The sequence below is a fragment of the Luteibacter sp. SVR4-7G genome (assembly GCF_056755555.1).
Genome location: NZ_JBPGXO010000023.1, coordinates 1 through 57,671 on the forward strand (window position 1 = coordinate 1; position 57,671 = coordinate 57,671).

General features: G+C 66.6%; 47 protein-coding genes and 5 tRNA genes. 36 read left to right on the forward strand and 16 right to left on the reverse strand.

The annotated features are described in order from the left end of the window. The first annotated feature begins 795 nt into the window (after positions 1-795). From ACR9ZH_RS10395 to ACR9ZH_RS10420, 6 genes are all read left to right on the forward strand, one after another. Entirely contained in the window at positions 796-3,399 is a 2,604-nt protein-coding gene (locus ACR9ZH_RS10395; protein WP_481290733.1) for a TonB-dependent receptor, read from the forward strand. Continuing rightward, positions 3,399-6,026, forward strand: a complete 2,628-nt coding sequence (locus ACR9ZH_RS10400) for a beta-mannosidase (protein ID WP_481290690.1) — start codon at positions 3,399-3,401, stop codon at positions 6,024-6,026. The genes ACR9ZH_RS10395 and ACR9ZH_RS10400 overlap by 1 nt, the downstream gene beginning before the upstream one ends. Before the next feature lie 53 nt (positions 6,027-6,079). Beyond that, positions 6,080-7,447 carry a glycoside hydrolase family 125 protein gene (locus ACR9ZH_RS10405; RefSeq protein ID WP_481290734.1) on the forward strand — a complete coding sequence of 456 codons (1,368 nt, stop codon included), beginning with the start codon at positions 6,080-6,082 and terminating at the stop codon, positions 7,445-7,447. Positions 7,448-7,460: 13 nt separating this feature from the next. Continuing rightward, the gene (locus ACR9ZH_RS10410) at positions 7,461-9,896 is read left to right on the forward strand and encodes a GH92 family glycosyl hydrolase (protein WP_481290691.1); all 2,436 of its coding nucleotides are present in this window, start codon (positions 7,461-7,463) and stop codon (positions 9,894-9,896) included. A 165-nt stretch (positions 9,897-10,061) separates the two neighbouring features. Continuing rightward, the gene (locus ACR9ZH_RS10415; RefSeq protein WP_481290692.1) at positions 10,062-10,739 is read left to right on the forward strand and encodes a basic secretory protein-like protein; all 678 of its coding nucleotides are present in this window, start codon (positions 10,062-10,064) and stop codon (positions 10,737-10,739) included. A 77-nt stretch (positions 10,740-10,816) separates the two neighbouring features. Next, positions 10,817-11,254 carry a hypothetical protein gene (locus ACR9ZH_RS10420; protein ID WP_481290693.1) on the forward strand — a complete coding sequence of 146 codons (438 nt, stop codon included), beginning with the start codon at positions 10,817-10,819 and terminating at the stop codon, positions 11,252-11,254. On the opposite strand, the gene ACR9ZH_RS10425 is transcribed toward ACR9ZH_RS10420, so the two are convergent. From ACR9ZH_RS10425 to crcB, 4 genes are all read right to left on the reverse strand, one after another. After that, a complete protein-coding gene (locus ACR9ZH_RS10425) occupies positions 11,221-11,430 on the reverse strand; it encodes a hypothetical protein (protein ID WP_481290694.1) in 210 nt (69 codons plus the stop codon). The two genes, ACR9ZH_RS10420 and ACR9ZH_RS10425, sit on opposite strands and share 34 nt — an antisense overlap. 270 nt (positions 11,431-11,700) lie before the next feature. Beyond that, positions 11,701-13,143, reverse strand: coding sequence for an MFS transporter (locus tag ACR9ZH_RS10430; protein ID WP_481290695.1), 1,443 nt, complete (start codon positions 13,141-13,143; stop codon positions 11,701-11,703). A 35-nt stretch (positions 13,144-13,178) separates the two neighbouring features. Then, positions 13,179-14,303 carry a cyclopropane fatty acyl phospholipid synthase gene (cfa, locus tag ACR9ZH_RS10435; RefSeq protein WP_481290696.1) on the reverse strand — a complete coding sequence of 375 codons (1,125 nt, stop codon included), beginning with the start codon at positions 14,301-14,303 and terminating at the stop codon, positions 13,179-13,181. Between the two features lie 47 nt (positions 14,304-14,350). Further along, positions 14,351-14,740 carry a fluoride efflux transporter CrcB gene (crcB, locus tag ACR9ZH_RS10440; RefSeq protein ID WP_481290735.1) on the reverse strand — a complete coding sequence of 130 codons (390 nt, stop codon included), beginning with the start codon at positions 14,738-14,740 and terminating at the stop codon, positions 14,351-14,353. Positions 14,741-14,853: 113 nt separating this feature from the next. On the opposite strand from crcB, the gene ACR9ZH_RS10445 reads away from it, so the two are divergent. Further along, the gene (locus tag ACR9ZH_RS10445) at positions 14,854-16,122 is read left to right on the forward strand and encodes a multidrug effflux MFS transporter (RefSeq protein ID WP_481290697.1); all 1,269 of its coding nucleotides are present in this window, start codon (positions 14,854-14,856) and stop codon (positions 16,120-16,122) included. Between the two features lie 24 nt (positions 16,123-16,146). Here ACR9ZH_RS10445 and ACR9ZH_RS10450 read toward each other — a convergent pair whose 3' ends face one another. The 5 genes from ACR9ZH_RS10450 to ACR9ZH_RS10470 are packed head-to-tail and all read right to left on the reverse strand — an operon-like array spanning position 16,147 to position 19,152. Further along, positions 16,147-16,653, reverse strand: coding sequence for a hypothetical protein (locus tag ACR9ZH_RS10450; protein WP_481290698.1), 507 nt, complete (start codon positions 16,651-16,653; stop codon positions 16,147-16,149). A 6-nt stretch (positions 16,654-16,659) separates the two neighbouring features. Then, complete coding sequence (gene minE, locus ACR9ZH_RS10455; RefSeq protein ID WP_481290699.1) at positions 16,660-16,947, reverse strand: cell division topological specificity factor MinE; 288 nt, start codon at positions 16,945-16,947, stop codon at positions 16,660-16,662. 2 nt (positions 16,948-16,949) lie between these two features. After that, entirely contained in the window at positions 16,950-17,762 is an 813-nt protein-coding gene (gene minD, locus ACR9ZH_RS10460; protein ID WP_481290700.1) for a septum site-determining protein MinD, read from the reverse strand. A 29-nt stretch (positions 17,763-17,791) separates the two neighbouring features. Further along, on the reverse strand, positions 17,792-18,562 hold the full coding sequence (gene minC, locus ACR9ZH_RS10465; protein ID WP_481290701.1) for a septum site-determining protein MinC: 771 nt from the start codon (positions 18,560-18,562) through the stop codon (positions 17,792-17,794). Further along, positions 18,559-19,152, reverse strand: a complete 594-nt coding sequence (locus tag ACR9ZH_RS10470) for a GNAT family N-acetyltransferase (RefSeq protein WP_481290702.1) — start codon at positions 19,150-19,152, stop codon at positions 18,559-18,561. The genes minC and ACR9ZH_RS10470 overlap by 4 nt, the downstream gene beginning before the upstream one ends. Before the next feature lie 190 nt (positions 19,153-19,342). On the opposite strand from ACR9ZH_RS10470, the gene ACR9ZH_RS10475 reads away from it, so the two are divergent. The 7 genes from ACR9ZH_RS10475 to ACR9ZH_RS10505 all read left to right on the forward strand — a co-directional run bounded on the left by ACR9ZH_RS10475 (position 19,343) and on the right by ACR9ZH_RS10505 (position 27,388). Further along, positions 19,343-20,614 (forward strand): sensor histidine kinase, encoded by a 1,272-nt coding sequence (locus ACR9ZH_RS10475; RefSeq protein ID WP_481290703.1) that lies wholly within the window; start codon positions 19,343-19,345, stop codon positions 20,612-20,614. Then, positions 20,611-21,252: a response regulator gene (locus tag ACR9ZH_RS10480; RefSeq protein WP_045829465.1), complete on the forward strand. Its 642-nt coding sequence runs from the start codon at positions 20,611-20,613 to the stop codon at positions 21,250-21,252. The genes ACR9ZH_RS10475 and ACR9ZH_RS10480 overlap by 4 nt, the downstream gene beginning before the upstream one ends. A 227-nt stretch (positions 21,253-21,479) precedes the next feature. Then, positions 21,480-22,865 (forward strand): SRPBCC family protein, encoded by a 1,386-nt coding sequence (locus ACR9ZH_RS10485; RefSeq protein WP_481290704.1) that lies wholly within the window; start codon positions 21,480-21,482, stop codon positions 22,863-22,865. Positions 22,866-23,006: 141 nt separating this feature from the next. Next, a complete protein-coding gene (locus ACR9ZH_RS10490; protein ID WP_481290705.1) occupies positions 23,007-23,939 on the forward strand; it encodes an ABC transporter ATP-binding protein in 933 nt (310 codons plus the stop codon). Continuing rightward, complete coding sequence (locus ACR9ZH_RS10495) at positions 23,936-24,670, forward strand: ABC transporter permease subunit (protein ID WP_481290706.1); 735 nt, start codon at positions 23,936-23,938, stop codon at positions 24,668-24,670. The genes ACR9ZH_RS10490 and ACR9ZH_RS10495 overlap by 4 nt, the downstream gene beginning before the upstream one ends. A 2-nt stretch (positions 24,671-24,672) precedes the next feature. Next, entirely contained in the window at positions 24,673-26,526 is a 1,854-nt protein-coding gene (locus tag ACR9ZH_RS10500) for a GldG family protein (RefSeq protein ID WP_481290707.1), read from the forward strand. Positions 26,527-26,530: 4 nt separating this feature from the next. Then, the gene (locus tag ACR9ZH_RS10505) at positions 26,531-27,388 is read left to right on the forward strand and encodes a cytochrome c oxidase assembly protein (protein WP_481290708.1); all 858 of its coding nucleotides are present in this window, start codon (positions 26,531-26,533) and stop codon (positions 27,386-27,388) included. Between the two features lie 39 nt (positions 27,389-27,427). On the opposite strand, the gene ppk2 is transcribed toward ACR9ZH_RS10505, so the two are convergent. From ppk2 to hemA, 3 genes are all read right to left on the reverse strand, one after another. Beyond that, positions 27,428-28,198, reverse strand: coding sequence for a polyphosphate kinase 2 (gene ppk2 / locus ACR9ZH_RS10510; RefSeq protein WP_481290709.1), 771 nt, complete (start codon positions 28,196-28,198; stop codon positions 27,428-27,430). A 235-nt stretch (positions 28,199-28,433) separates the two neighbouring features. Continuing rightward, positions 28,434-29,516 carry a peptide chain release factor 1 gene (gene prfA / locus ACR9ZH_RS10515; RefSeq protein ID WP_481290710.1) on the reverse strand — a complete coding sequence of 361 codons (1,083 nt, stop codon included), beginning with the start codon at positions 29,514-29,516 and terminating at the stop codon, positions 28,434-28,436. Positions 29,517-29,547: 31 nt separating this feature from the next. Then, a complete protein-coding gene (hemA, locus tag ACR9ZH_RS10520) occupies positions 29,548-30,819 on the reverse strand; it encodes a glutamyl-tRNA reductase (protein ID WP_481290711.1) in 1,272 nt (423 codons plus the stop codon). Positions 30,820-30,911: 92 nt separating this feature from the next. On the opposite strand from hemA, the gene ACR9ZH_RS10525 reads away from it, so the two are divergent. From ACR9ZH_RS10525 to ychF, 8 genes are all read left to right on the forward strand, one after another. Next, a complete protein-coding gene (locus ACR9ZH_RS10525; RefSeq protein ID WP_481290712.1) occupies positions 30,912-32,666 on the forward strand; it encodes a tetratricopeptide repeat protein in 1,755 nt (584 codons plus the stop codon). 131 nt (positions 32,667-32,797) lie between these two features. Beyond that, on the forward strand, positions 32,798-33,418 hold the full coding sequence (gene lolB / locus ACR9ZH_RS10530) for a lipoprotein insertase outer membrane protein LolB (RefSeq protein WP_481290713.1): 621 nt from the start codon (positions 32,798-32,800) through the stop codon (positions 33,416-33,418). A gap of 149 nt (positions 33,419-33,567) precedes the next feature. Then, positions 33,568-34,956, forward strand: coding sequence for a 4-(cytidine 5'-diphospho)-2-C-methyl-D-erythritol kinase (gene ispE, locus ACR9ZH_RS10535; RefSeq protein WP_481290714.1), 1,389 nt, complete (start codon positions 33,568-33,570; stop codon positions 34,954-34,956). A gap of 21 nt (positions 34,957-34,977) precedes the next feature. Then, positions 34,978-35,054, forward strand: a tRNA-Gln gene (locus tag ACR9ZH_RS10540). 75 nt (positions 35,055-35,129) lie between these two features. Then, the gene (locus ACR9ZH_RS10545) at positions 35,130-36,068 is read left to right on the forward strand and encodes a ribose-phosphate diphosphokinase (RefSeq protein ID WP_481290736.1); all 939 of its coding nucleotides are present in this window, start codon (positions 35,130-35,132) and stop codon (positions 36,066-36,068) included. Between the two features lie 80 nt (positions 36,069-36,148). Then, complete coding sequence (locus ACR9ZH_RS10550; protein WP_481290715.1) at positions 36,149-36,784, forward strand: 50S ribosomal protein L25/general stress protein Ctc; 636 nt, start codon at positions 36,149-36,151, stop codon at positions 36,782-36,784. Position 36,785: 1 nt separating this feature from the next. Beyond that, entirely contained in the window at positions 36,786-37,364 is a 579-nt protein-coding gene (pth, locus tag ACR9ZH_RS10555) for an aminoacyl-tRNA hydrolase (protein ID WP_481290737.1), read from the forward strand. A gap of 33 nt (positions 37,365-37,397) precedes the next feature. Beyond that, positions 37,398-38,489 carry a redox-regulated ATPase YchF gene (gene ychF / locus ACR9ZH_RS10560; protein WP_481290716.1) on the forward strand — a complete coding sequence of 364 codons (1,092 nt, stop codon included), beginning with the start codon at positions 37,398-37,400 and terminating at the stop codon, positions 38,487-38,489. 106 nt (positions 38,490-38,595) lie between these two features. Here the strand turns inward: ychF and ACR9ZH_RS10565 are convergent, their stop codons facing one another. The 4 genes from ACR9ZH_RS10565 to ACR9ZH_RS10580 all read right to left on the reverse strand — a co-directional run bounded on the left by ACR9ZH_RS10565 (position 38,596) and on the right by ACR9ZH_RS10580 (position 42,991). Then, positions 38,596-40,101, reverse strand: coding sequence for an MBL fold metallo-hydrolase (locus ACR9ZH_RS10565; protein ID WP_481290717.1), 1,506 nt, complete (start codon positions 40,099-40,101; stop codon positions 38,596-38,598). 196 nt (positions 40,102-40,297) lie between these two features. Continuing rightward, complete coding sequence (locus ACR9ZH_RS10570; protein ID WP_481290718.1) at positions 40,298-40,681, reverse strand: STAS domain-containing protein; 384 nt, start codon at positions 40,679-40,681, stop codon at positions 40,298-40,300. Then, a complete protein-coding gene (locus ACR9ZH_RS10575) occupies positions 40,678-41,097 on the reverse strand; it encodes an ATP-binding protein (RefSeq protein WP_481290719.1) in 420 nt (139 codons plus the stop codon). The genes ACR9ZH_RS10570 and ACR9ZH_RS10575 overlap by 4 nt, the downstream gene beginning before the upstream one ends. Next, the gene (locus tag ACR9ZH_RS10580; protein ID WP_481290720.1) at positions 41,078-42,991 is read right to left on the reverse strand and encodes a SpoIIE family protein phosphatase; all 1,914 of its coding nucleotides are present in this window, start codon (positions 42,989-42,991) and stop codon (positions 41,078-41,080) included. The genes ACR9ZH_RS10575 and ACR9ZH_RS10580 overlap by 20 nt, the downstream gene beginning before the upstream one ends. Before the next feature lie 100 nt (positions 42,992-43,091). Here ACR9ZH_RS10580 and ACR9ZH_RS10585 point away from each other — a divergent pair, with 100 nt between their 5' ends. The 14 genes from ACR9ZH_RS10585 to rpoC all read left to right on the forward strand — a co-directional run bounded on the left by ACR9ZH_RS10585 (position 43,092) and on the right by rpoC (position 57,646). Then, a complete protein-coding gene (locus ACR9ZH_RS10585) occupies positions 43,092-43,577 on the forward strand; it encodes an acyl-CoA thioesterase (RefSeq protein WP_481290738.1) in 486 nt (161 codons plus the stop codon). 115 nt (positions 43,578-43,692) lie between these two features. Then, positions 43,693-43,778 (forward strand) — tRNA-Tyr (locus tag ACR9ZH_RS10590). A 17-nt stretch (positions 43,779-43,795) separates the two neighbouring features. Then, a tRNA-Gly gene (locus tag ACR9ZH_RS10595) sits at positions 43,796-43,869 on the forward strand. Positions 43,870-43,895: 26 nt separating this feature from the next. Beyond that, positions 43,896-43,971 (forward strand) — tRNA-Thr (locus ACR9ZH_RS10600). Positions 43,972-44,034: 63 nt separating this feature from the next. Beyond that, entirely contained in the window at positions 44,035-45,225 is a 1,191-nt protein-coding gene (gene tuf / locus ACR9ZH_RS10605) for an elongation factor Tu (protein WP_481290721.1), read from the forward strand. A gap of 90 nt (positions 45,226-45,315) precedes the next feature. Further along, positions 45,316-45,391, forward strand: a tRNA-Trp gene (locus ACR9ZH_RS10610). Between the two features lie 13 nt (positions 45,392-45,404). Continuing rightward, a complete protein-coding gene (gene secE / locus ACR9ZH_RS10615; RefSeq protein ID WP_481290722.1) occupies positions 45,405-45,800 on the forward strand; it encodes a preprotein translocase subunit SecE in 396 nt (131 codons plus the stop codon). An 8-nt stretch (positions 45,801-45,808) separates the two neighbouring features. Then, positions 45,809-46,369, forward strand: a complete 561-nt coding sequence (gene nusG / locus ACR9ZH_RS10620; protein ID WP_167125943.1) for a transcription termination/antitermination protein NusG — start codon at positions 45,809-45,811, stop codon at positions 46,367-46,369. Between the two features lie 201 nt (positions 46,370-46,570). Then, entirely contained in the window at positions 46,571-46,999 is a 429-nt protein-coding gene (gene rplK, locus ACR9ZH_RS10625; protein ID WP_247369617.1) for a 50S ribosomal protein L11, read from the forward strand. A gap of 3 nt (positions 47,000-47,002) precedes the next feature. Further along, complete coding sequence (gene rplA, locus ACR9ZH_RS10630) at positions 47,003-47,710, forward strand: 50S ribosomal protein L1 (RefSeq protein ID WP_481290723.1); 708 nt, start codon at positions 47,003-47,005, stop codon at positions 47,708-47,710. Between the two features lie 356 nt (positions 47,711-48,066). Beyond that, positions 48,067-48,591 carry a 50S ribosomal protein L10 gene (rplJ, locus tag ACR9ZH_RS10635; protein ID WP_481290724.1) on the forward strand — a complete coding sequence of 175 codons (525 nt, stop codon included), beginning with the start codon at positions 48,067-48,069 and terminating at the stop codon, positions 48,589-48,591. Positions 48,592-48,637: 46 nt separating this feature from the next. Continuing rightward, positions 48,638-49,012: a 50S ribosomal protein L7/L12 gene (gene rplL, locus ACR9ZH_RS10640; protein WP_072324088.1), complete on the forward strand. Its 375-nt coding sequence runs from the start codon at positions 48,638-48,640 to the stop codon at positions 49,010-49,012. 227 nt (positions 49,013-49,239) lie between these two features. Beyond that, on the forward strand, positions 49,240-53,409 hold the full coding sequence (gene rpoB, locus ACR9ZH_RS10645; protein WP_481290725.1) for a DNA-directed RNA polymerase subunit beta: 4,170 nt from the start codon (positions 49,240-49,242) through the stop codon (positions 53,407-53,409). 25 nt (positions 53,410-53,434) lie between these two features. Next, complete coding sequence (gene rpoC / locus ACR9ZH_RS10650) at positions 53,435-57,646, forward strand: DNA-directed RNA polymerase subunit beta' (protein ID WP_481290726.1); 4,212 nt, start codon at positions 53,435-53,437, stop codon at positions 57,644-57,646. Positions 57,647-57,671: the final 25 nt, after the last annotated feature.

A 57,671-nucleotide genomic window follows, 5' to 3' on the forward strand; every position in this document is an offset into this window, starting at 1 on the left:
GGAGCCGGTGGCTGCCGTTTTTGGAGCGATTCCGCAGGGAGGCGTAGGCCGGACGAGGACTTAGCGAGAAAAATGGCAGGCGCCGGCGACCCGCCGCCACGCAAAGCAAAACGCGATGGCGAACAGCCGAGCCGGGGTAACGCTCCCTGCGGCGAAGCCGCTTAAGACACGGGCACGCGCCAGCGGGCCAACCGACGCGAAAGACGGTCGCCAACAGGGCGATGCCGTCCGAATGGCGCGGCGAAGCGCGAAAGGGCATCCCGCGCAAGGCGCTACCGGAAGCCTCCGCCGCGGGCTTTTTTCGTTGCAGTGCAACATCGCCGCCACCTTGGCGGATCTTGCCGTGAATTCCCCGCAGCGGCTCAGAAAACTTCCAGCCCCAGAGGCGCTTACAGCGTGTCTTGCACAGTCCATTCCTTTCATGGATCGATCCAAATCTACCTTGAGAATTTCCGCAATGCAGTAATTCGCACTTTCATAAAAAGGCAGTCAGATCAGTGAGTTGAATTGTGCATTGCAACTTTAGATCGAGTTAAAAAATCAGTTGACAACGTTGTCAGCGGCCTCAGAGAATCAGCCCGGTAATACCACTGCAACGATGATCGGTCGCGGTGGGGCCGTGCCGGCAAGGCGCGGCGGTCGCGGCACACGCAGGGCCAGAACGCAGGAAAACGAAACGAACGGAGCGAACGCGGGCCTCGGCCGGCGCGGCGCCGTTCGTTCGAAAAAAAACGAACCCCCTTCCCCAGGAGCATCGAAGTGAACCACCGTATCAGCGCACTTTCGCTGGCCATCATGTCCGGGCTGTTCGCCACGGGCAGCGTGATGGCCCAGGACGCGGCGACGCCCGCGCCCGCCGCCAGCGCCGCCAAGAAGAACAACGACGCCAATGCACAGGATGCGGCCAGCCTCGAAGGCATCACCGTCACCGGTATCCGCGCGAGCCTGCAGAAGTCGCTCGACCTGAAGCGCAACTCGGATTCGATCGTCGACGCCATCTCCGCCGAAGACGTAGGCAAGTTCCCGGACACCAACGTGGCCGAGTCGCTCTCGCACCTGCCCGGCATCAGCGTGGACCGCAACTTCGGCGAAGGCGACAAGGTCAGCATCCTGGGTACCGACCCGGCGCTGAACCGCCTGCTGCTGAACGGCCAGACCCTCGCCTCGACCAACTGGACGTCCGATCCGAACAACCCGGACAGCCGCTCGTTCGACTACAGCCTCCTCACCTCGGAAATCATCGGTAACGCCCAGGTCTACAAGACCCCGCAGGCGAACATCGACGAAGGCTCGATCGGCGGTACCGTCATCGTCAACACGCGCCGTCCGCTGGACCTGAAGGCCAACACGCTCACCGGCAACGTCAGCTACGGTTACAACGACCGCGCCGACACCGGCAAGCCGAATGCCTCGGTGCTGTACAGCTGGAAGAACAAGGACAACACCTTCGGCGTGCTCGGCTCGCTGATGCATTCCGACCGCATCATCGACCGCCAGGGCACCGAGATCTTCGGCTACCAGCGCGCGAACGACCCGACCGATACCAATCCGGATCACCAGTTCGCACCGGGCGTCGTGCCGGCGGGCCAGCAGCCCACGTATCCCACCGCGATCAACACCGCCTGGTTCCAGCAGCGCCGCAAGCGCGACGGCGTGTCGACGGGCCTGCAGTGGAAGCCGAACGATGCGTTCGAGCTGAACTTCACCGGCCTCTACGTCACCGAGAAGTTCGACAACTACAACCAGAGCCGCTACGGCGACTGGTCCGGCTCGGCACCGTACGCCACCTCGGCAAGCATCAATAACGGCGTCATCACCAACGCATCGTACGGCCCGAACGCGCCGACTTACCTCGACGGCTACGAGCGCGAGTCGAAGGTGAACACGGGCGCCGCGCAGCTGCGTGCCGACTGGTACGGCGACGGCTGGACCGCGTCGAGCCAGATCGGTTACACCGGCTCCACCGGCGGCTCCGAAGGCATCTGGAACACGCAGTTCAAGTCGCTGGGTGGCTACGACTGGAACCTGGCGGGCGAGCATCCGCAGATCAATTACAACAACCCGGACAACCCGGCGCAGGCCGTGATCAACGGCGTGGGCTTCAGCCGCGCACCGACCTATGACCGCGAGCGCTACTTCCAGGCCGACTTCTCGCACGACGTGGCCTGGGGACCGCTGAACCAGATCGAAGTGGGCGTGAAGGCGACCAATCACTACAACGGCCAGGATGCCTATGCCTCGCGCTTCCCGTCGCTCGCCGCGATGGGCGTGGACGGTCTCACCCTGGCCGACTGGGCCGGCGGGCAGACGCCTGACGGGTACCTCGGTGGCCTGAACGGCACCCCGAGCATGGCCAACTGGACCACCATCAGCAAGGGCGCCCTCAAGGACGGCGTCAACGCGCTGGTGGACCAGTACGGCGCGCCGGTCGACCCGAAGGCGACCTATGCCATCCAGGAGCAGAACCGCGCGTTCTACATCCAGGGTGACTTCTCGGGCGACGACTACCGCGGCAACCTGGGCGTGCGCTACTTCCACACGCGCGACACGGTGGACGGCTTCAACTCGGTGGGCACCGACACCTACGCGCCGGTGAACAAGCGCAGCGCGTACCACAACTGGCTGCCGTCGCTGAACATCGCCTATGACGTAGCGCAGGACCTGACGCTGCGCTTCGCGTACGCGCAGACCATCGCCCGTCCGCGCTACCAGCAGATGACTCCGTACGTGGCCCTCGACGACCGCAGCCTGACCGGCTCGCGCGGCAACACCGACCTGGGTCCGTACAAGTCGACCAACTACGACTTCTCGGCCGAGTGGTACTTCTCCGAGAACAGCGTGCTGGCCGCGGAGCTGTTCTTCCGCCGCATCTCCGGCTACATCCTCAACACCCAGGTGCTGGAAACCCAGTACAACCTGACCAACCAGCGTGACGACGTGTACCAGATGCAGGTGCCGATCAACGCCGGCGTGGCCAAGGTCAAGGGTGCGTCGATCAGCTACCAGCAGAACTTCGGCCTCGGCTTCGGCATGCTGGCGAACTACACCTACTCGGATGCGGACACCAGCAACGACTTCCCGCTGCCGTACAACTCGAAGAACTCGTTCAACCTGTCGCCGTTCTTCGAGCAGGGCCCGTGGAGCGCGCGCGTGACCTACAGCTGGCGCTCGTCGTACTTCACCTCGATCGCCGCGCTGCAGACCCAGCAGATCACGGGTATCTTCAGGGAACTCGACGCCTCCGTCGGTTACCAGGTGAACGACCACATGCGCATCTCGCTGGATGGCACCAACCTGCTCGACGAGACCTACCAGGTCTACGATGACCGTCCGAGCCAGCCGCTGTACTCGTACAAGAACGGCCGTACGTACACGCTGACGCTGGGCTTCAAGCTGTGATGCGCCGCGCGTCGCTGGCCCTGGCGTTCTGGCTTGCCGCCGGAGCGGCCAGCGCCAGCCCGCCGGAGGAGAGAGACCTTTCCTCCGGCTGGCGCTTCCGTCTCGCGCAAGGGACGGAAGCGGACGCGCACGCCGAACTGAAGAAGGACTGGCTCCCGGCACAGGTGCCGGGAGCCGTCCAGACCGATCTCCTCGCGCTGAAGCGGATCGCGGATCCGTTCTGGCGCGACAACGAGGCCGGCCTGCAATGGATCGGCCTTTCCGACTGGGACTACCGGCTGGACTTCGACGTGGATGCGGCCACCCTGGCCCGCGGCCACGTCGACCTCGTTTTCGACGGCCTCGACACCTTTGCCGAGGTCACGCTCAACGGCAGGAAGCTGCTCTCGGCGGACAACATGTTCCGCCAGTGGCGCGTGCCGGTGAAGGACAACCTGCGCAAGGGCACCAATACGCTGGAAGTCCACCTCCAGTCGCCCATCGCGCGCCTGCTGCCCTGGCTCATGAAGCAGCCTTATTCGCTGCCGGGCGAATTCGATTCCGCCTTCGGCGACGAACCCAAGGGCAAGCAGACCTCCAATTACGTACGCAAGGCGAATTACCAGTACGGGTGGGACTGGGGTCCCCGCTACGTCACCCTGGGCATCTGGCGCCCGGTGCGCCTGGAAACCTGGGACACCGCCCGGCTGGCCGATTTCCACGTCGCCCAGCAGCACGTGGATGCCGACACCGCCCGCCTGGACGCGCAATTCGACCTGCGCGCGGACAAGGGCGGCCCGGCAACGCTCAAAGTGGACTGGACGGCGCCCGACGGCAGCCATGGCCACGAAGAGCGCAGCGTGGCGCTCGGCAAGGGCGAGAACCACGTATCGCTGCCGGTGTCGATCACGCACCCGCAACGCTGGTGGCCGGTGGGCTACGGCGAACCCAACCTCTATCGCTTCCACGCCGAAGTCGCCACCGACGGCGGCACCGTGGCCAGTGTGGACCGCGAGACGGGCCTGCGCACCGTGGAACTGCGCCGCGAGAAGGACCAGTGGGGCAGGAGCTTCGCCTTCGTCGTGAACGGCGTGCCCATCTTCGCCAAGGGCGCGAACCTCATTCCGTTCGACAGCTTCCCCTCGCGCGTGACGCCGGAGCGCATGGAAGCCATCCTTCGCTCCGCGAAGGACGCCAACATGAACATGCTGCGCATGTGGGGCGGCGGTACCTACCAGGACGACGCGTTCTACGCGGCCGCCGACCGTCTCGGCATCATGATCTGGCAGGACTTCATGTACGGCGGCGCCATCACGCCTTACGACCCTGCCTTCCGCGAGAGCGCGCGCATCGAGGCGGTGGAGCAGGTGACCCGCCTGCGCGACCATCCCTCGATCGTGCTCTGGGCCGGTAATAACGAAGTGCAGACCGGCTGGGACGACTGGCCGGACCGGCAGGACTTCCGCAAGTTCGTCAACGCGGACGAAGTGAAGCGCATCGACGACGGCATGCGCGAGCTGTTCGGCAAGACCCTGCGCAAGGTGGTCGGCGACCTCTCGCCGCAGGTGCCGTACTGGGCGAGTTCGCCCAGTACCGACTACGAAGGGCCCGCCAATGTCGAGACCGATGGCGACTACCACTACTGGAAGGTGTGGTCGGGTTCCGAGCCGATCTCGCATTACCTCGACATGACGCCGCGCTTCCAGTCGGAGTACGGCCTGCAATCGTTCCCCGTGATGGCGACCATCAAGGCCTTCGCCGCGGAAGAGGACATGCAGCCCGAATCGAAGGTGATGCGCGCTCACCAGAAATTCGCCAACGGTGACGGCAACCAGCGCCTGCTGCTGTACATCCGCCAGGAGTACGGCGAGCCGAAGGACTTCCCCTCCTTCGTCTACCTGAGCCAGGTGATGCAGGCCGAAGGCATCGAGCTTGCCGCCGAGCACCTGCGCAGCGCGCGTCCGCGCAGCATGGGCTCGCTCTACTGGCAGTTGAATGACGTGTGGCCCGGGGCCTCGTGGGCCAGCGTCGACTATTTCAACCGCTGGAAGGCCCTGCAGTTCCACGCGAAGCGCTTCTACGCGCCGGTGGACGTGGTGCCCCTGCGCCGCGACGGCAAGACCGAGGTCTTCGCCGTGTCCGACCGCACCACGGATTTCGCGGCCACGCTGCGCACTCGCGTGTACGACATGGGCGGCAAGCTGCTGCGCGAGTCCAGCCAGCCTGTGCAGGCGGCGGCCCTTTCGAGCACGAAGGCGGCGACGGTGGACGATGCGTCGCTGCTGAAGGGCGCCGACCCGCGCAAGACGGTGGTGTCGTTCGACCTGCTCGAACAGGGCAACGTCGTCGCGCACCACCTGCTGTACTTCGGCGCGGCCCGCACGCTGGCCCTGCCCAAGCCCGAGCTTTCCAGCGCTCTCCGCAAGAGCGGCGAGGGCTATGTGCTGACGGTGTCGGCGAAGCGCCTCGCCCGTGCCGTCTGGGTGGATACCGGCGAGCTCGACGTGCGCCTCGACCGGAACGCGTTCGACCTGTTGCCCGGCGAGCAGGTCGATATCGCGATCGACGGCAAGGTCGATATCGATGCGCTCCGCCATGCTTTGACGCTACGCTCGCTCGTCGATGCCCTGAAGGAGATCACGCCGTGAATCCAAGCCGCCGCAACCTCGTGAAGTGGCTTTCCCTCGTGCCGACCGCAGCGATGCTCGGCGGTGGCGGCATGGCTGCCATGGCCGCCTCGCGTTTCCCGAGCAGGCGTCCGCCGCTGGGCAAGCGGAAGTTCACCAGCGAAGCGGTCGAAGCAGTGATCGCCTCGACCAAGAAGAAGATCAGGGATCCCGAACTCGCCTGGCTGTTCGAGAACTGCTTCCCGAACACGCTCGACACCACGGTGGAAGTGGGGCGCCTCGACGGCTACGAGGACACCTTCGTCGTCACCGGCGACATCGACGCCATGTGGCTTCGCGATTCCTCGGCCCAGGTCTGGCCGTACCTGCCGCTCGTGACGAAGGACGAGGCGCTGCGCAAGTTGTTCCGCGGCCTCATCCGCCGCCAGGCGCGTTGCATCTCGATCGATCCCTACGCCAACGCGTTCCTTCCCGATCCCAAGGGCAAGAGCAAGCTCGACTGGGCGCAGTCCGACCTGCCCATGCTGCCCGGCGTGGCGGAGCGGAAGTGGGAAATCGACTCGCTTTGTTATCCGGTGCGCCTGGCGCATGGCTATTGGCAGGCAACCGGTGATCGCGAGCCGTTCGATGAATCCTGGCGCGCCGCCACGCGCCGCATCCTCGAGACGTTCCGCGAGCAGCAGCGCAAGGACGGCCCCGGTCCGTACCACTTCCAGCGCCCGTCGCCGAATCCCACCGAAAGCCAGTTCCTGAAGGGCTACGGCCAGCCCACGCGACCGGTGGGGATGATCCACGAGATGTTCCGTCCGTCGGACGACGCGACGGTGTATGCCTTCAACATTCCCGGCAACCTGTTCGCGGTGGTGACCCTGCGCCGCCTGGCCCAGATGCACGGCACGCTGTACGGCGACCAGGCCTTCGCGGCCGAGTGCAACGCCATGGCGGACGAAGTGGCCGCGGCGGTGGAGAAGTACGGCACCATCCCGGATTCGGCTGGCGAATACTGGGCCTACGAGGTCGACGGCTACGGCAACCGCCTGTTCATGGACGATGCCAACGTGCCGAGCCTGCTCGCCTTGCCGTACCTGGAATGCACGCCGCGCGACGCGCGTTACGCGCGTACCCGGGCGAAGGTCTGGAGCATGGACAACCCGTATTTCTTCAGGGGCAAAGCAGGCGAAGGCATCGGCGGCCCGCATGAGGGCCTGCGCATGATCTGGCCCATGTCGATCATGATGAAGGCGTTCACCACCGACGATGCCGCGGAAATCCGCCAGTGCCTGCACTGGCTGAAGACCACCCACGCGGGCACCGGTTTCATGCACGAGGCCTTCGACCAGGACGATCCGAAGCAGTTCACGCGCTCGTGGTTCGCCTGGGCCAATACGCTGTTCGGCGAACTGGTGGTACACCTCGCCGATAAGCACCCCGACACTCTGTAACTGGAGCGATTGCATGGTTTCCCGTCGACGTTTTCTGCAAGGTATGGCCGCCGTCACGGCCATCGGTCAGCTCGGCTCCCTCACCGCGCTGGCCGGTGGCGTGCAGGAAGGCCTGAAAGCGCCCGCGACCGGCCGCGGCACGGCCGGTGAAGGCGTCCTGCGTTACGTCGACGTCTTCGTCGGCACGGGCGGTCACGGTCACACCTATCCGGGTGCGACGCGGCCGTTCGGCATGGTCCAGCTCAGCCCCGATACGTACAACGCCCAGTGGGACGGCTCGTCCGGCTACCACCAGGGCGACGGTTCGATCATGGGCTTCTCGCATACCCACCTGTCGGGCACGGGCGCGAGCGACATGCTCGACTTCCTGGTCATGCCTTCGATGGGTCCGGTGCTGCTCCAGCCGGGCGACCGCGATTACGACGGCGTGAACTACGTGTCGCGTTTCGACGCGCAGAAAGTGAGCGGCGACAAGGCACCCAAGGGCTATAAGACCGGCGTGAAGGGCTATCGCTCGCACTACACCGGCGAGCAGGCCCATCCGGGGTATTACCGCGCCAAGCTCACCCGCTTCGACATCCTCGCCGAGCTCACCGTCACGCTGCGCGCCGGCATGCATCGCTATACCTTCGGCAAGGATGGCGACGCGCACCTGCTCGTCGACCTCACGCACGGTTTCGCCGACGCCATGGACAAGCCGGCGAAGGTCACCGACGCCGAACTCACCCTGGTCGGCAACGATACGCTCGTGGGCGGGCGCCGCGTGTGGCAGTGGGCCAGCGGACGCGTCATCTACTTCGCCATGAAGGTTTCCCGGCCAGTGTCCGGCGTCACGCTCTATGCGGACGACAAGGCGCTGCCCAAGGGCACGACCGCCGCGAAGGGCGACCACCTCAAGGCTGCGCTGCACTTCGACAAGGCCTCCTCCGAGCCGCTGCTGGTGAAGGTGGGTATCTCGGGCGTAGACATCGACGGCGCCATGCGCAACCTCGACGGGGAGATACCGGCGTGGGACTTCGACGGTGTGCGCACCTCGGCCGAAGCCGAGTGGGAGGGCGAGCTCTCGAAGATCCGCATCGACTCCCCGTCCGACAAGATCAAGCGCACGTTCTACAGCTCGCTGTACCACACGATGCTGGCGCCGACGGTCTTCAGCGACATCGACGGCCGTTACCGCGGCATGGACAAGGCCGTGCACACGCTGCCGGAAGGGCGGCACAACTACAGTACCTATTCGCTGTGGGACACCTACCGCGCCGAGCATCCGCTGCTCACGCTGTACCAGGCCGATCGCGTGCCCGACCTCGTCGACGGCATCGTGCGCAACGCGGTGGAAAGCCCCAGCGGCGCGCCCGTGTGGCCGCTGCAGGGCATCGAGACGGTCTGCATGATCGGCTACCACTCGGCCGTGGTGGTCGCCGAGGCCCAGGCGAAGGGTTTCACCGGCATCGACTATGCGAAGGCTTGGCCCGTATTCCGTCGCCGCGCCATGCAGGACGATTACTTCGGTCTCACCTATTACCGGAAGCTGGGCTTCATCCCCAGCGACAAGGAAGGCGAGGCCGTAAGCAAGACCCTCGAGTACGCGTATGACGACTGGGCGGTGGCGCACATGGCCGATGCGCTCGGTCATGCCGACGACGCCGCGGCGCTGCGCAAGCAGTCGAAGAACTACGCCAATGTCTTCGACAAGGACAGCCAGTTCGTGCGTCCGCGCGCCGAGGACGGCACCTGGATCGAGCCCTTCGACCCGATCTCTATCGGCCATTCGAAGAAGTGGCGCGACTTCACCGAATCGAACGCGTGGCAGGCGACCTTCCTCAACCAGCACGACGTGTACAACTACATGGCGCTATTCGGCGGCGAGCAGGCCTTCGAGAAGAAGCTCGACGGGCTGTTCAACGCGGATTCCACGCTCCCGGACAACGCGCCGCCGGACATCGCGGGCATGGTCGGGCAATATGCCTTCGGCAACGAACCGGGCCACCACATGCCCTACCTGTATGCGTATACGGGTGCGCACCACAAGACGCAGGCGCGCGTGCGCATGCTGCTGGAGACGATGTACCTGCCCGAACCCGATGGCCTTCCCGGCAACGAGGATTGCGGCCAGATGAGCGCGTGGTACGTCATGAGCGCCATGGGCCTCTACGCCGTCGATCCGGTGAGCACGAACTATGTGTTCGGCAGCCCGATCCTCGACCGCGCGGAGGTGCAGCTGGGCGAGGGCCGCACGCTGGTCGTGGAGACGAAGGACAACGGTCCGGGCCGTCCCTACATCCAGTCGGTGACCTGGAACGGCAAGCCGTGGACGAGGAGCTGGATCGCGCACAAGGAACTGGCCGCCGGCGGCACGCTCAGCTTCGTCATGGGCGACACGCCGAACGAGAACTTCGGCAAGGCGCCGGCGGACCGTCCGCCGTCGTTCGGCGAGCCGGCGAAGGCCTGAACCCCGTCAGTGTTCCTGACGGCCCAGTTGCTCCGCTGGACTGGCTGCCGATGCATGTGATTCCACGCATCTTCGGCAGCCTTGGCCCAACTGTGACGTGTCGCGCGGAACGGCGCGAGGAATGATGCACATCATGCAGGCTCCCACCACGAGGAAGCCACCACCATGCAGCGTGCCAAGCGTCTTGCCGTCACCGTGTCCGCCTTTCTCCCGTTCTTCGCTGTTTCCGTCTTCGCCGATACCACCACGACGTACCAGTCCCAGGGCTACACGCTCAACGTCACCGACAAGAACTCCGGCGTGGCGCAGTCCACCATTGACGCGATGGTGAGCACGTTCTTCACCATCTACCCGCAGGAAGCCCGCGACTTCAATCCGGACACGTCCGCCACCGTGAACATCGTGCTCGACCCCGCGTACGACGGGGTGGCCGCGACCGGCAACGCCACGGAAACCTACAGCGCGAGCTACATGATCGCGCACCCCTCGGACACCGACACGGTCACGCACGAGTCCATGCACATCGTGCAGGACTATGGGCAGCAGAACATCCCCGGCTGGCTCGTCGAAGGCATCGCCGACTACGCGCGCTATCGCTATGGCGTAAACAATGCCGCCGCCGGCTGGTCGCTACCGGACTACCAGGCCGGCCAGAGCTACACCGACAGCTACCGGGTCACCGCGCGCTTCCTGGTCTGGGTGGAGGAGCACTACGCCGGCGCCGTGCAGAAGCTGGATGCCGCTCTGCGCGGCCGCACGTATTCGGCGAAAACCTGGCGCCAGATCACCGGTTCGAGCCTGGATACGTTGTGGAGCCGCTACACCCGGTCGCCCGCGATCTAGCACGTTCACAATCGATAGACCCCCAGGGCGACACTCTCCCTTCGCCGGGAGGATCCGGCAGGGAAAGGGGACGTGGCATGTCATACGTGGGACGCATGTATTTTCGGATGTATCTGCCCGCCGGGCTGGCACTGGCCGGCGGTGCCATCGCTGCGGCCGGCCTGAAGGCGGTGCAGCTGACCTCGGGCGACCTGGCCATCCTGTCGCTCTATTCGAACCTGCCCGCCTGGGCCTTTGCCGCCGGGATCCTGATCGCGCTGGCGATCGCCGGTATCCAGACTGTCAGGCTGCGGCTGTGGGATCGCGGTGCGATCCCCGGCTGCTACGTCTGCGGTTGCCTGCTCGCCGCGCCGCGCGCGGCATGGGCTCGGCCTGGCACGTCGGTGCCTGGGTTGCGGCAAACTGCACGGCGTGAACCATCACCGGCTGATGCCGCGCGTGCTGCCGTTGGCGGTGGCCGTGAAAGACGCGGCCGGTCCGGTCAGGAGCGTACGTTCGTCACCGTGATGCGGTGACCGACGCGCTCGAGCAGCGCACGCAGGGCTTCGGCGTCTTCCAGGGTGGCGTTCTCTTCCAGGGACAGCCACAGGGTCTCGCCGGACAGGCCGTGGATCTTCTCGTTGAATTCGAGTTCGATGGCGACCTTGCCGCCAGGCTGGACCACCGACACGGCGAAATTACGTTGATGCACGCCTTGATTCCCTGGTGAACTGCTGAGGAGTGAGCGCATCTTAGCGGAAAGTTGCAGGAGCGGCCCTGGCCGCGACAGCTTTTGGGCTCGGCCTGGTTAGCGGAAGGAGTCTGTAGGAGCGGCCTTGGCCGCGACAGCTCTTCGGCTCGGTCTGGTTAGCGGAAAGAGTCTGTAGGAGCGGCCTTGGCCGCGACAGCTTTTCGGCTCGGTCTGAATGCTTGCGCGCCAGCTCCAGCTCTCGGCGAAAAGCTGTCGCGCGCGGGCGCGCTCCTACGAGTCTTTGGCGTGGGCGAGGGGCGTGGCCACGTCCTCGAGTGGCCGGCGTTCGGCCGCGACGCCCAGCCACCAGGCGGCGACCGCGCCGACGAGCATGAGCGACGCGCCAAGCGCATAGCCGCCCCCGATCGCGCCGCGTTCGCCCGTGCCGATGAGGGTGCCGAACAACCATGGGCCGGCGACCCCGCCGAGGGCCGTCCCGAACGCGTAGAACAGGGCGATCGCGAGGGCGCGCAATTCCAGCGGGAAGCTCTCGCTGACGGTGAGGTACGCGGAGCTCGCGGCCGCGGAGGCGAAGAAAAACACGATGCTCCATGCGACGGTCTGCGAACGGGCATCCAGCCAGCCATGGACGAAGAGCCACGCCGTCGCGAACAGCAGTAGGCCGGAAAGGGCATAGGTGGCCGCGATCATCGGCCGCCGCCCGACGGTGTCGAAGAGGCGGCCGAGCAGGAGCGGTCCGAGGAAATTGCCCGCGGCGAAGGGCAGCAGGTAGAGGCCTACCTCGGCATCGGCGACGCCGTAGAAGCGGCCGAGCACCAGCGCATAGGTAAAGAAGATCGCGTTGTAGAAGAAGGCCTGCGTGGCCATGAGCACCACGCCTAGCAAGGTCCGCCGGGGGTAGGTGCGGAAGAGGGTGGAGGCCACGTCGGTCATCGTGAGAGCCCGGGGGCGCAGGCGCAGGCGCGGGAGTGCCTCCTTCGGAGGAGGGACGCCCAGCCGCTCTTCGATCTCCGCGACGATGGTTTCCGCCTCGGCGATCCGGCCGTGCAGCATCAGCCAGCGCGGACTTTCGGGAATCCAGCGACGCAGGAACAGGATGCCGAGGCCGAGCACCGCCCCGATGCCGAAGGCGAGCCGCCAGCCGATGTCCGGCGGCAGCCAGCCGCTGTGGAGCAACAGCACGGCGCCGAGCGCGCCCGCTGCGGCGCCGAGCCAGAAGCTGCCGTTGATCACGAGGTCGGTATGCCCCCGGTAGCGGGCCGGGATCAGTTCCTGGATCGCCGAGTTGATGGCCGCGTATTCGCCGCCGATGCCCGCTCCAGTCAGCAGGCGGAACAGAGCGAACGTGGCGAAGTCCGGGGACAGCGCGGTGGCGGCCGTGGCACTGAGGTAGAGGCCGAGGGTAACGGTGAACAGCTTCTTCCGGCCCAGACGATCGGTGAGCCAGCCGAAGAACAGGGCGCCGGCCACCGCGCCGACCAGGTAAAAGCTGCCTGCGAGGCCGACCTGCATGTCGCTCAGGTGCAGCACGGGGCTCGACGTGAGCGCTCCGGCGATGGAGCCGGTGATGGTGACTTCGAGCCCGTCGAGCACCCAGGTGATGCCGAGTGCCGTGGCGACGAGGGTGTGGAAACGCCCCCAGCGCAGCCGGTCGAGCCGCGCGGGGACATCGGTTTCGACGAGTTCGCCGTGGGCACGGACGGGCCGGTTCATGGCCCGACCCTACGGAACCCGCCGGGGAGGTTTCGTCAACGCGGCACGCGGTACCCGCCCGGCACGCCTTCCGCGGAAAGCGTGAGCTGCCAGAGCTGGTCGCGCCGGCTGCGGAACACGCCCGCCGAGCAGCCCAGATAGAAGTGCCACATGCGGCGGAAACGTTCGTCGTAGCGTGCCGAGAGGCGCGGCCACGCCGCGTCGAAGTTGTCCCGCCACGCCAGCAGGGTGCGGTCGTAGTCGGCGCCGAAGTTGTGCCAGTCCTCCACCACGAACAGCCCTTCCAGCGCGGTCGCCACCTGGCTCATCGCGGGGATCACGGAGTTGGGGAAGATGTACTTCTCGATCCATGGGTCGGGCCTGCCGGGCGCGCCGTTGCTGCCGATGCTATGCAGCAGGGCGAGTCCGTCCGGCTTCAGGCAGCGCCGCGCCACTTCGAACCAGCTGCGATGGTTCTTGCCGCCGACGTGTTCGAACATGCCCACCGAGAGGATCGCGTCGAAGCGCTCGTCGAGTTCGCGGTAGTCCTGCAGGCGGATCTCGATGGGCAGGGCCTTGCACAACTCCTGCGCGAACGCCGCCTGCTCGCGCGAGATGGTGACGCCCACGCCGCTGACGCCGTAGCGTTCCGCGGCGAACTTCAGCGCCTCGCCCCAGCCGCAGCCGATGTCCAGGATGCGCTGCCCGGGTTGGAGCCGGAGCTTCCGGCAGATGAGGTCCAGCTTTGCTTCCTGCGCGTCGTCGAGGTTGGTCGCCTGGGCCCAGTAACCGCAGGAGTACACCAGCCGCTTGCCCAGCATGGCCTCGAACAGGTCGTTGCCGAGGTCGTAGTGCTGGCGGCCCACCTCCCAGGCATGCTCGCCGCGCTGCATGTTGAGGAACCGGGCCTTGAGGTGCGCGATCAGGGTGTCGAGCGTGCGCAGGGACTCGTCCAGGTGGGACGACAGGACGCGGGTAAAGAAACCGGGCATGTCGTCCACGTCCCACCACCCGTCCATGTAGGCCTCGCCAAGGCCGAGCGAACCGTGGGCAAAGACGCGCGCGTAAGTGCGCTCGTCGTGGATGATCAGGTCGGTGGGGCGGCTGCCGCCGATGGCGATGCCGGCGTGTGCCAGGAGCTCCTGTGCGCGTGCCTTGAGAGAAGAAGAATCGTGGTTCATCGATTGATCCCTTGTGGCCCTCGGTGCCGCCCCGCGCGGCGTGATGACTAGAAGTGCTTCAGTACTCCACGGGTGAGTGCGAGCCCGGCGATGGTCATCGCGATGGACCCGGCCAGGTTCAGCGCCGTGTGCGCCGCGAACCACGCGTACTGCTGCCGCAGCAGCAGGCCCGAAGCTTCCGCCGAGAACGTGGAGAACGTGGTGAGCCCGCCCAGGAAGCCGGTGGCCACGAGCAGGCGGACCTCGACGGGCAGGGTCTGGAAATGGTCGAAGACGCCCAGCGTCACGCCCATGAGCAGGCCACCGGTGAGGTTGGCCGTGAGCGTCCCGAGCGGAAGCGTGGGAAAGACCGGATTCAGGGCGAGGGCGAGCCACCAGCGCAGCCAGCAGCCAAGCATGCCGCCAACGCCGACGGCCAGGAAACCGGTGTAACCCACGTCACCCCCGCTGAAGATCGATGACATGATTATGGGCTTTTGCCGGCCACAGGGCGAGGCCACCGCCGGTCGCATATACTTGCGCGGACTTTCCCCCGCACGGCTCCCGGCCCATGTCTTCCGCGACCCGCGATCCGCGTCGCCACCTGCCCCTGTTGCTGGCGGCCCTGTCGATGATCGGGCCGTTCTCGATCGATGCGATCTTCCCCGGCTTCCCGGACATCGGCCGCGATTTCGCCGTGGGCGAAGTCGCCTTGCAGCAGCTGCTCAGCGTGTACCTTCTGGCTTACGCGGCCATGAGCCTGTTCCATGGCGCGCTCTCCGATGCCTACGGCCGCAAGCCCGTCATCGTGATCGCGATGGCGGTGTACACCGTCGCTTCCGTGGGTGCCGCCATGGCGCCGAGCTTCGCTTTCCTGCTCGGGTGCCGCGTGCTGCAAGGCTTGTCCGGCGGCGCGGGCATCGTCGTGGGGCGGGCGGTCGTGCGCGACACGATGCATGGCGAAGAAGCCCAGCGGATGATGTCGAAGGTGATGATGATCTTCGGCATCGCGCCCGCCATCGCCCCTATCGTGGGCGCGTGGTTGCTGGGCATCGACGGCTGGCGCGGCATCTTCTGGGCCCTATCCGGCTTCACGCTGGCGCTCACCGCCGGTGTCTCCTGGTTCCTCATGGAGTCGCACCCGGCGGAAAAGCGCACGGTGTTCAGGCCGCGCCCGCTCCTCGCGGGCTATCTGCGCATTGGCCGCGACCTGCCGTTCTGGCCGCTGGCGATCTCCAGCTCGATCAATTTCTCGGGCCTGTTCCTGTATGTGGCCTCGGCGCCGCAGGTCATCCGCAACCTCCTGCACCTCGGTGTCGGCGGTTTCCCCTGGCTCTTCGTCCCCGTCGTGACGGGCATGGTTTCCGGCGCCTTCATCTCGGGACGGGTGGCGGGGCGCGTGAGCGCCGCGCGCACCGTGAGCTGGGGCTATGTGGCCATGCTCTCGTCCTGCGCACTGAGCCTGCTTCTGTCGGCGACCATGGATTCGCCGCGCGTGCCGTGGTCGACCCTTCCGCTGGCGCTTTACGGCTGCGGGGTGCAGCTCGCGTTCCCGACCCTGACCCTGCTCCTGCTCGACCGCTTCCCGGAACAGCGCGGAGGCGTGTCTTCGGTCCAGGCCTTCTTCAGCCTCCTCGTCACGGCGCTCGTCGCGGGCGTGCTGTCGCCCGCGCTCTCCGGCAGCATGCTCACGCTGGCACTGGGCGCCACCGCGATGTGCTCCATCGGTCTGGGCGGCTGGATCTGGTACGTGCAGCTGGAACGCCGCCGCCTTGCCTCGGCCAGGGCAGGCGCCGCGTCGGGCGTGATATCGCAGGTCGAGCAGAACGAACCGGGCTGAATCGCCGCGACGACGGCTGCCGGATCAGCCTTCCAACAGGCCCCGCTGGCGCAGGAAGGCCTGCGCCTCGGCGGCATCCTGCTCGAACCAGGCTCGCGTCGAGCCGAGGCGATAGGTGTAACCCCAGCGGTCCATGTCTTCCATGAGCCGCGGCGAGCCGACTCCCGGCAACTGTCCGGCGAGGACGATCTGCAGGTAGCAGGTGGCGTCCTCCTCCTCGATGGAATCGGTGGCGTCGGTGTGCACCAGGGCGCGCTTGTCTTCGGGCAGCACGAGCAGGTGGCAGGCCTCGTGCAGCAGCGAGTGAACCGGAGTGTCGGCGCGGGCGTAGACGGTCGTGCCGATGATGCCGGCTTCGCTGTCGCCCCAGAAACTCCCGGGAATGTCCTCGCCATCGGCCACGGAGACCAGCGTGAGGCCGTGGCGTGCGAGCAGCGCGCGCGGCGCGTCGAAGCCTATCTCGCCGACGCGGAGGACGGCGTCGGCGGGATCGCCGCCGGGCAGTGCGGGCCCGGCACCCGTGGCGCCCATGTCGGCTCAGCCCGCCGAGGCGGCCGGTTTGCCGTTGGCCGGCTTGCCGTCGGGAAGGGCGACGGAGAGTTCCAGCACCTCATGGCCGCTGTCGCGCTCGAGGCTTACATTGACCGCCTCGACGTCGACGTTGACGTATTTGCGGATGACTTCCAGCAGCTCGTTGCGCAGCAGCGGCAGGTAGTCCGGACCGCCGCGCGTCGAGCGCTCCTGGGCGACGATGATGCGCAGACGCTCCTTGGCGACGCCGGCGCTCGGCTCGGGCTTGCGCTTCAGGAAATCGAGGATACCCATGCTCAACCTCCGAAGACGCGCTTGAGGAAGCCCTTCTTGACCGGCTCGAGGAAACGCAGGGGACGCTCTTCGCCGAGGATGCGGGCCACGGTGTCCTTGTAGGCCGCGCCGGCATTCGAGTCGTCGTCGAGGATCACCGGCACGCCCGCGTTCGACGCGGCGAGCACGTTCTCCGATTCCGGGATGACGCCCACGACGGAGATGCCGAGGATTTCCTCGACGTCCTTCACGCTGAGCATCTCGCCCGCCTCGACGCGGTTCGGGTTGTAGCGGGTGAGCAGCAGGTGCTGCTGGACGGCGCCTTCGCCCTTCTCGGCGCGGCGGGTCTTGCTTGCCAGCAGGCCGAGGATGCGGTCGGAGTCGCGTACGGAGGAGACCTCCGGATTGACCACGACGACGGCGTGGTCGGCGAAATACATCGCCAGGTGCGCGCCCTTCTCGATGCCTGCGGGTGAATCGCAGACGACGTAGTCGAAGTTTTCCTTCGCCAGTTCCTCGAGCACCCTTTCGACGCCTTCCTGGGTGAGGGCGTCCTTGTCGCGGGTCTGCGAGGCGGCGAGCACGAATAGGGTCTCGTGCCGCTTGTCCTTGATCAGCGCCTGCTTGAGCGTGGCTTCGCCGTGCACGACGTTGACGAAGTCGTATACCACGCGCCGTTCGCAACCCATGATGAGGTCGAGATTGCGCAGACCGACGTCGAAGTCGATGACGGCGACCTTCTTGCCCTGCATGGCGAGGCCGGTCGCGAGGGAGGCGCTGGTGGTGGTCTTGCCGACTCCGCCTTTGCCGGAGGTGACGACGATGATTTCAGTCAAGTGATGTCTCCGAGTGCTGCATTGAGCGGTTAGAGCCGCGCGATCATGAGTTTTCCATTGTCGAGCCAACACTGCACGGGCTGGCCTTCGAATTCCCTGGGCATGTCTTCGAACACGCGGTAGTGCCCGGCGATCGCGACCAGTTCGGCGCGGAAGTCGGAGCAGAAGATGCGTGCTGATTCGTCGCCCTGCGCGCCGGCCATGGCACGGCCGCGCAGGCTTCCGTAAACGTGGATCGAGCCGTCGGCGATCACTTCGGCGCCGTTGGCGACGCCGGCGGTGACGACGAGGTCGCGGTCGCGCGCGTACACCTGCTGACCCGAGCGCACGGTGCTGCCGGAGTGGTGCAGGGCGGTCACGGTGGCGCCGCTGGTATCCCCTTCGGGCGGTGCGGCATTGCGTACGGGTTCGCGCGGTGCAGCCGTGGATGCCGGCGCTGGCGTCTCGCCGTGCGCCGGTTCGTACTGGGCCCGGAACTTGGCGATGAGCGGCAGGCCCATGCGCTCGGCGAGGGCTTCGGTTTCGCTGGTGCCGTAGGCGATGCCGACCGGCAGCATGCCGGCGCTGCGGATGGCTTCGAGCAGCGCGTCGACCATGCCGTCGTCGGGCAGCTTGGGCAGGTGCGAGAGATCGAGCACCACGGCGGCGCGCGAGAACATCTGCGGCGCCGAGCGCACGCGACGTTCCAGTTCCTCCACGAGCGCGGCGGCGTCGACGCGGCGCACGCGCACGCAGGCGATGCCTACCTGGCCGAAGCGCAGGTCGCAGGAGGCTTCGAGGGCTTCGGCGCGGGCGCTCATGCGCTGGCTCCGATGCCATCGACGGGACGGCGCCGTTCCGCGAGCCATGCCACGTCGGGCAGGCCGCCGTGCTCGAGGTAACGCTCGCGCACGAAGGGGAAGCTCGGCAGCTCACGGGCGAGCAGGCTCACCTTGGGGCCTTCTTCCATGCGCTGCTGGCCCACTTCCTGGAAGCCCATGGTGCCGTGGAAGAGCACGGTCTGGTCGTTGCGGGGCTCAAGGAACACCTCGCAGGTCAAAAGCGGCACACGTACCTCCGCATAGCTCTGTACATCGCAGTAGAAGATCCGGCCCAGGCCATGGCCGCGCGATTGCGACGCGATCACGATGCGGTCGATATACACGAAGCTTTCGTAATGGGCCTGGAACCAGCGGAAGTTCGGGCTGGCGTAATCGGCGTCCTGGCGCATCGCGATGAGGAAACCGAGGATGCGACCGTCCTGTTCGGCCACGCGGAAGTAGTGGGCGATCTCGTACAGGTGGCGCAGGCGGTCAAGGTCCGTGGCGAGGATGCCCGTGCCTGCGGCATTGTTGAGTGCCAGCACGGCATCCAGGTCGTGCTCGCGCACGTCGCGGATGGCAAGGGCCATTCGTTGCTCCGCTTGAGTGTTCGTGGAAAGGCGACCCCAGGCCGCCGCGATGCGCGGCATTATGGCATGCCCTGATCGCATCGGGGGACGATCCGGGCTTGTAAAACCGTTGTAAAGCCGGAGTTTGCCGCGTGCGCGCACGTGACTTCAGTCAGGTGGTACGGGCCGCGCGAAGCCCTATGATGCGAACATGTCCAAGGTCCAGTTCAACCACGTGCGCCTGCTCCGCTACGCGACGTACTTCGTGTTCCTCTGCGCAGGCCTTCCGCTGTCGATGCAGCGGGCCGGCAGCGGCCCGGGCGCGATCGGCGACGTGGTGCTGCTTGCCTGGACCGCCTGCTACCTCGTCTTCGGCCTGGTCCACTGGCTGCTGACCAACCAGCTGGGGGCCCGCCTGAACGGCGCCACGCGCGTTGCCGTGCTGGTTATCCTCACCGGCACCGCGCTGGCCATCGGCGCCCTGAGCAAGAGCGGCGTGGGCGCGCTGCTGCTGATCATCGTCGCTACCGTGGTGCCCTGGCTGGTGAGCCTGCCCCTGGGCATCGCCTGGATGGTGGTCGCCCACGTGGCTCTGGTGCCCGTATTCGCCGAGGTTCCGGGGTGGGGCGTGCTCAGCGCCCTCATGCAGTCCTGCATGTATTTCGGCTTCTCGGCGCTGGTCTTCGTCGCCTCCATGGTGGCGAGCCAGCAGGCGGAGGAACGCGAGGAGCTGCGTCGGCTCAACTCGGAACTGCGCGCCACCCGGGCGCTGCTGGCCGAATCCACCCGCATCGCCGAGCGCATGCGCATAGCGCGCGACCTGCACGACCTCGTCGGCCACCATCTCACGGCGCTCAGCCTGAACCTGGAGGTGGCCAGCCACCTCACCAACGACGTGGCCCGCGAGCACGTGCTGAAGGCCCAGAGCACGGGCAAACAGCTGCTCTCCGACGTGCGCGAGGTGGTCAGCGAGCTGCGCCAGGACGATGCGATCGACCTGACCCAGGCGCTGCGCAGCCTTACCGAGGGCGTGCCGGGACTCGACGTGCGCCTGACCGTGCCGCCGCGCTTCGGCGTGGAAGACCCGCGCCGGGCGCAGATGCTGCTGCGCTGCGTGCAGGAGATCCTGACCAATACGGTGCGCCATGCCAACGCCCGCCACCTCTGGCTTACCTTCCGCCATACCGGCCCGGACGAGCTCTGCCTGGACGCCCGCGACGACGGCCGCGGTGGCGGCAGCGGGGAATTCCGTCCAGGCAACGGCCTCACGGGCATGCGCGAGCGCCTTGCCGAGTTCGGCGGCTCGGTATCGTTCCGCACCGATCCGGCCGGCGGCTTCGCCCTGACCGCCCGCCTGCCGCTGGGCGAAGAGCCGTCCCTGGCCCACGCGCCGCCCCGCCAGGTCTTCGATCCCACCCTTGGCGACGAGCCCGGCGGCGCGCGGCATGCCAAACTCTCCGTTCCTTCCGAGGATCTTCCATGATCTCCGTCTGTCTCGTTGACGATCAGAACCTGGTTCGCCAGGGCATCCGCTCCCTGCTGGACCTGGCCGGCGACATCCGTGTCGTGGCCGAGTGCGCCGACGGCGCGCAGGCGGTCCAGACCATTCCCCAGGTCCGCCCGGACGTGGTGCTGCTCGATCTGCGCATGCCGAACATGAGCGGCCTGGAAGTCCTCCAGGCCCTTGGCGGCCGCAACGAGCTGCCGCCGACGATCATCCTCACCACCTTCGACGACGACCAGCTGGTGCTGTCCGGCCTGAAGGCGGGCGCGCGCGGCTACCTGCTGAAGGACGTCTCGCTGGACCAGCTCGTCGAGGCCGTCCGCACCGTGGCCGCCGGCGGCTCGCTGGTGGCGCCCATGGTCACCCAGCGCCTCCTGGCCGGGGTGGGGCGGATCCAGAACCAGTTCTCCAGCCTGGAACAGCCGGACCCGCTCACCGAGCGTGAGACGGAGATCCTGCGCCTGCTGTCCGGCGGCTACAGCAACAAGGAGATCGCCAATTCCCTGCGCGTGGCCGAGGGAACGGTGAAGAACCACGTATCCAACATCCTCTCCAAGCTGGGCGTGCGCGACCGCACCCGGGCCGTATTGAAGGCCCTGGAACTGGGCATCGTCTGACCCTTCGCTGACCGAACGGCGCGTCCGGGCCACTCTGGCCGAAAATCCGCTTGTGCGCCATTGCGAAAAAGTGCAGGCGACCCAATGGCGCTCGCCGCCGCGAGCAAGTACCATCGGCTCTTTCGGCGCGGGCGAACCCCTGCCACGGGCCGATTCTTCAGGGGTGAGCGCACGGCGTCCATGGCCGCGCGTGGAGCCTGTTCGTAAGACGTTCGGAGATCCGTGGAATGACGCGTCTGTTAGAATTTATTGTCGCCCTCGTCATCGTCGCCGTACTCGGTGTCGTGGTCGGCGTGGCCATGCCCTCGACGGGACACGTCGAGCGCGAAATGCTCATCAGCAAGGATTTGCGCCAGGTATACGACGTTTTCAGCAACTTCCGCCGCTTCCCGGACTACACGGTCCTGCGGTCGTTCGATCCGAAGGTGCAGTTCGAACTGTCCGGCAAGGCCTACGGCCCGGGCGCGAAGATCGCCTGGAAGGCCGGCGACCCGAAGGTGGGCGACGGCGCGCTGGAAATCGCCTCGATCGATCCGAACTTCGCCCAGATCTCCGATGCCGGCAAGGGCACGATCGTCTGGAACCTGGACAACGCCTGGCGTGGCGAGGACAAGAAGTTCACCATCAGGCTCGAGCGGGCTGGCCGCAGCCAGAAGCTCGTGAAGGTGAACTGGTCGTATGACGTCTCGTACGGCTTCAACCTCATCAGCCGCTTCTCGAACCTCTACATCCACGGCGATCCGGACGCGCTGATCCAGTTCAGCCTGTCCAACCTGCAGAACCTGATGGCGTCGATTCCCAACATCGACTACAGCCACATGGTTCCGTCGATCGTCGAGACGCCGGCCAAGCCGGTGCTGTTCGTGTCGACCACCGCTCCGCGCACCCTCGACGATGTCGACACCGCGTCGGACAAGGCGATGGCCGAGATCCAGGCGGCGGCGAAGAAGCTGGGCGTGAACATCGTCAGCCCGCGCATCACCTTCACCACGAGCTGGGGCGACCAGAACTACACCTTCGACGTGGCTGCCGAGATCGACAGCACCACGCTGAAGATCAACGGCCAGGACGTCGAGATCACCGCCGCCCAGCGCCCGACGCTCGACGCCGCCGCGCCGGCCGAGGCTTCGACCGCCGCCGCTCCCGCCGATGCCGCCGCGGCCGCCACGCCGGGCAGCAAGGACAAGCTCGGCCGCGTGATCGTCGACGGCAACGTCAAGGCCGTGCTCGCCTTCGGCGGCAAGGCGCTCAAGGCCGACTGGAACGGCACCGGCGCCGGCCTGCCGCAGACCCGCCAGATGCTCCAGGCGTACTCGCAGACCCACGGCTACAAGTTCGACGACGTGACCTTCCGCCCGTACGACATCCAAGTGAAGGCCCCGGTGAACAACAAGGGCACCATCGAGGGTTACGACGAGCAGAAGTTCGAGATCTACCTGCCGCTGCAGGGCGACAACATCCCGGACCAGACTCCGGAACAGGAAGCCGGCATGAAGCAGCCGGGCCTGGAAGAATCCGCCCCGGCGGGTTCGTCGACCGCCCCGGCTCCGGCGGGCACGGCCCCGGCTCCCGCCGGTACGGCCCCGGCCCCGGCTGGCACCGCGGCGCAGTAATTCGCGCGGCTGTTGCTTCAGGAAGGGCCTCGCCGGAAACGGCGGGGCCTTTTCTTTTGGGGAAAGAGCGGAGGTGGGAGACGGGAAACGGGGGCGCTCAGCCCACTTCCCATCCCCCATCTCCCGCTACACTTCAACGAGATGATCGAAACCGACCGCCTTACCCGTTGCTACGGACCGCTGACCGCGGTCGATGCGCTGAGCCTGCGTGCCGAGCCTGGCCAGGTGCTTGGACTGCTGGGCCCGAACGGCGCCGGCAAGTCGACGGCCATGCGCATGATCGCCGGCTTCCTCACGCCTACCTCCGGCACCGCGCGCGTGTGCGGGCACGACGTGCGCAAGGAACCGCTCGCGGCGAAGCGCGCGCTGGGCTACCTGCCCGAAGGCGCGCCGAGCTATGGCGAGATGACGATCCGCGAGTTCCTCGTCTTCATGATCCGCGTGCGCGGCCTCGAGCGCGACGTGGCCTTCCGCCGCTTCGACGAGGTGGTGATGCGGCTGGAGCTGGAAGAGGTGCTGGAGCAGACCATCGGCACGTTGTCGAAAGGCCTGCGCCGCCGCGTCGGTCTGGCCCAGGCGATCCTGCACGATCCGCCGGTGTTGATGCTGGACGAGCCCACCGACGGTCTCGATCCCAACCAGAAGCATTCGGTGCGCATGCTGATCGACGCGATGGCGCGCGAGCGCACGATCCTCATATCGACGCACCTCCTCGAAGAGGTGCACGCGCTGTGCAACCGCGTGGCGATCATCGCCAACGGCAGGCTGCTGGCGGATGCGACGCCGGCGGAACTGGAGGCACGCTCGCGCTACCACGGCGCGGTGTCGTTCAGCGCGGCCGGCAGCGGCGTATCGCGCGAGATGCTGGCGCGTATCCCCAACGTGGCGATGGTGGAAGTCGATCCGCTGGATGGCCGGGTCACGGTGTTCCCGCGCGCGGGACAGCCGATCCTCGACGACGTGCAGGCGCTGCTGCGCACGCAGAACCTCGAGGTATCGGAAATCCAGCTCGAGCGCGGCCGTCTCGACGAGGTCTTCCGCCAGATCACCACCCAGCGCGGAGCCCAGGCATGAAGGCGGTACTGGCGATCGCGCGGCGCGAACTGCGGGGCTACTTCGTCACGCCCGTGGCTTACGTGTTCATGGTGATCTTCCTGGTGCTGTCGGGGCTGCTCACCTTCTACACCGGCGATTTCTACGACCGCGGCCTGGCCGACCTGCAGCCGTTCTTCGACATGCATCCCTGGCTGTACCTTGTGCTGGTACCTGCGGTGACGATGTCCACCTGGGCCGAGGAGCGCGCTTCCGGCACGCTGGAACTGCTGTTCTCGCTGCCGGTCACGATCTCGCAGGCGGTCCTCGGCAAGTTCCTCGCCGCCTGGGCCTTCATCGGCATCTGCCTGGCGCTGACCTTCCCGATCTGGATCACCGTGAACTACCTGGGCGATCCGGACAATGGCGTGGTGCTCGCGGGCTACGTGGGCAGCTGGTTGATGGCCGGCGCCTTCCTCGCCATCGGCACCTGCATGTCCACCAGCACGCGCAGCCAGATCATCGCGTTCATCCTCACCGCAGCCGTCTGCTTCGTGCTGCTGCTGATCGGCCAGCCGCAGGTGCTCGATTTCTTCCAGGACTCGGTGCCGCCCAAGCTGATCGGGGCCATGGGCCAGCTGAGCATTACCCGGCACGCGAACGCGATCGCCCGCGGTGTCCTCGATCTTCGCGACCTGATGTACTTCTTTGCCACGATCGTCGCCTGGCTGGCCGCGAGCGTCGTCGTGCTCGACTTGAAACGGACGCGCTGACGATGCGCAGCCTGCACCTTTCGCGTTCCTTCCTCCTGCGCCTGAGCCTGTTCGGCATCGCCGTGCTGTTCCTCGTGGCTATCGCGATCAGCTCGATGTCGCTGCGCACCGCGCGGGTGGATCTCACCGCGGACCGTATCTACACCTTGACGCCGGGGACGCAGAAGATCGTCGACAGCCTGCGCAAGCCGCTGACCCTGACCCTGTATTTCTCCGAGCACGCCACCCGCGATCTGCCGCAGCTGCGCAGCTACGAGCAACGCGTGCACGAGATGCTGCGCGAGATCGCGGTGCGCGCGCATGGGCGGATCCGCTTCAAGGTGGTGGACCCGGTGCCGTATTCGGACGACGAGGACGCGGCGGAAAGCTATGGCCTGTCGCCAGCCAGCGGTGGCAGCAACGGCGAGCGGGTGTTTTTCGGCCTGGTGGGCATGGGCGGCTCGGGTGAGGCGCCCCCGCAGGCCATTCCGTTTTTCGATCCCGCGCGCGAAGCCTTCGTCGAATACGACATCGCGAAGCTGCTTTACGAACTCGGCATGCCGAACAAGCCGCGTCTGGGCGTGATCAGCACATTGCCGGTGGAAGGCAACCCGGTCATCGGCGAACCTGCCTGGGCCGTGCTGCGCCAGCTCGACCAGCTGGCCGATGTGACGAACATCGACGCCGACGGCCTGACCCACATCGACGATGCAGTCAAGGTCCTCCTGCTGATCCACCCGAAGCGGCTGTCCGACGACGCGCTCTACGCGATCGACCAGTACGTGCTGCGTGGCGGCCACCTGGTGGTCTACGTCGATCCCGATGCGGAGATGGACAATGCGCCCCTGGTGGATTCGCGCGGCGTCGTGGACGACCACGACTCCGACCTGCGCCGGCTGTTCGAAACCTGGGGCGTCGACTACGACCCGACCAAGGTGGTGCTGGATCGCTCGGCTGCGCTGAGCATCGAGTTGAACGGGAACAGCCTGGCCCATCCGGCAATGCTGGGCCTGGGCTCGCAGGACCTCAACCACGACGACGTGGTGACGGCCAGCCTGCAGCGGGTGAACTTTTCCACCGCCGGCTTCTTCGAACTGTCGCCGGAAACGAAGGCGCGCCTGATCCCGCTGGTGCAGACCTCGGACGAGGCGGCGGTCGTATCCACCCAGCGCGTGCGCGATGCCGCTTCGGATCCTTCGAGCCTGCTCGACAACTACGAACCCACGCACGAGCGTTACGTGCTTGCCGCGCGTTTGCGCGACACCTTCCGCACGGCTTTCCCGGAGCGGCACGACAAGGGGCATCTGGCGCAGGCCGCGGCGCCGGGCGAGGTGGTGCTGGTGGCGGACACCGACCTGTTGTCGGACCGCCTGTGGATCGACGTGCAGCCGCTGCTCGGCCAGCAACAGCTCACGCCGTTCGCGAACAACGGCGACTTCGTGGCCAACATCGTCGACAACCTGGGCGGTTCGACGGCTCTGCTGTCGATCCGCGGTCGGGTGAACTCGCAGCGGCCCTTCACGAAAGTGCGCGCATTGCAGGCCGCCGCGGACCGCAAGTTCCTGGTGAAGAAGCGCGAGCTGGAGACCGAGCTTTACGACACGCAGCGTCGCCTCGCGGAGCTGCAGCCGGCGAAGAATTCGGCGGCCACCGCGACGGCTACCGTGGAACAGCGCCGCGAGGTGGAACAGTACCTGCAGCGCAAGCTCGCCATCGGCAAGGAACTGCGCGACGTGCAGCACCAGCTCAACGCGGAGATCGACGCGCTTGGCCTGCGCCTTAAGTTCATCAACATCGTGCTCGTGCCGGGCATCGTGGCACTGATCGGCCTGATCTACGGCTGGCGGCGTACGCGCCGCAGCCGGCGCGTGGTCTGAGGCCGTGCTCGACGGCGTGCTCAAGTGGATCGTGCCCTGGGAGTTTTCCTGGGTGTTCCTGCTGGTCTTCGTCGGCACCGCGTGGCTCTACGCGCGCGGCACGCGGCGCGTGCGCGTACCGGCGGCACGGCAGGCCGCGTTCTGGACGGGCATGGCGCTGGTCTACGTGTCCCTGCACACGTATTTCGATTACTTCGCCGAGCACGAATTCTTCATGCACCGGATCCAGCAGGTGCTGCTGCACCATCTTGCGCCGCTGCTGCTGATCGCCGCCTATCCCGGCACGGTGCTGCGCGCGGGGATGCCCCTGGCCTGGCGCGGGCGCCTGCGCAAGGCAGGGCGATCCCTCGCGTGGCGTGCGTTCGCGGCCGTGGCGTTCAACCCCGCCTTCGTCACGTTGTTCTTCGTGGCCCTGATCCTGGTCTGGCTGATACCGGACATGCAGACACTGGCCATGCTGGACTGGCGCATCTATCGCGCGATGAACTGGTCGATGGTGCTGTCCGGCCTGGCCTACTGGTGGCTCGTGCTCGACCACCGGCCGAAACCGCCGGGGCGCATGTCGCCCGGCTGGCGCGTGCTGTCCCCGGCGATCACGATGACGCCGCAGATCGTCGCGGGCGCGATCGTCACGTTCTCGAAGACCGACCTGTATCCGATCTTCGAAATCTGCGGGCGGGCCTTCACCATGAACGTGCTGACGGGCCAGCTGATCGGCGGCGTCATCATGTGGGTGCCTGCCGCGATGATCGAATCCATCGGCGGCCTGCTGGCGCTACGCCAGTGGCTGCGCCTGTCGCGCAACGGACGGCTGCCGCGCAGGGCGGTACGGTCGCGCCGGCCTGGTACGGTGCATCCGTAGGCGCGTGAAAGAGCGCCCCCACCTCCCATCTCCCACCTCTCAATACACCTTGGGCACGCGTTCCGCCTTCGCAGTCACCTTGTCCTTCTTCGGTTTGCCCTTGAGGGGAGGGAGCTCGAACTCCTGGTCGGGGATCAGCTTGTCCGGGATCTGGTCCAGCAGGTGACGGATCAGGTTGAGGCGGCCGGTCCTCTGGTCGTCGAAATCCGCCACGAACCAGGGCGCGTCGGCCGTATGGGTGTGCTGGATCATGGCATCGCGCAGGTCGCCCATCTCGGCGTATTTGTCCCGCGCCTTCAGGTCCACGGGCGAGAGCTTCCAACGCTTGAGCGGGTCGGCCGCGCGTTCGGCGAAGCGTTCCTCCTGCTCGGCCTGGTCGACGGAGAGCCAGTACTTGAGGAGGATGATGCCGTCGTCGACCAGCATCTTCTCGAAGACCGGGCAGGCCTTCATGAAGGAGTCGTACTGGTCGTCGGTGCAGAAGCCCATGGCCGGCTCGACCACCGCGCGGTTGTACCAGCTGCGGTCGAACAGGACGAGTTCGCCGGCGGAGGGGAGGTGCGCCACATAGCGCTGGAAGTACCACTGGCTTTCTTCCACGGCCGAGGGCTTGCCCAGCGCCACGACGCGGGCGGCACGGGTGTCGAGCTTGTCGGTGATCGCCTTGATCGTACCGCCCTTGCCGGCCGCGTCGCGGCCTTCGAAGATCACCAGCATGCGCTTGCCGGTATGGCGCAGCCAGCGGGTAAGGCCGACCAGTTCGATCTGCAGCTCTTCCAGCGCCTTTTCGTATTCTTTCTTCTTGCCCATGCCGTTTCCTCCAGTCAGGCCACAGTGTCCCCCATCACGTGTAGGGCTGCTTGTGTAGGCGCGCACGTCGGTGCCACGGACTTCTGTAGGAGCGCGCCTCGGTGCCACAGACTTCTGTAGGAGCGCGCCTTGCGCGCGACAGACTTTCGCGCCAGTCCGCAAGTTAGCGCGCCAGCTCCAGGTCACTGCCAAAACATGTCGCGCGCCAGCGCGCTCCTACAAGGGCGCGCAGGCTTCAGCCTCCCGCGGTCAGGGTCTGCAGCTCGTCGGCCTGGTGTTCGCGGGTGAGGGTGTCGATCAGTTCGTCCAGGTCGCCCTGCATCACCTCGGTGAGCCGGTAGAGGGTGAGGTTGATGCGGTGGTCGGTGATCCGGCCCTGGGGGAAGTTGTAGGTGCGGATGCGCTGGCTGCGGTCGCCGGAGCCCACCTGGAGCCGCCGCGATTCTGCCTGCGCGGCGCTCTGCTTGCTGCGCTCGGCGTCCAGCAGGCGCGCCTTCAGCAGGCTCATCGCGCGGGCGCGGTTCTTGTGCTGGCTGCGCTCGTCCTGGCATTCCACCACCGTGCCGGTCGGCAGGTGAGTGATGCGGATGGCCGAGTCGGTCTTGTTGACGTGCTGGCCGCCGGCGCCCGAGGCGCGGAAGGTATCGACCTTGAGGTCGGCGTCGCGCAGCTCGATGTCGCCCACCTCGTCCTGCTCGGGCAGGATCGCCACGGTGGCGGCCGAGGTATGGATGCGCCCCTGCGATTCGGTTTCGGGCACGCGCTGCACGCGGTGGGTGCCGGATTCGAACTTCAGCTTCGAATACGCCCCGCGGCCTTCGATGCGCGCCACGATTTCCTTGTAGCCGCCGTGTTCGCCCTCGTTGGTGTTGAGGATCTCCAGGTGCCAGCGCTGGCGCTCCGCGTAGCGCGCGTACATGCGGAAAAGATCGCCGGCGAAGATCGCGGCCTCGTCGCCGCCCGTGCCGGCGCGCACCTCGAGGAACAGGTTGCCCTCGTCGCGCGGGTCCTTCGGCAGGAGCAGGATCTGCAGTTCGCCGTCCAGCTGCGCCAGGTGGGACTCGATCCGCGCGATGTCGTCCGTGGCCATGTCGCGCATTTCGGGATCGTCGAGCATGGCCCGGGTATCGGCCAGCTCGCGTTCGGCTTCGTCGTGCTCCCTCAGCGAGGCCGCGACGGGCTCCAGCTGCGCGTATTCGCGCGAAAGGTCGCGGAAGCGCTGGCTATCGGCGAGCACGTCCGGCTGCGCCAGCAGCAGGCCGATTTCCTCATGGCGTTCGGCGAGGGCTTCGAGTTTGCGGCGGATCGAGGGGGTCATTCGGGGCACGATATCCGGCTGTAGCCGTACATCATGCGGAAACGTCCTCGTCCGGGTCCAGCCCGTACAAGCGGCCGGCCGCGTGGAGCAGGTCGAGGTCGCCCGCCATGGCGGCGTCGCGCAGGCGTGCGCTGGGGGCGTGCAGCAGCTTGTTGGTCAGGGTGTTGGCGAGGAAGGCGAGGGCTTCCTCCGCCGGCCGGCCCTTGGCCAGCATGGCCTGGGCCTTGGCCAGCACCTCGTCGCGCTGCGCTTCGGCGGCGATGCGCAGGTCTACGGCCGGATTGCGCAGGTTGAGGGCGCGGCGCCAGGCCATGTAGCGCTCGACCTGGAGGTCGATGATGGCATCCGCCTCGCGCGCCGCCAGTTCGCGGGAGCGCCGGTTCTCGTCGATGACCTGCTTCAGGTCGTCGATGCCATACAGATACACATCGGCTAGCGTGGCGACCTCGGGCTCGATGTCGCGCGGTACCGCGATGTCGACCATGAACATGGGCCGGCGGCGCCGCGCGGCGATCGCATCGGCGACCATCGCCCGCGTCACCACCGGCAGGCGGGCCGCCGTGGAGGTGATGACGATGTCCGCCTCGGCGAGGTGGCGGGGAAGGTCGGCCAGCGAAATGGCGTAGCCGGCGTAACGCCCGGCCAGCTCCTGCGCGTTTTCCAGGGTGCGGTTCGCGACGATGAGCCGCCGAACGTTCTTGTCGGCGAGGTGGCGGGCCGCGAGTTCGATCGTCTCGCCGGCGCCTATCAGCAGCACGCAGGCCTGGCGCAGGTCGGTGAACACCTGTTCGGCCAGCCGGACGGCCGTGTACGCGACCGAGACGGTGTGCGCGCCTATGCGGGTATCCGTGCGCACCCGTTTCGCGACGGCGAAGGTGTGCTGCAGCAGGCGTTCCATCGGCGCGCGCAGGCTCTGTGCCGAACGGGCCTGCTGGTACGCCTCCTTCACCTGGCCGAGGATCTGCGGCTCGCCCAGCACCATGGAATCGAGGCCGGTGGCGACGCGGAACATGTGGCGCACCGCGTCCTGTTCGTCGTGCCGGTAGAGGAACTCGTCCAGGCGTTGCGGGGTCAACCGGTGCTGTCGCGACAGCCACTGGCCCGGCACCGTCTCGAAACCTTCCGCCACGCTGCAGTACAACTCGGTGCGGTTGCAGGTGGAGAGGATCATCGCCTCCTCGATCCCGGGTTGCCGGGTGAGGTCGCCCAGCGCCTCGGGTGCCACCGCGGCGTCGAATGCCACCTGTTCGCGCAGGCTGACAGGCGCGGTGAGGTGATTGAGCCCGAGGGCGATGAGTGGCATGACGGGCTTGGTTCGGCTTGAGTGGCGTCGGCTAAGCTAAGGGCGCATTGTGCCCTTACCAAGGCGCCGGCGCTTGCAGGTGCCTGACGGGAATGACGGAGAGTAGTGTGCTGAGCGGTCGGTCGAAGTTCAAGCAAGTGCGGCATTTGGGAGCCCTGGCGCTGCTGGCGGCGCTGGCAGGCTGCGTCACGGCGCCCCCGGTGGAGGCGCCCAAGGCCACCCGCACCGGCGTCCAGCCCCTGGACCGGCTGAACGTGGCGATCGTCCCGCCCGAACGGGACCTCCAGGCCCTGCTGATGGCGGGCGATTTCGCCCTGGCCGCCAACGATCTCAAGGCCGCCTCGGATGCGTATACCCAGGCGACGCTGCTCAGTGAGGACTCGAAGGTGGCCGCCAGGGCCACCGAACTTGCCCTCGCGGTGCATGACCAGGCCGCGGCCGCCAAGGCGGTGGATCGCTGGGCCGCCCTCGGCGCGAAGCCGGCGGAACTGGCTTCCGCCCGCGCCCGCATGGCCCTGGCCCGGGGCGACACCGCGGAAGCGCAGCGCCAGCTCGAGGCCCTGGTCGCGACGGGCGATCCCGATGCATGGCGCGAATTCGGCCGGATCCTGGTGAGCGGCCGCGATCCCGCCCAGGCAGGCGTGCTGCTCGAGCGCATCGCCACGCCGCAACGCCTGCCGAACGACGCCACCGCCTGGCTGGCCATGGCCGAGCTGGGCGAGAACCTCGGCCGCCACGACTACGCGAAAAAGATCGGCGAGGCCGCGCTGGCCCGTTTCCACAACGGCACCACCTATGCCTGGGCCGGGCAGCAGGCCTTCCAGGCCGGCGACAAGGCCGGCGCGCGGAAGCTGTTCGCCAAGGCGGTGGAGCGTGAGCCGAAGAACGCGCGGCTGCGCATGGCCTACGCCACCTTGCTGGTCCAGCTGGGCGAGCGTGGTGCGGCAACGAAGCTGCTCGCCACCGGCGCGCAGAACCCCGACACGTACGCGATGCGCCTGAGCCTGGCTGCACGCGCGAATGACAAGGCAGCCGTCCGCAAGCTCTATGACGAGATCCGCCGGCAGTCCGACGACGTGCAGACGGAGAACGCCTTTACCCTCGGCCAGATGGCGGAGTTGCTCGACAAGCAGGAGGACGCGCTGGACTGGTATGCCGCGGTGAGCGACGACGACCCGCGCATCTTCGATGCGTCGGTGCGCAGCGCGGTGGTGCTGCACCAGCAGGGCAAGGACGACGATGCCCACGAGATCGTGGCCGAACTGCAGACGACGTACGCCGACCGGCCCGAGCAGCTGCTCAAGGCCTTCGCGGTGGATGGCGAGCTGTACATGGACGCCCGCCGTTTCGACGCAGCCGCCGACGCGTACAGCAAGGCACTGCGGGTGAAGCCCGACGACACCGACATGCTCTACGGCCGCGGCCTCGCCTACGCGGAGGCGGGGCGGGTCGACGATGCCGTGGCCGACTTCCGCAAGATCCTGGAACTGAAGCCCGGCGACGTCGAAACGAGCAACGCGCTCGGTTACACGCTCGCCGACAACGACCGCGACCTGGGCGAGGCGCAGAACCTGATCCAGGCCGCTCGCGCGGCGCGACCCGACGATCCCTCGGTGGCCGATTCCTGGGGCTGGCTGAAGTTCCGCCAGGGCGAGCTCGACCAGGCCGAGCGCACGCTGCGCGACGCCTGGGCCCAGCGCAAGGACGCCGACATCGGCGTCCACCTCGCCGAAGTGCTCTGGACCCGGGGCCGGCACGACGAGGCGCGCAAACTCCTCAACGAAGTGCGCCGGATCGATCCGAAGAATGCCGCGCTGGAAAAGACCGAGCGGAAACTGCGCCCCTGAAGCACGCGCTGTAGGAGCGCGCCTTGCGCGCGACTGCCTTTCGCTCCAGTCCCCAACCAAGCCAGCGCGCCAGCTCCAAGCCCCGGCCTCAAAACATGTCGCGCGCAGGCGCGCTCCTACATGGACCTCGTATGACGCTTCGTAAACTGATCCGCTGCACGACGTTCGTCCTCCCGCTCCTCCTCGCCGCCTGCGCCACCACGCGCGCGCCTGTACGCCAGCAGGGCGACGCGGTCACGCTCGGCTTGCAGGAGCAGCGCGAGAGGGCGCTGGTCGATATCGACCACTGGACCCTCGAGGGCCGGCTCTCCGTCTCCAACGGGAAGGATTCCGGCTCCGGCGGCCTCACCTGGCGGCAGGACGGCGAGCATTACGAATTCACCGTGCGCGCCCCGGTCACGGGACGCAGCTTCCGTCTCACGGGTGGCCCCGGCGGGGCCGAACTCGAAGGCCTGGATGGCGGCACGCGGCGCGGGCCGGACGCGGAATCGCTGATGGCGGGCGCGGTGGGCTGGCAGATCCCGATGAGCGAGCTGAAGCGCTGGGTCCTGGGGCTGCGCGCGGACGGCGGTCCCGCCGATATCGCCTTCGGCGCGGACAAGCTTCCGTCGCGCATCGTGCAGGATGGCTGGACGGTGGATTACCGCCAGTGGGATGCCGCGCGCCAGCCGGCGATGCCCGTGCGCGTGTTCGCGGAGAAGGCGCCGTTCAAGGTGCGGCTGTCCATCGAAGCGTGGACCTTCGGGAATTAGGAGCGCGCGCCGCGCGCGCTGAGCTTTTCGCGCCAGTTCCCGGAGTCGGCGCGCCAGCTCAAAATCACAGCCTCAAAACATGTCGCGCGCAAGGCGCGCTCCTACCCGCGCGATCGTATACTTTGGCGCTTACGATCGACGGCACTCCGATGCACTTCACCATCGCCCGCGCCAGCGACGACGACGCCGAGCGCCTGTGCGCCATTGAGCGTGCCGCCGTTGAGCTTTTTCGTGGACACGAGGCGTGGCTTTCGTATTCCGGCATGGCGCTGCCGGTGGACACCGTGCGCGAGCTGATCGCGCGGGGCCTCGTCTGGGTCGCCGTCGTGGACGGGGACGTGGTCGGCTTCGTCTGCCTCGATACCGAGGGACCGCGCGAGGCCATCGGCATTGCCGAAATCGACGTGCTGCCGGCTTTCGGCGGAAAGGGCATCGGGGCCGCGCTGCTGGAACACGCCTGCGCCTGGGCCCGCGAGGCCGGTTATGCCGCGATCGACCTCGGCACCCTCGCCGACGTGCCCTGGAACGCGCCCTTCTACGCGAAGCACGGCTTCGCGGTGGTCGACAAGCACGCTCCCGAGTTCGCCGACGCCCTGGCGCGGGACCGCGAGAATGGTTTCCCGGATCATCTGCGCGTGTTCATGAGCCGCCCGCTGGCGCCCTTGGCTCAGGGTGACTGGACCGCCTGGCCAGCCCCGGCCAAGCTCAACCTGTTCCTGCGCATCGTCGGCCGCCGCGACGACGGCTACCACGAACTGCAGACGGTGTTCCGCCTGCTCGACTGGGGCGACGAGGTCCGCCTGCGCGTGCGGGCGGATGGCGTCATCGGTCGTCCAACGCCGGTTCCCGGGGTCCCCGAGGAGACAGATCTCACGGTACGCGCGGCGCGGCTGCTTGCCGCCGAGACGGGCACGCCGCTGGGTGCCGAGATCGCCGTTTCAAAGCGCATACCCATGGGCGGCGGACTCGGCGGCGGCAGTTCGGATGCCGCCAGCGTGCTGGTCGGCCTGAACACGCTATGGGGGACGGGCCTCTCCGAGGATGCGCTGGCCAGCCTGGGCCTGAAGCTGGGCGCCGACGTGCCGGTGTTCATCCGCGGACGGTCCGCCTGGGCCGAGGGGGTGGGGGAACGCCTTTCCCCGATGCGCCTCCCACGCCGCTGGTACGTGGTGGTGGACCCCCACGAACACGTCCCTACGGCCGCCTTGTTCGCGGCTCCCGAATTGACACGTCAGGCCCCGCGGGCGACAATTTCATCCTTTGTTTCCGGGGATTCGGCGGAAAACGCCTTCGAGCCGGTGGTCCGTGCGCGCCATCCGCGGGTGGCCGCGGCGCTGGATTGGCTGGGCGGCTTCGGTCGCGCCCGCCTGTCCGGCAGCGGCGGCTGCGTGTTCCTGGAAACGAGAACCCACGAGGCGGCGCTAGGCGTCGCCTCGCGCTGTCCCGGGGGCTTCACCGCCCATGTGGCGGCGGGTGTCGATCCTTCGCCGCTGCTGCTGGCACGGAGCCGGATCGAGGCAAGGGGCATCGTGTCGTAAGGACTCGCCGGAACGAATTGTTGGGGCGTCGCCAAGCTGGTTAAGGCACGGGATTTTGATTCCCGCATGCGCAGGTTCGAATCCTGCCGCCCCAGCCACCGTTCGCGGTGGCGAAGACGAACCAACCACTCTAGCCAGACGCCAGGAGTTCCTTCGTGGATACGTCCACCCCGATGTTGTTCACCGGCAATGCGCATCGCGCACTTGCCGACGATGTCGCCGCCCGTCTCGGCATTCCGCTGGGCAAGGCCCTCGTCGGCCGGTTCAGCGACGGCGAGGCCCAGATCGAGATCGAGGAAAACGTACGCAAGCAGGAAGTGTTCGTCATCCAGCCGACGGGCGCGCCAAGCGCGGAGAACCTGTTCGAACTGCTGGTGCTGATCGACGCGCTCAAGCGCGCCTCGGCCGGCAGCGTCACCGCGGTGATGCCGTATTTCGGCTACGCCCGTCAGGACCGCCGCCCGCGTTCGGCCCGCGTGCCGATCACGGCGAAACTGGCGGCGAAGATGATCGCCACGGCCGGCGCCGACCGCGTGCTCACGATCGACCTGCACGCGGACCAGATCCAGGGATTCTTCGATATCCCGGTAGACAACGTGTACGCCTCGCCGGTGCTCCTGGCCGACATCTGGCGTCACCACAGCATGGACGACCTGATCGTGGTCAGCCCCGACGTCGGTGGCGTGGTGCGTGCGCGTGCGCTCGCCAAGCGCCTTGACGACGCCGACCTCGCGATCATCGACAAGCGCCGCCCGAAGGCGAACGTGGCCACGGTCATGAACATCATCGGCGACGTTGAGGGCAAGACCTGCGTCCTGGTCGACGACATCGTCGATACGGCCGGCACGCTCTGCGCCGCCGCGGTCGCCCTGAAGGAAAAAGGCGCCCGCAAGGTCGTCGCCTACTGCGTGCACCCGGTGCTCTCGGGCGCCGCCATCGACAACCTGGAGCACTCCCAGCTCGACGAGCTGGTGGTGACCAATACGCTGCCGTTGCGCGACAACGCCCGTAACTGTGCGAAAATCCGCCAGTTGTCGGTCGCGGAACTGCTTGCGGAGACGATCCGCCGCATCGCTTTCGGCGAGTCGGTCAGCTCGCTCTACATCGACTGAACGCATCACTTTCGGGCTCCCCTGGTCGCGGGGGAGTCCTTTACCCACCGCCGCGAGGCGGTTTACTTGAGGCAACACCAATGGCTACCAATCATCAGCTCACGGCCACGAGCCGCAGTGTGGAAGGGAAGGGTGCGAGCCGCCGCCTTCGCGCCGCGGGTTACGTGCCGGCGATCGTGTACGGCGCGGGCGAAGCCCCGCAGGCGATCCAGGTCCTCCACAACGACGTGCTGCTCGGCTCGCGTTATGAGTCGTTCTACTCGTCGGTGATCGACCTGACCGTCGACGGCAAGTCCCAGAAGGTCCTGATCAAGGACTGGCAGAAGCACCCGTTCAAGCAGCTCATGCTGCACATGGACTTCCAGCGCGTGAACGAGAACGAGGCCATCCGCGTCGCCGTTCCCGTGCACTTCCTGAACCAGGAGAAGTCCCCGGCCGGCAAGACCGCGGGCCTGGTGATCTCGCACAACCTGACGGAAGTGACGGTCTCGTGCCTGCCGGGCAACCTGCCGGAGTTCATCGAGCTCGACCTCGCCAACCTGAAGGCCGGCGACATCGTCCACCTGTCCGACCTCAAGCTGCCGGCCGGCGTGGAAATCCCGGAACTGGGCCTGGGCAAGGAGCACGACGTCGCCGTCGTCACCGTGGCCTCGATCCAGGAAGAAGTCGATCCGGCCGCCGAGGGTGGCGAAGCCCCGACCGAAGAGAAGAAGTAAGCTGGCGACACTTCGTCTTATCGTCGGCCTCGGCAACCCCGGGGCCGAATACGTCAGGACCCGGCACAACGCCGGGTTCTGGTGTGTCGACGCCCTGGCCATGGACCAGGGAGAGCGCTGGGCCTTCGACGGCAAGCTGCATGGCGAAACCTGCAAGCTGCGCATCGCCGGCGAAACCGTCTGGCTGCTCAAGCCCGCCACGTTCATGAACAAGAGCGGCATCGCCGTCGCCTCGGCGTTGCGCTACTACAAGATCGCGCCGGAGGAGTGCCTCGTCGCCCACGACGAACTGGACCTCCCGCCCGGCACCGTCCGCATGAAGTTCGACGGCGGCCACGGCGGCCAGAACGGATTGCGCGACATCATGGCCCACCTGGGCCACGGTAAGTTCCATCGCCTGCGGGTCGGCATCGGCCACCCCGGGCACAAGGACAAGGTCACCCCGTGGGTGCTCGGCCGCCCGAGCGCGGCTGACGAAGACGCCATCATGCACGGCATCGGGCGCGCGTTCGACGTGCTGCCGCTGGCGCTGGAAGGCAAGTTCGACGAGGCGATGAAACGCCTGCACACGGTCGCCTGACCCCACCCCACACCAACCGGACACAGATTCGCCATGGGCATCAAATGCGGCATCGTCGGCCTGCCTAACGTCGGCAAGTCCACCCTCTTCAACGCGCTGACCAAGGCCGGCATCGCCGCCGCCAACTTCCCGTTCTGCACGATCGAGCCGAATACCGGCATCGTGCCCGTGCCTGATCCGCGCCTGGACGAGCTGGCGGCGATCGTGAAGCCGCAGAAGGTGATTCCCACCACCATGGAATTCGTCGACATCGCAGGCCTCGTGGCCGGCGCGTCGAAGGGCGAAGGCCTGGGCAACAAGTTCCTCGCGCACATCCGCGAAACCGATGCCATCGCGCACGTCGTGCGCTGCTTCGAGGACGGCAACGTCATCCACGTGGCGAACAAGGTCGACCCCATCGCGGATATCGAGACCATCGACACCGAGCTGGCGCTGGCCGACCTCGAGTCCGTGCTGAAGGCGCTCGACCGCGCCACGCGCTCTGCGAAGGCGAACGACAAGGACGCGCTGGCGCGCAAGCCGGTGCTCGAGAAGCTCGCCAAGGCGCTCGACCAGGGCAAGTCGGCCCGCTCGGCCGGCCTCGACGCCGAGGAAAAGGCGCTGGTCCGCGACATGTTCCTGATCACCATGAAGCCGCTGATGTACATCGCGAACGTCGCGGAAGACGGCTTCGAGAACAATCCGCACCTGGACGCCGTGCGTGCGCGCGCCGTCGAAGAGGGCGCGGAAGTGGTGCCGGTGTGCGCCGCCATCGAGGAAGAGCTCTCGCAGCTTGACGACGCCGACCGCGACGAGTTCCTGAAGGACCTGGGCTTCGACGAACCGGGCCTCAACCGCGTGATTCGCGCCGGTTACCGGCTGCTCGGCCTGCAGACCTACTTCACGGCGGGCGAGAAGGAAGTCCGCGCGTGGCAGGTCCGCGCTGGCTCCACCGCGCCGCAGGCCGCGGGCGTGATCCATACCGACTTCGAGCGCGGCTTCATCCGTGCCGAAACGGTCGCCTACGACGACTACATCAAGTTCAAGGGCGAGCAGGGCGCGAAGGAAGCCGGCCGCCTGCGCCTGGAAGGCAAGGACTACCTCGTCAAGGAAGGCGACGTGCTGCACTTCCGCTTCAACGTCTGACCCCAAGCCCGTCGTGCCTGCGAAGGCAGGCACCCGGCGTCTTGGCGTCCGGAGGCACGTCGCCCAGCCGGCGATGAAGTCGCGTCTTCGCAGGAGCGACGGATGCTCAGAGGCCGGCGTCCTTCACGGCCTTCGCCAGCACCTCCCAGCCGGTGGGTCGCATGTGCATGCCGATCATCTTCAGGCCCGCCGTCGGAATCGGCGTCGCTTCGATCGAGCGCTTCGCCTCGAACAGCGCTTCCGGTTGAACCAATGCACCGTTCGGTCCCAGTGGCATCAGCATCTCGCCGGTGTGCAGCAGGTGCGCGTCGGCGATCCAGGTCATTTCCATGGGCTGTTCGCCCTGGCTGATGGGGTAGAGGACGATGGCGTTGTGCCCGTGTCCAATGGCGGTGGCTTTCGAGACCGGGCGGATGTCGGGGGGCGTCGGATGCAGGGCCAGCGCGTCGGGAAGGAGCGTGTGTGGCGCAGAGAGGATCTTCCGCACCGTCGCTTCGTTACGGTCGCGCACGTAGATTGGGATGCCGCGCGCGGCGTATTCGCGCACGCCGGCTACATGCCAGTAGAACGCCGTGGACGTGACCAGTGCCTTCACCGGCATGTGCGGGAAGCGGCGCGCCGCCTCGTCGAGGACCTTGCGCGAATATGCATCGGAAATGGGCGCGTCGAGGATCACCAGGCCATCGTCCTGGCGCACGATGGTGCTGAACCATGAGCCCGGAATCTGTACCACGTCGGGGGCGATTTCCGCGATGGGCGCGTGCGGGTCGGGCGCGAACCCGACGGGGTGTCCGAGGGCGAGATCGTCCACCGTCGTATGCACCGGCGTGGCGTCCGTCGCGGGCATGTCGAACGCCTTGCCGTCGAGGGTATCGTCCAGCTTCACGCCGGTGCGGATGCTCGTGCGCAGGAGCGTACCGTTGCGGTAAAGGTCGGATTGCACCGGGTAGCGCACCCCGCCGAAGACGGCGTAGTTCATGAGATCCACGCGGTCCCGGATGTCGCCCAGGGCGTTATAGGCGATGTCTTGTCCCGTCGCTCGGCGCAGTACCCGGGTGGTCTCGATGGCGCTCGGCAGGTCGGTGGTCGCGTCGATGAACAGCCGCACGGGATAAGGCCCCACGTGGAACGACACGACGTGCTGCGGGATGCCGTGGGGCGACGCGTCGGCTTCGCGGATGAGGTCTTTCGCCTTTTCGGCCGCCAGCAGGACGGCGACGGGTTCGTCCATGTTCCACGCCGGTGCGGCATCGAGGCGCGTGGTTCGCGGCGCTTGGCCGTTGAACACCATGTCGGTCCGTTCTTCGACAGGTGTCCTCAGGATTCGTGTATGCAGTGAGGCCGGTGCCGCGCCGGCGCCGACCTGGCTTTCGTCGGTAAGGCGCCTGCCGCCGCGCAGGTCGTCGATTTCCGTGGCGTTCGACGCCCCCTCGAACACGTACGGCGGGTCGGCGTGGTCGAACTCGACGATGTCCCAGTTCGCATTGATCGTCTCGGTACGCAGGCAGGCGGCGTCGTGCAGGTCGTGCTTCTGGCCCATGGCCTTGAGCGCGCGCTCGACCAGCGCGTGCGCGTCGACGTCTGCGGCGTGCGCGGGAGTCGTGAGCGCCACGGCGGCCGCGAGGACGGGGAAAAGCCTGAGAGGAGCAGGGAATCGCATGGACGGCCCTCGAAGGAAGATTCGGGGCGATTCTGCGGGACGATTCACGGACCGCCCCCGGAAAAGGGGCCAAAGTCATTTTTTCCGGGACGAGCGGCAACTGTGAGGGGTGGCCTGCGAAGCAGGGCTCTGCGCGGCTTTCCTTTCTTCAGCCGCCTGGCGCGGCTATCTGCCGCTGCATGTGATCGAGGTAATGATCGAGCTCGCCCACGTTGGCGAACACCTCGGCCACCGGCACCGCCTTCACGATGTCGAAAACCTTCTTCACCTGCGGCTGCGGATTGAGCAGCAGGGTGCGCCCATCGCGGTCGTGCAGCTGCCTGCGCAACTGGGCGAGGCTGCGGAGGCCGGCGCTGCTGATGTATTCCAGTGCCGACAGGTCGATCACCAGCGTGCCGCCGTTGTCGACGAGCGGCGTGATGTCGCGCAACGCCTCGTCGAAGGCCGCGTAAGTCGCCGCGTCGAGCCGGCCTTCCAGCCACACGGTGCTGCGGTCGGGACTGGGGCTTTCGCTGCGGACGATGAGGGTCATGTGGCGGGCTCGTCGGAAGGGTCGAAGCGGATGACGACACGGTTGCCGTGTGCGTCGCGTGCATAGTGGAAAGCGCTGGCGATGCTGCGGGCCAGGTGCAGGCCGAGACCGCCGATCTCGCGCCTGGCGATGTCGCCGGGCAGGTCGGGAGGTTCGTGTTGCAAGGGGTCGAAGGGCATGGCGTCGTCACGCAGTTCGAGATGGACCACGTCGGCCTCGACTTCGAGGCGGATATCGATGCTGCCGTCCCGGCCGTCGGGGTAGCCGTGGCGCACGGTGTTCACCAGCAGCTCCTCGAGCACCAGGCGAACGTCCGCGCGGCAGGAGGCGTCGACCTCGGCGCGGTCCAGTGCACCCTCGGCCCTGTCCAGCGCGAGGAACACGTCCTCGAGCCGGTTAGGAATGCGCAACCGCATCGAAGCGGACTCCCGCGGCACCGCTGTCGTGCCAGGTGAGCGCAAGCAGCGCGATATCGTCGTAGGCCGGTGCGCCATCGACATAGGCGTCGACGTCACCAAGAACCTTTTCCACGTAGGTTTCCGGCGTGGCGCCGTCCTCGATGCGCGAGACGCTGTCCAGGATGGCGTGCGTCCCGTACAGGCGCTGGTTGGCCGCATGCGCCTCGCTGACGCCGTCGGTGTACATGAGCACGGTGTCGCCCCCAAGCAACGTGAGTACGCGTACAGGGTAGCGCGCTTCGCGATCGAGGCCGAGTGCCGGGCCGGTTTCGACGTCGACGAGGGTCGCGCTGCCGCCTGCGTGGAGCACGGGCTGCTCGTGCCCGGCGCTGGCGAGCGAGAGGAGGCCGGTCTCGGTCTCCACGACGCCGCAGAGCAGGGTGACGAACATGCAGGTGTCGTTGCCCTTGCACAGTTCGCGATTGAGCGCGCCGAGGATTTCGCTGGGCGAACGCGCGTGGGTGGCGAGGGTGCGGGCGAGGGTGATGGTGCGCGCCATGAACAGCGCCGCCGGGATGCCCTTGTCGGAGACGTCGCCCACCATGACGCAGACATGCCGCGCGCCGAGCGTGAAATAGGTATACAGGTCCCCGCCCACGGCGCTTGCCGGACGCAGCGCGGCGTGGACCTCCACGCGGCCGTCGGCGGCGAGCCAGTGCGGTTCGGGGATCAGGGCGAGCTGGATCTGCCGGGCGATCTCCAGTTCGCTGGCCATGCGCTCCTGCTCGCGGGCGATCTGTTTGGCGCTGTCGATGTGGCCGGCGAGCTGGTGGCGCATCTGGTCGAAGGCCCGGGTCAGGCGGCCCACTTCGTCCTTGCGCCGGACCTTGGGCAGGGGGAAGTCCAAGTGCCCGCGCGCGACGTCTTCCGCGCGATCGGAAAGGATCGCCAGGGGTGCCATCAGCCGGCGGGTGATGGCGAGGGCAAGCAGCGACACGCCGGCGAGGGCCAGCAGGCCCAGGAGGATGTCCACGTAGTAGGTGTGGCGCAGGTCCGCGAGCACCTCGCGCTCGGGCATGGTGAGGCCGAAAGTCCACGTGGTGCCGGGAATCTTCACGAAATAGACCCAGACCGGCTCGCTGACCCGGCCGCCCATCTGGGGCGTGATCCGGACGGGATTGCGTCCCTCGGCGAGGGCCTGCCGGAACGGCTTGCTGCCGCGCGTGCCGACGTACGAGGTCCAGTCGTGGGCGAGGAAGATGCCGTCGGCGTCGACGACGAAGGCGGAAGCGTGGTCCGGCTTGTTCAGCTCGCCGAGCAGCTTCTGCAGCCAGTCGATGCTGATGGTGGCATCGGCCACGCCGACGACCGGCAGCTTCTGGCCCGGAATGGCTACCGAGTAGCCCACCAGCGTATCGCTGCGTCCTACCGAGTGGAACGGCGCCTGCCAGCAGCCGCGGTCGCAGTTGAGGCCGCGGACGAACCAGGGCGAGGTCCAGTAGACCTCGGGATCGTCCAGCCGACTGCCCATGCTGAGCCTGCCGTCGATGGCCCGCCGGGCCACCGGCGCGTCCGCCGGGCGTGGGGCGGCCGTGTCGCGGGGGATGAAGGCGGCCGTGATGTCCACGAGTTCGGGATTGACGGCGAGGGTGTCGCGGATGAGCGCCGGCGCCTCGTCGCGCCGCGTGGCGAGGATCCCGGCGAGGACCCGGGCGACCCGGGACACGTTGTCAAGGCGCCCCTGGATCCTCGTCGCGGCCCAGCCGGAGACGGCGGCCGCCTCGCGCTGGGTCTGGTCGAGGATCTGCTCGCGGGTATGCGTGAGCATCAGCCCCCCGGTCACGACCAGGACGAGCGCCGAACCCAGGAGCACGCTCAGGGCGAGGCGCGAGGCGACGCTGCGAAGGACCATCGGGGCACTCCCGTAGTTCGTGGCTCGAATCTATGCCGGCCCGGGCGACCCGACAAGCTGCCGGAACGTCATAATGAGACTTTCCCAGCAAGGTCACCCCATGCCCGGCACCCAGCGCGAAGTCGAATTCCGTTTCCTGGCCCAGCCCACCGATGTGAACTTCGGCGGCAAGGTTCACGGCGGCATGGTCATGAAATGGCTCGACCAGGCCGGTTACGCCTGCGCGGTGGGCTGGAGCGGGGCCTATTGCGTCACCGCCTCGGTGAGCGGCATCCAGTTCCTGGCGCCGATCCTGATCGGCGACCTGGTGACCGTGCGGGCGCGGCTGATCCATACCGGCACCTCCAGCATGCACCTCGCCGTGGACGTGCTGGCCCGCGACCTGCGCACGGGCGAGCAGCGCCTGGCCACCAGCTGCGTGATGGTCTTCGTGGCCCTGGACAAGCCCGATGGCGGCAAGCCCACCCCGGTGCCGCCGTGGAAGCCGGTCGAAGAGAAGGACCTGCGCCTGCAGGAGTACGCGATGAAGCTCATGGAAATGTCGCGCGCGATGGAACCGCTCGTGCTGGCGACGCGCGACGCCTGAACCTGTGGGAGTCGCTTCAGCGGCGAAAAGCCCACGGGGCGATGAGGCGGGAAATCACATGTGCAGAAGTTGTTGACAGCCCCACGGACGGCCGCGACAATAGGCGTTCTTTGTTGGAGGAATACCCAAGCGGCCAACGGGGGCAGACTGTAAATCTGCTGGCTTACGCCTTCGGTGGTTCGAATCCACCTTCCTCCACCAGACGAGTTCCGCGCAGTGCGGGAGTAGTTCAATGGTAGAACTTCAGCCTTCCAAGCTGATTGTGCGGGTTCGATTCCCGTCTCCCGCTCCATTGTTCATACGCGCGTTGCGTCACGTGCTCATGTAGCTCAGTCGGTAGAGCACTTCCTTGGTAAGGAAGAGGTCGCTGGTTCGATTCCAGTCATGAGCACCATCTTCGTCGTCCGCGGCGGTTCCTTTTTTACTATCTCATTGGCTCCAGCGGAGTTTAACGCTCATGGCAAAGGGTAAGTTCGAACGCACCAAGCCGCACGTCAACGTCGGCACCATCGGTCATGTCGATCACGGCAAGACCACGCTGACGGCCGCGCTGACGAAGGTCGGTGCCGAGCGCTTCGGTGGCGAATTCAAGGATTACAGCTCGATCGACGCGGCGCCGGAAGAGAAGGCGCGCGGCATCACGATCTCCACGGCCCACGTGGAATACGAATCGCCGAACCGTCACTACGGTCACGTCGATTGCCCGGGCCACGCCGACTACGTCAAGAACATGATCACCGGTGCCGCCCAGATGGACGGCGCGATCCTCGTGTGCTCGGCCGCTGACGGCCCGATGCCGCAGACCCGCGAGCACATCCTGCTCTCGCGTCAGGTCGGCGTGCCGTACATCGTGGTGTTCCTGAACAAGGCCGACATGGTCGACGACGCCGAGCTCCTCGAGCTCGTCGAGATGGAAGTCCGTGAACTGCTGTCGAAGTACGAGTTCCCGGGCGACGACACCCCGATCATCGCGGGTTCGGCCCGTCTCGCCCTCGAAGGCGACCAGTCCGACATCGGCGTGCCGGCGATCATCAAGCTCGTCGAAGCCCTCGACACCTGGATCCCGACGCCGGAGCGCGACATCGACAAGCCGTTCCTGCTGCCGGTCGAAGACGTGTTCTCGATTTCCGGTCGCGGTACCGTGCTGACCGGTCGCGTCGAGCGCGGCATCGTCAAGGTGGGCGACGCGGCGGAAGTCGTGGGCCTGCGCGACACCCAGACCACCACGGTCACGGGCGTCGAGATGTTCCGCAAGCTGCTCGACCAGGGTCAGGCCGGTGACAACGTCGGCGTGCTGGTCCGCGGTCTGAAGCGTGAAGACGTCGAGCGCGGCCAGGTGCTGGCCAAGCCGGGTTCGGTCACGCCGCACACCGAGTTCGAAGGCGAGGTTTACGTGCTGTCGAAGGACGAGGGTGGCCGTCATACCCCGTTCTTCAGCAACTACCGTCCGCAGTTCTACTTCCGCACCACCGACGTCACGGGCTCCATCAAGCTGCCGGAAGGCACCGAGATGGTGATGCCGGGCGACAACGTGAAGATCAGCGTCACGCTGGGCTTCCCGATCGCGATGGACGAAGGCCTGCGCTTCGCCATCCGTGAAGGTGGCCGCACCGTCGGCGCCGGCGTGGTCGCGAAGATCATCAAGTAAGAACGATGCCGGTCCCTCGGGGCCGGCAGCCGGTCGCGGGGCGGGCAGGTCATCGACCGCCCGCCTTCGCGGTTCCACTGTTTCACCTGTACGCCAGTAGCTCAATTGGCAGAGCAGCGGTCTCCAAAACCGCAGGTTGGGGGTTCGAGTCCCTCCTGGCGTGCCACTCCCGAGTCCGCATGAATACGAAGGCACAAGAAGCCAAGGGTATGGGCCCGGCCGATCTCGGCAAGCTGGCGCTTGCGCTGGTCGTGCTCGTCGCCGGCATCGTCGGTTTCTACTATTTCAGCGATAACCCCAACGTGCCGTCCTTCGCGCGCGTCGCGGGCGTCATCGCCGCCGTGGTGGCCGCTCTGGCCATTTCCGCCTTCACGGTTCCGGGTCGCAAGCTGCGCGGCTTCGTCGCGGAGTCGCAGTTCGAAATGCGCAAGGTCGTCTGGCCGACGCGCGACGAAACACTGAAGACCACCGGCGTCATCCTGGTGGTCGTGGTCATTCTTTCGCTGCTGATGGGCCTCATCGACTGGTTGTTGAAGTCGGTCGTGCTCGATTGGCTGCTTAAGCTCGGACATTGAGGTAAGGCATGAGCAAGCGCTGGTACGTGGTTCACGCCTATTCGGGGTTCGAGCAGCAGGTTCGCAAGGCCCTGGAAGAGCGCGTCAAGCGCGAGGGCATGGAGGAAAAGTTCGGTGAAATCCTGGTCCCGACCGAGGAAGTCATCGAGATGCGCGGCGGCCAGAAGCGCCGCAGCGAGCGCAAGTTCTTCCCCGGTTACGTCCTGGTCCAGATCGAGACCGATACGAGCGGCAAGACCCCTCGCATCGACGACGAATGCTGGCACCTGGTCAAGGAAACCCCGAAGGTCATGGGTTTCATCGGCGGCACCGCCGACCGTCCCCACCCGATCCGCGACAGCGAGGCCGATGCCATCCTGAGCCGCGTGCGCGAAGGTGTGGAGAAGCCCCGCCCCAAGGTCCTCTTCGAGCCGGGCGAGATGGTGCGCGTCACCGATGGTCCGTTCAACGACTTCAACGGCGTCGTCGAGGAAGTCAATTACGAAAAGAGCCGCCTGCGCGTCGCGGTGCTAATTTTCGGTCGTTCTACCCCGGTCGAGCTCGAATTCGGCCAGGTGGAGAAGGCCTGACGGCCCTCTGACCGGTCTGGCCGGTCCTCCGGCACACGGTTTGCATAGCCGGTGTGAGGAGCCTATAATGCCCGGTTCACGCTGGAGACTTGTGCTCCGGCGTGTCCGTGTTTCAGGGGTTCGCAGGCGCGGGCCCACCACACTCCAGGGACGGTCTACAGCGAGGAGCCGCAAGGCGCCAGCACTCGCGAGGAAAGATAAATGGCAAAGAAAGTCATCGGTTACATCAAGTTGCAGGTGAAGGCCGGCCAGGCCAACCCGTCGCCGCCGGTCGGTCCGGCGCTCGGTCAGCGCGGCCTGAACATCATGGAGTTCTGCAAGGCGTTCAATGCCGCCACGCAGAAGCTCGAGCCGGGTCTCCCGATCCCGGTCGTGATCACGGCCTACTCGGACCGTACCTTCACCTTCATCACGAAGACCCCGCCGGCCTCGATCCTTCTCAAGAAGATCACGGGCGTGGCCAAGGGCTCGCAGAAGCCGAACACCGACAAGGTGGGCAAGGTCACGCGCGCCCAGCTCGAGGACATCGCGAAGCAGAAGGAGCCGGATCTCACGGCTGCCGATCTCGATGCCGCCGTGCGCACGATCGCCGGCAGCGCGCGTTCCATGGGTCTGGTGGTGGAGGGTTAAGACATGGCAAAGCTCACCAAGCGTATGAAGGCCGCTTCGGCCGCCGTGCAGCCCGGCAAGACCTACGGTCTCGACGAGGCGCTGAAGATCGTCAAGGACAACGCCAAGGCGAAGTTCGCCGAGTCGGTGGACGTCTCCGTCCGCCTCGGCATCGATGCCAAGAAGTCCGACCAGGGCGTCCGTGGCTCCTCGCTGCTGCCGCACGGCACCGGCAAGACCGTTCGCGTGGCCGTGTTCGTGCCGCCGGGTGAGAAGGCCGACGCCGCCCTCGCCGCCGGCGCCGATGCCGTCGGCATGGACGACCTCGCCGAGAAGATGCAGGCGGGCGACCTGAACTACGGCCGCGTCATCGCCACGCCGGACGCCATGCGCGTCGTCGGTAAGCTCGGCCAGGTGCTCGGTCCCCGCGGCCTGATGCCGAACCCGAAGGACGGCTCGGTCACGGCCGACGTCGCCACGGCGGTGAAGAACGCCAAGGCCGGCCAGGTCAAGTTCCGCAACGACAAGGGCGGCATCATCCACGCCACCATCGGCAAGGCGAGCTTCGAAGCCGCCCAGCTGGCCGACAACCTCAATGCGCTGCTCGCCGATCTGCTGAAGGCCAAGCCGGCCGCGGCGAAGGGCCAGTACATCCAGAAGGTGTCGCTGTCGAGCACCATGGGCGTAGGCGTGCCGGTCGATACGTCCAGCGTGACCACCTCGGCCAAGTAAGTGTTACGACCCTCTGCCGGCGCAGCCGGCGGAGGGCACGTTTTTGAGGGCAGCCCCGGCAGCGGAAACGCGATCCGGGGCAGCCGTCAAAGACCGTAGGCGCGGAAAGCGCGCGACGACGACGGGCAGGGAGCTCGTGCTGGCAAGGAAACGCCGTCGTCGGCAGCGGATTCGCTTAATCGGAGGCCTGCATGGCTCCGGCCTGCGCAGATGGTGCAGCCCCTTCTGGCATTCGTTTCGAATCTGGAAAGGCCACCACCCCCCCCCCGGGATGTGAGCATCCCCGACGTCAGGACGATGTCGCCCAGGACCGCAAGCGGCAGGAGTCGTGAGCGGAGTTCAATTGGAGGAGTGCAATGGCTCTCAATCTGTCCCAGAAGCAAGAAGTAGTCGCCGAGCTGGCAGAAGTCGCCGCGAAGGCTCACTCCTTGGTCGCCGCCGAATACGCGGGCACCACGGTCTCCCAGATGACCGCGATGCGCAAGAAGGCCCGTGAGTCGGGCGTGTTCCTGAAAGTCGTCAAGAACACGCTCGCCGCCCGTGCCGTGGCCGGTACCGAATTCGAGGTCGTCAAGGACGCCCTGGTCGGTCCGCTGCTCTATGCGTTCTCGACCGAGGAACCGGGCGCCGCTGGCCGCCTGATCAAGGAATTCGCGAAGACCAACGACAAGCTCAAGCCGAAGGTCGTCTCCATCGAGGGCAAGCTGTTCGATGCCGCGCACGTCGACGTGCTCGCATCGCTGCCGACCCGCGAAGAGGCCCTGGCCATGCTGGCCCGCGTGCTGGCCGAGCCGGTCACGATGTTCGCCCGCGCCATCAAGGCCGTCGCGGACAAGCAGGGTGGTGGCGAAGTCGCCGCCGAAGCCCCGGCCGAAGCCTGATCTCGACTTTTTCTATTCGAAACCCCATTTCAGAAGGTAAGAAACAATGTCCACCCTGACCACCGAACAGATCGTTGAAGCCATCAAGGCCAAGTCCCTGACGGAAATCATGGAGCTGGTGAAGTCGATCGAAGACACCTTCGGCGTCTCCGCCGCCGCCCCGGTCGCCGTTGCTGGCCCGGCCGCTGCCGCCGGCCCGGCTGCCGAAGCGCAGACCGAGTTCGACGTGATCCTGAAGTCCGCCGGCGACAAGAAGGTCGACGTGATCAAGGCCGTCCGCGCCATCACCGGCCTGGGCCTGAAGGAAGCCAAGGACCTCACCGAGGCCGGTGGCGTCGTGAAGGAAGCGGCTTCGAAGGAAGATGCCGAGAAGTTCAAGAAGGACCTCGAAGCTGCCGGCGCCACGGTCGAACTCAAGTAATCGGCGCCTTGCGCGCCAGCTGTTCGACATAGCGTCAAGCGAGCCTGGGGGCGTAAGCCCCCGGGCTTTGGCCGTTCCACAGGCCATGTTCCACGTTCCATGCTCCGTCCCGTCGGAAATGGGACATCGGGAGTCGAGGGCAGATCTTGCCCTGCGGTACGAATCCCGATCTCCGATTTTCGATTTACCCGTTCTTTGATCGACCCATTACCGAGGCGGTACCCACCATGACCTACTCGTTTACCGAGAAGAAGCGCATCCGTAAGGACTTCGGCAAGCGGCCCCCCGTGCTGGGCGTGCCCAACCTGCTGACGATCCAGACCGACTCGTACAAGGAATTCCTGCAGGAGCAGGTGAACCCCAAGGCGCGCGAGGACAAGGGCCTGCACGCCGCGCTGAAGTCGGTGTTCCCGATTTCCAGCTACTCCGGCAACGCCGCCCTCGAATACGTTGACTACCGGCTCGGCGAGCCGGCGTTCGACGAGCGCGAGTGCCGCAACCGCGGCATGACGTTCGGCGCGCCGCTGCGCACCACCGTCCGCCTGGTCATCTACGACAAGGACAGCCCGGCCTCGAAGAAGGCCGTGAAGTACGTGAAGGAGCAGGAGGTCTACATGGGCGAGATCCCGCTCATGACCGAGACCGGCACCTTCATCATCAACGGCACCGAGCGCGTCATCGTCTCGCAGCTGCACCGTTCGCCGGGCGTGTTCTTCGACCACGACCGCGGCAAGACGCACAGCTCGGGCAAGCTGCTGTTTTCGGCCCGCGTCATTCCTTACCGCGGCTCGTGGCTCGACTTCGAGTTCGATCCGAAGGACGCGCTGTTCACCCGTATCGACCGTCGCCGCAAGCTGCCGGTGACGGTGCTGCTGCGCGCGCTCGGTTATACGAACGAGGAGATGCTGAGCATCTTCTTCGAGCACAACGTGTTCCACCTGGGCAAGAAGGGTGGGGTCACGCTCGACCTCGTCGCCGAGCGCCTGCGCGGTGAAACCCTCTCGTTCGACCTCGTGGTCGACGGCAAGGTGCTGGTCGAGGCCGGCAAGCGCATCACCGCGCGTCACGTGCGCCAGCTCGCCAACGAGAAGATCGCCACGCTCGAAGTGCCGGACGACTATCCGGTGGGCCGCATCGTCGCGATCGACATGGTCGACAAGGACACCGGCGAGATCATCGCCGCGGCCAACGACGAACTGACCCTCGAGCACCTCGAGCGCTTCCGCAAGGCGGGCATCGAGACGGTGCCGACGCTCTACGTGAACGACCTCGACCGCGGCGCGTACATCTCGCACACGCTGCGCATCGACAACACGCGCACGCAGCTCGAGGCCCTGGTCGAGATCTACCGGATGATGCGTCCGGGCGAGCCGCCGACCAAGGACGCCGCGCAGAACCTGTTCTTCAACCTGTTCTTCACCTTCGACCGCTACGACCTCTCGGCCGTCGGCCGCATGAAGTTCAACCGCCGCGTCGGTCGCAAGGACGTGGTCGGCCCGGGCGTGCTGTACGACCACAAGTACTTCGCCGAGCGCAAGGAAGAGGAGGCCCAGCGCCTCGTCGCCGAGCAGGGCGAGACGTCGGACATCCTCGACGTGCTGCGCGTGCTGATCGACATCCGCAACGGCACCGGCACGGTCGACGACATCGACCACCTGGGTAACCGCCGCGTGCGTTCGGTCGGCGAAATGGCGGAGAACACCTTCCGCATCGGTCTCGTCCGCGTCGAGCGCGCGGTTCGCGAGCGCCTGTCGCTGGCCGAATCCGAGGGCCTGACGCCGCAGGAACTGATCAACGCCAAGCCGGTCGCGGCGGCGGTGAAGGAGTTCTTCGGCTCCTCGCAGCTCTCGCAGTTCATGGACCAGAACAACCCGCTGTCCGAAGTGACCCACAAGCGCCGCGTGTCGGCGCTCGGACCGGGCGGCCTGACCCGCGAGCGCGCCGGCTTCGAAGTGCGCGACGTGCATCCGACCCACTACGGCCGCGTCTGCACCATCGAAACCCCGGAAGGCCCGAACATCGGCCTGATCAACTCGCTGGCCGTGTACGCCCGCACCAACGCCTACGGCTTCCTCGAGACGCCGTACCGCAAGGTCGAGAACGGCAAGGTCACCGACAAGGTCGACTACCTCTCCGCGATCGAAGAGGGCGACCACGTCATCGCGCAGGCGAACTCGCCGCTCACGAAGGACGGCAAGTTCATCGAAGACTTCGTGTCCTGCCGCTTCCGTGGCGAATCGGAGCTGCGTCCGTCGTCCGAGATCAACTACATGGACGTCTCGCCGATGCAGACCGTGTCCGTGGCGGCGGCGCTCGTGCCGTTCCTCGAGCACGACGACGCGAACCGCGCGCTCATGGGCGCGAACATGCAGCGCCAGGCCGTCCCGACCCTGCGCAGCCAGAAGCCGCTCGTCGGCACCGGCATCGAGCGCGCCGTGGCGCGCGACTCGGGCGTGACCGTGTCGGCCCGCCGCGGCGGCGTCATCGACCAGGTGGACGCGGCGCGCATCGTCGTGCGCGTGAACGAGAACGAGGTCGGCGACGATGACGCCGGCGTCGATATCTACACGCTCACGAAGTACACCCGCTCCAACCAGAACACCAACCTCAACCAGCGCCCGCTGGTGAACGTGGGCGACGTGGTGGCGGTGGGCGACACGCTGGCGGACGGTTCCTCGACCGACCTCGGCGAGCTCGCGCTCGGCCAGAACATGCTCGTCGCGTTCATGCCGTGGAACGGCTACAACTTCGAAGACTCGATCCTGATCTCCGAACGCGTGGTGCAGGAAGACCGCTACACCTCGATCCACATCGAGGAACTGACCTGCATCGCCCGCGACACCAAGCTCGGTGCCGAGGAAATCACGGCCGACATCCCGAACGTGGGCGAGCAGGCGCTCGCGCGCCTCGACGAGTCCGGCATCGTGTACATCGGTGCGGAAGTGAAGGCCGGCGACATCCTCGTGGGCAAGGTCACGCCGAAGGGCGAGAGCCAGCTCACGCCGGAAGAAAAGCTGCTCCGCGCGATCTTCGGCGAGAAGGCGTCCGACGTGAAGGACAGCTCGCTGCGCGTGCCCCCGGGCATGGACGGCAACGTCATCGACGTGCAGGTCTTCACCCGCGACGGCATCGAGAAGGACAAGCGTGCCAAGCAGATCGAAGAGACCGAGCTGAAGCGGATCCGCAAGGACCTCGACGACCAGTTCCGCATCCTCGAGGGCGCGATCTACGCCCGCATGCGCTCGCAGCTCGTCGGCAAGACCGCCATGAGCGGCCCGGCCGGCCTGAAGCGTGGCGCCACCATCGACGACGCGTACCTGGACGGCCTGAAGAAGGACGACTGGTTCAAGATCAACGTCAAGGAAGAGGAAGTCTCCGAGTTCCTCGAGCGCGCGGCCGAGCAGGTCAAGCGCCACAAGGAGAACTTCGACAAGCGCTTCAAGGAGAAGCAGGGCAAGATCACCCAGGGCGACGACCTCGCGCCGGGCGTGCTCAAGATGGTCAAGGTCTACCTGGCCGTCAAGCGCCGCATCCAGCCGGGCGACAAGATGGCCGGCCGCCACGGCAACAAGGGTGTCGTGTCGATGATCGTGCCGGTCGAGGACATGCCGTTCTCCGCCGACGGCCGTCCGGTCGACATCGTGCTGAACCCGCTGGGCGTGCCTTCGCGTATGAACATCGGCCAGATCCTCGAGGTCCACCTCGGCTGGGCCGCGAAGGGCCTGGGTCACAAGATCGAAGCCATGATCGAGGCCAACGAGCGTCCGGCGAAGCTGCGCGAGTTCCTGGACGAGGTCTACAACCACGGCAACGCCGGTGCGGAAGGCGCGGTGCGTCACGTCGACCTCAAGTCGATGTCCGACCAGGAAATCGTCGCCCTGGCGAACAACCTCCGCGACGGCGTGCCGATGGCGACGCCGGTATTCGACGGTGCCGAGGAGTCCGAGATCAAGCACATGCTGAAGCTCGCCGGCCTGCCGGAATCCGGCCAGACCGTGCTCTTCGACGGCCGTACCGGCGAGGCGTTCGATCGCCCGGTCACCGTCGGCTACATGCACATGCTGAAGCTGAACCACCTCGTCGACGACAAGATGCACGCGCGTTCGACGGGTCCGTACTCGCTCGTCACCCAGCAGCCGCTGGGCGGCAAGGCGCAGTTCGGCGGCCAGCGCTTCGGCGAAATGGAAGTCTGGGCGCTCGAAGCCTATGGCGCGGCGTACACCCTGCAGGAAATGCTGACCGTCAAGTCGGACGACGTACAGGGCCGCAACCAGATGTACAAGAACATTGTGGACGGCAACCACGAAATGGCCGCGGGCATGCCGGAATCCTTCAACGTACTCGTGAAGGAAATCCGCTCGCTCGGCATCGACATCGAACTCGAAGAGATCAAGTGATCGTCGCGGCTACCGGAGATTACGCATGAAAGACCTGCTCAATCTGTTCAACCAGCAGCGACAGACGCTGGATTTCGACGCGATCAAGATCGCTCTGGCTTCGCCGGAGCTGATCCGTTCGTGGTCGTACGGCGAAGTGAAGAAGCCGGAAACCATCAACTACCGCACGTTCAAGCCTGAGCGTGACGGTCTGTTCTGCGCGGCCATTTTCGGTCCGATCAAGGACTACGAATGCCTGTGCGGCAAGTACAAGCGCATGAAGCATCGCGGCGTGGTCTGCGAGAAGTGCGGCACCGAGGTCACCCTGGCCAAGGTCCGTCGCGAGCGCATGGGCCACATCGAACTGGCCAGCCCCACCGCGCACATCTGGTTCCTGAAGTCGCTGCCCTCGCGCATCGGTCTCATGCTGGACATGACCCTGCGCGACATCGAGCGCATCCTGTACTTCGAGGCCTTCGTGGTCATCGATCCGGGCCTGACCGCGCTCGAGCGCGGCCAGCTGCTCAGCGAAGACCAGTACCTGGAAGCCACCGAGGAGCACGGTGACGAGTTCGACGCCCGCATGGGTGCCGAGGCCGTCTACGAGCTGCTGAAGAGCCTCGACCTGCCGGGCGAAGTCATTCGCCTCAAGGAAGAGATCTCGTCGACGAATTCCGAGACCAAGCTGAAGCGCCTCACCAAGCGCGTGAAGCTGATCGAGGCGTTCCTCGAGTCGGGCAACAAGCCGGAGTGGATGGTCATGACCGTCCTGCCGGTGCTGCCGCCCGACCTGCGTCCGCTGGTTCCGCTGGACGGCGGCCGCTTCGCGACCTCCGACCTCAACGACCTGTACCGCCGCGTCATCAACCGCAACAACCGCCTGAAGCGCCTGCTCGAACTCGCCGCGCCCGACATCATCGTGCGCAACGAGAAGCGCATGCTGCAGGAATCGGTCGATGCACTGCTCGACAACGGCCGCCGTGGCCGTGCCATCACCGGCACGAACAAGCGCGCGCTGAAGTCGCTGGCGGACATGATCAAGGGCAAGCAGGGCCGCTTCCGCCAGAACCTGCTCGGCAAGCGCGTCGACTACTCGGGCCGTTCGGTCATCGTGGTCGGCCCGACGCTGCGCCTGCACCAGTGCGGCCTGCCGAAGAAGATGGCGCTCGAGCTGTTCAAGCCCTTCATCTTCGCCAAGCTGCAGGCCCGTGGCGAAGCCACGACCATCAAGGCCGCGAAGAAGCTCGTCGAGCGCGAGGAAGCGCAGGTCTGGGACATCCTCGAGGACGTGATCCGCGAGCACCCGGTCATGCTCAACCGTGCGCCGACGCTGCATCGCCTGGGCATCCAGGCGTTCGAGCCGGTGCTCATCGAAGGCAAGGCGATCCAGCTGCATCCGCTCGTGTGTACGGCGTTCAACGCCGACTTCGACGGTGACCAGATGGCTGTGCACGTGCCGCTGTCGATCGAGGCGCAGCTCGAAGCCCGCGCCCTGATGATGTCGTCGAACAACATCCTGTCGCCGGCGAACGGCGAGCCGATCATCGTGCCGTCCCAGGACGTCGTGCTCGGCCTGTACTACATGACCCGCGAGCTGATCAACGCGAAGGGCGCCGGCATGGTGTTCGCGAACATCGGCGAGGTGCGTCGTGCGTACGACAACCGCGCGGTCGAGCTGCACGCCAAGGTGAAGGTGCGCGTGCGCAGCGTGGAAACCGTCGATGGTGAGCGCGTCGAGCGTCACCCCCTCGTGGACACCACGGTGGGCCGTGCCCTGCTGGCCGAGATCATCCCGGAGGGCCTGCCGTTCGCGCTGGTCAACACCGAGCTGACCAAGAAGAACATCTCGCGCCTGATCAACCAGAGCTACCGCCTGCTCGGCCTGAAGGAATCGGTCGTGTTCGCGGACAAGCTGATGTACACCGGCTTCCGTTTCGCGACGCGTGCCGGTATCTCCATCGGCATCGACGACATGAAGATCCCCGCCGAGAAGAAGGGAATCCTCGAGGAAGCGGAGAAGGAGGTCGTCGAGATCCAGGAGCAGTACCAGTCGGGTCTGGTCACCGCCGGCGAGCGCTACAACAAGGTGGTCGACATCTGGTCGCGTACCAATGAACTGGTCGCGAAGGCGATGATCGACGGCATCGGTACCGAGAAGGTCACCGACGCCGACGGCAACGTGGTCAACCAGAAGTCGATGAACTCGCTGTACATCATGGCCGACTCCGGCGCCCGCGGCAGCGCGGCCCAGATTCGCCAGCTGGCGGGTATGCGCGGCCTGATGGCCCGTCCGGACGGCTCGATCATCGAGACGCCCATCAAGGCGAACTTCCGCGAGGGCCTGAACGTCCTGCAGTACTTCAACTCGACCCACGGCGCCCGCAAGGGTCTCGCGGATACCGCGCTGAAGACGGCGAACTCCGGCTACCTGACCCGTCGTCTCGTCGACGTGGCGCAGGACGTCGTCATCACCGAGCACGATTGCGGCACGGAAGACGGCGTCCTGATGTCCCCGATCGTGGAAGGCGGCGACGTGGTCGAACCGCTGCGCGAGCGTGTGCTCGGCCGCGTGGTGGTCGAGGACGTCTACGCTCCTGGCGACGACGACCAGCCGATCGTCACGCGCGACACCCTGCTCGACGAATACCTGGTCGACAAGCTCGACAAGGGCGGCGTGCAGCTGATCAAGGTGCGTTCGCCCATCACCTGCCGTGCCAGCCACGGCGTGTGCGCCCTGTGCTACGGCCGCGACCTGGCCCGTGGCCACCTCGTCAACATGGGCGAGGCGGTGGGCGTGGTGGCGGCGCAGTCGATCGGCGAGCCGGGTACCCAGCTGACGATGCGTACCTTCCACATCGGCGGCGCGGCATCCCGTGCGGCCGCCGTGGACAACGTCACGGTCCGGACCACCGGTGCGCTGAAGTTCAACAACCTGAAGTCGGTCGAGCACGCCCAGGGCCACCTGGTCGCGGTCTCGCGTTCGGGCGAAGTGAGCGTCATCGATGCCAACGGCCGCGAGCGCGAGCGTTACAAGGTGCCTTACGGCGCGACGATCACGGTGAAAGACGGCGACCCGGTCAAGGCCGGCCAGACCGTCGCGAACTGGGATCCGCACACCCACCCGATCGTCACGGAAGTGGCCGGCGTGGTCCGCTTCATCGACTTCATCGATGGCGTGACCGTGCAGTCGCAGACGGACGAGCTCACCGGCCTCGAGTCGGCGGTGGTCACCGATCCGAAGCGTCGCGGCACGCAGGCCAAGGACCTGCGTCCGATCGTCCGCCTGGAAGACAGCAAGGGCCGTGAGCTCAAGCTGCCGGGCACCGACATCGCGGCCCAGTACTTCCTGCCGGCCGGCGCCATCGTGTCGATCCAGAACGGGGCCGAAGTGGGCGTGGGCGACGTGGTTGCCCGTATCCCGCAGGAAACCTCGAAGACCCGCGACATCACCGGCGGTCTGCCGCGCGTGGCCGACCTGTTCGAAGCCCGCAAGCCGAAGGAGCCGGCCATCCTCGCGGAGCGCTCGGGCATCGTCAGCTTCGGCAAGGACACCAAGGGCAAGCAGCGCCTGATCATCAAGGACGCGGACGGCAACGAGCACGAAGAGCTGATTCCGAAGTGGCGTCAGGTCATCGTGTTCGAGGGCGAGCACGTGGAGAAGGGCGAAACCGTCGTCGACGGCGAGCCGAATCCGCACGACATCCTGCGCCTGCTGGGTGTCGAGCCGCTGGCCTCGTACCTGGTGAAGGAAATCCAGGACGTGTACCGCCTGCAGGGCGTGAAGATCAACGATAAGCACATCGAAGCGATCATTCGCCAGATGCTCCGCAAGGTCGAGATCACCGAGCCCGGCGACAGCACGTACCTCCGCGGCGAGCAGGTCGAGCGCGTCCGGATCAACGAGGAGAACGATCGCGCCGAGGCCCGGGGCGAGCGTCGCGCCGAGTTCGAATCGGTCCTGCTGGGCATCACCAAGGCGTCGCTGGCCACGGAGTCGTTCATCTCGGCGGCCTCGTTCCAGGAGACCACCCGCGTCCTCACCGAGGCGGCGGTCCGGGGCACCCGCGACACGTTGCGGGGCCTGAAGGAAAATGTTATTGTTGGACGGCTAATCCCTGCGGGTACGGGTCTGGCATACCACGCTTCGCGTCGTAGCCAGGGCGGCCTGACGGCCTCGGAGCTCGAAACCCTCTCGGGTTCGGCACCGGCCGTCACGTTCGAAGAGGCTCCCGCCGGGTCCAACGATAGCGCCGAGTAAGGCCCGTATTCGGGTTTTGCTCGTA

Coding starts and splice junctions, on each gene's coding strand:
- ACR9ZH_RS10395 (WP_481290733.1), top strand. CDS start 796: ATGTCCGGGCTGTTCGCCACGGGCAGCGTGATGGCCCAGGACGCGGCG.
- ACR9ZH_RS10400 (WP_481290690.1), top strand. CDS start 3,399: ATGCGCCGCGCGTCGCTGGCCCTGGCGTTCTGGCTTGCCGCCGGAGCG.
- ACR9ZH_RS10405 (WP_481290734.1), top strand. CDS start 6,080: ATGCTCGGCGGTGGCGGCATGGCTGCCATGGCCGCCTCGCGTTTCCCG.
- ACR9ZH_RS10410 (WP_481290691.1), top strand. CDS start 7,461: ATGGTTTCCCGTCGACGTTTTCTGCAAGGTATGGCCGCCGTCACGGCC.
- ACR9ZH_RS10415 (WP_481290692.1), top strand. CDS start 10,062: ATGCAGCGTGCCAAGCGTCTTGCCGTCACCGTGTCCGCCTTTCTCCCG.
- ACR9ZH_RS10420 (WP_481290693.1), top strand. CDS start 10,817: ATGTCATACGTGGGACGCATGTATTTTCGGATGTATCTGCCCGCCGGG.
- ACR9ZH_RS10430 (WP_481290695.1), bottom strand. CDS start 13,143: ATGAACCGGCCCGTCCGTGCCCACGGCGAACTCGTCGAAACCGATGTC.
- cfa (WP_481290696.1), bottom strand. CDS start 14,303: ATGAACCACGATTCTTCTTCTCTCAAGGCACGCGCACAGGAGCTCCTG.
- ACR9ZH_RS10445 (WP_481290697.1), top strand. CDS start 14,854: ATGTCTTCCGCGACCCGCGATCCGCGTCGCCACCTGCCCCTGTTGCTG.
- ACR9ZH_RS10450 (WP_481290698.1), bottom strand. CDS start 16,653: ATGGGCGCCACGGGTGCCGGGCCCGCACTGCCCGGCGGCGATCCCGCC.
- minE (WP_481290699.1), bottom strand. CDS start 16,947: ATGGGTATCCTCGATTTCCTGAAGCGCAAGCCCGAGCCGAGCGCCGGC.
- minC (WP_481290701.1), bottom strand. CDS start 18,562: ATGAGCGCCCGCGCCGAAGCCCTCGAAGCCTCCTGCGACCTGCGCTTC.
- ACR9ZH_RS10470 (WP_481290702.1), bottom strand. CDS start 19,152: ATGGCCCTTGCCATCCGCGACGTGCGCGAGCACGACCTGGATGCCGTG.
- ACR9ZH_RS10475 (WP_481290703.1), top strand. CDS start 19,343: ATGTCCAAGGTCCAGTTCAACCACGTGCGCCTGCTCCGCTACGCGACG.
- ACR9ZH_RS10480 (WP_045829465.1), top strand. CDS start 20,611: ATGATCTCCGTCTGTCTCGTTGACGATCAGAACCTGGTTCGCCAGGGC.
- ACR9ZH_RS10485 (WP_481290704.1), top strand. CDS start 21,480: ATGACGCGTCTGTTAGAATTTATTGTCGCCCTCGTCATCGTCGCCGTA.
- ACR9ZH_RS10490 (WP_481290705.1), top strand. CDS start 23,007: ATGATCGAAACCGACCGCCTTACCCGTTGCTACGGACCGCTGACCGCG.
- ACR9ZH_RS10495 (WP_481290706.1), top strand. CDS start 23,936: ATGAAGGCGGTACTGGCGATCGCGCGGCGCGAACTGCGGGGCTACTTC.
- ACR9ZH_RS10500 (WP_481290707.1), top strand. CDS start 24,673: ATGCGCAGCCTGCACCTTTCGCGTTCCTTCCTCCTGCGCCTGAGCCTG.
- ppk2 (WP_481290709.1), bottom strand. CDS start 28,198: ATGGGCAAGAAGAAAGAATACGAAAAGGCGCTGGAAGAGCTGCAGATC.
- prfA (WP_481290710.1), bottom strand. CDS start 29,516: ATGACCCCCTCGATCCGCCGCAAACTCGAAGCCCTCGCCGAACGCCAT.
- hemA (WP_481290711.1), bottom strand. CDS start 30,819: ATGCCACTCATCGCCCTCGGGCTCAATCACCTCACCGCGCCTGTCAGC.
- ACR9ZH_RS10525 (WP_481290712.1), top strand. CDS start 30,912: ATGACGGAGAGTAGTGTGCTGAGCGGTCGGTCGAAGTTCAAGCAAGTG.
- lolB (WP_481290713.1), top strand. CDS start 32,798: ATGACGCTTCGTAAACTGATCCGCTGCACGACGTTCGTCCTCCCGCTC.
- ispE (WP_481290714.1), top strand. CDS start 33,568: ATGCACTTCACCATCGCCCGCGCCAGCGACGACGACGCCGAGCGCCTG.
- ACR9ZH_RS10545 (WP_481290736.1), top strand. CDS start 35,130: ATGTTGTTCACCGGCAATGCGCATCGCGCACTTGCCGACGATGTCGCC.
- ACR9ZH_RS10550 (WP_481290715.1), top strand. CDS start 36,149: ATGGCTACCAATCATCAGCTCACGGCCACGAGCCGCAGTGTGGAAGGG.
- ychF (WP_481290716.1), top strand. CDS start 37,398: ATGGGCATCAAATGCGGCATCGTCGGCCTGCCTAACGTCGGCAAGTCC.
- ACR9ZH_RS10570 (WP_481290718.1), bottom strand. CDS start 40,681: ATGACCCTCATCGTCCGCAGCGAAAGCCCCAGTCCCGACCGCAGCACC.
- ACR9ZH_RS10575 (WP_481290719.1), bottom strand. CDS start 41,097: ATGCGGTTGCGCATTCCTAACCGGCTCGAGGACGTGTTCCTCGCGCTG.
- ACR9ZH_RS10580 (WP_481290720.1), bottom strand. CDS start 42,991: ATGGTCCTTCGCAGCGTCGCCTCGCGCCTCGCCCTGAGCGTGCTCCTG.
- ACR9ZH_RS10585 (WP_481290738.1), top strand. CDS start 43,092: ATGCCCGGCACCCAGCGCGAAGTCGAATTCCGTTTCCTGGCCCAGCCC.
- tuf (WP_481290721.1), top strand. CDS start 44,035: ATGGCAAAGGGTAAGTTCGAACGCACCAAGCCGCACGTCAACGTCGGC.
- secE (WP_481290722.1), top strand. CDS start 45,405: ATGAATACGAAGGCACAAGAAGCCAAGGGTATGGGCCCGGCCGATCTC.
- nusG (WP_167125943.1), top strand. CDS start 45,809: ATGAGCAAGCGCTGGTACGTGGTTCACGCCTATTCGGGGTTCGAGCAG.
- rplK (WP_247369617.1), top strand. CDS start 46,571: ATGGCAAAGAAAGTCATCGGTTACATCAAGTTGCAGGTGAAGGCCGGC.
- rplA (WP_481290723.1), top strand. CDS start 47,003: ATGGCAAAGCTCACCAAGCGTATGAAGGCCGCTTCGGCCGCCGTGCAG.
- rplJ (WP_481290724.1), top strand. CDS start 48,067: ATGGCTCTCAATCTGTCCCAGAAGCAAGAAGTAGTCGCCGAGCTGGCA.
- rplL (WP_072324088.1), top strand. CDS start 48,638: ATGTCCACCCTGACCACCGAACAGATCGTTGAAGCCATCAAGGCCAAG.
- rpoB (WP_481290725.1), top strand. CDS start 49,240: ATGACCTACTCGTTTACCGAGAAGAAGCGCATCCGTAAGGACTTCGGC.
- rpoC (WP_481290726.1), top strand. CDS start 53,435: ATGAAAGACCTGCTCAATCTGTTCAACCAGCAGCGACAGACGCTGGAT.